The organism is Georgenia sp. TF02-10 (assembly GCF_022759505.1).
Taxonomy (GTDB): Bacteria; Actinomycetota; Actinomycetes; order Actinomycetales; family Actinomycetaceae; genus TF02-10.
On record NZ_CP094289.1, the window covers coordinates 742,139 to 798,646 of the forward strand.

Sequence of the window (56,508 nt, forward strand, 5' to 3'; positions counted from 1 at the left end):
ACCGGGTCGTAGGAGGCGACGACGCCGGGATGCGCCTCGTAGAACCCCGCCAGCCACGCCTGCATGGCGATCTCCTGGGAGGAGGCACCAGCGCCGGGGAGCGTGCCGCTCAGCCCGCCCGGCTCGGTCGGGTTGCCGCAGGCGGCCAGGCCGAGCCCGACGGCGGCGAGCACGGCCCCGGCGCGGCGCAGCCCGGCCGTACCGCCCCGACGTCGCCGCCCTGGTGCAGGCGCCGCGGCCCGGTGGGGGCCGCGGGGGACGGTCAGCACGCCGTCATCGTAAGGGACCTGCGGCGACGTCCCTCGCCGGGGCCTGGGGTGAGCGGTACCGGGTGAGGTAGCGGGGTCAGCCGTGGCCGGCGTCGCCGCGGGGTCAGCGGTAGCGGGGTCAGCCGTGGCCGGCGGGGCCGCGGGCCGGCGGCACGGGTCGGCGTCGCGGGGTCAGAGGTAGCGGGTGGGGTCGAACGCGGCGAGCGGGATGATCCGGACGCGCGGCAGGACGGCGTTGAAGGCGCGGAGGTCGTCCTCGAGGTCGAAGACCTGCAGGCCGCGCCCGGTGAGCTCGGCGAGCTGGGCGTTGAGGAACTCCCGGAAGCAGACGACGCTGACCCGGCGGCCGGCGTCGAGGAGCGCCGCGACCTGGGGGATGTAGTCCCCGTCGTGGGAGGCCAGCACGACGTCGCCGCTGCCCTGGGCGAGGATGGCGTCCATGGTCCGCTGGATGCCGATGTCCACGACCTTCTCGGAGCCCTCGCCGGCGAGCGGGATGGGCTGGTAGCTCATCGCCAGCAGCGCCTGGATGAAGCTCATCGGCATCTGCCCCGAGCTGGCGTTGAGGAAGAACAGGCCGCGGGCCGGCTCGGACCACATCAGCTGGGTGAAGTGCAGGATCCGGTCCCAGCGCGGCCGCTCCTCCGACAACGGCCGGCGTCCGAGGACGCTCATCCCGAGCGTGGCGTCGATGTTCTCGCCGTCGACGAGGAGGTAGGCGGTGGAGTCCGCGGTGGCTGCGGCGGTGGAGTCCGGCATGGGTGCAGCGTAGGGCTGCGGGTCGCGCGGGCCGCCCAACCGAGAACCGCACGGCGAGCCGGGCCGCCCGGCCGCCGTCGCCGGATCAGACCGCGGCCACCGCCGCCCGGCCGGGCGAGGCGCACTGGCCCGGCCGGGCGAGCCGGACAGGCCCGGCCGCCGTCGTCCGGTCAGGCCGCGGCGACCGCGGCGTCGACCTGCGCCGGGGCGAGCACATGCTGGGCGACCAGGGCGGCTGCGCCGAGCACCCCGGCGCGGCCCTCGGTGCGCGCGCCGACGACCCGCAGGTGCTGGGTGGCCAGCGGCAGCGACCGGCGGTAGACCGCCTCGCGGATCCCGGCGAGGAGCTGCTCGCCCACCGCCGCCACCGCCCCGCCGATGACGATGACCGAGGGGTTCAGCAGGCTCACGCAGGCGGCCAGCACGTCCCCGATCTCCCGCCCGGCCTGCCGCACGGCCAGCCCGGCCTCGACGTCGCCACGGCGCACGAGGTCCACGACGTCGGCGCTGCCGGTGGCCGGCAGGCCCAGCTCGCGCAGCCGGGCGGCGATCGCCGGCCCGCTGGCCACCGCCTCCAGGCAGCCGACGTTGCCGCAGCGGCACCGGACCTGCGGCCCGCCGGGGACCGCGACGTGCCCCAGGTCCCCGGCCGCGCCCTGGGCGCCGCGCTGCAGCCGCCCCGCGGAGATGATCCCGGCGCCGATGCCGGAGGCGACCTTGACGAACAGCAGGTCGGCCACGTCCGGCCAGACCGCCGTGTGCTCGCCGAGCGCCATGATGTTGACGTCGTTGTCGATGAGCACCGGAACCGGGAATTCCGCGCGCAGCCGGCCCGGCACGTCGAACCCGTCCCAGTTGGGCATGATCGGCGGGTTCGTCGGTCGGCCGGAGACGTGCTCGACCGGGCCCGGCAGCCCCATGCCGAGCCCGACCACGTCGGTCATCGGCCGGCCCACCCGCCCCACCAGGGCGACGGCGACGGCGCTCACCCGGCTCAGCACCGGCTCCGGACCGTCGGCGATGCGCAGCGGCAGATCCTCCTCGGCCAGCACCCGGGCGGCCAGGTCGGTCACCGCGACGCGGGCGTGGCTGGCCCCGAGGTCGACGGCGAGGACCAGCCGGGCGCCGGGGTTGAAGGCGAACGTCGCCGGCGGGCGGCCGCCGGTGGAAGCGGCCTCCCCGGTGGGGGCGAGCAGGCCGACGGCGAGGAGCTCCTCGACCCGGGCCGCCACGGTGGACCGGGCCAGCCCGGTGAAGGCCGCCAGGTCGGCGCGGGTTCGGGGGCGCCCGTCGCGGAGGTGCTGGAAGATCGCCCCCGCCCCGGACGGACGGACCCCCGGTGCGCCGGCCCCGTTGCCGGCGGCGGCCGACGTCGGGTCCGGGACCCGGGTGGCGCCGTCGGGCGAGCCGCCGAATGCAGTGGTGCCGTCGGGCGAGGCGCCGAACCGGCTGGCGCCGTCGGGCGACCTGGCGAACCGGTCTGCACCGGCAGGCCGTGTGGCGCCGTCGGGCGACCCGGTGGCGTCGGCCGGTGCGCCGGGAGCACGGGGGACGGTCGCCATGCCAGGAGTAAAGCACCTCCCCCTTCTGCCGCGCCGCACCCACTCACGGAGATCAACCGCGCAACTTTTGCTTGACGGCCGGTAGAAGTGCCCCTAGGTTGTGGCCGTGGTCACCGACGACACCCTCACCGACGACGCCAGCACGCCGCTGCTGCAGATGCGCGGCATCGTCAAGCACTTCCCCGGCGCCAAGGCGCTCGACGGGGTCGACCTCGACGTCCGCGCCGGGGAGGTGCACTGCCTGCTGGGGCAGAACGGGGCCGGCAAGTCCACCCTGATCAAGATCCTGGCCGGCGCCCACCTGCCCGACCGCGGCGAGATCCGCTGGCGGGGCGAGCCGGTCACCCTCCCCACCCCGATGGCCGCCCTGGAGCTGGGCGTGGCCACCATGTACCAGGAGCTCGACGTCGTCGACGGCCTCAGCGTCGCCGAGAACATCTTCCTCGGCCACGAGCTGGCCGCCGGTGGCGTCCTGCGCCGCGCCGACGCCCACGAGCGCACCCGTGAGCTGCTCCGTCGCCTCGGCCACCCCGAGATCCCGGCCGGCCGCGACGTCGGCCGGCTCTCCGCCGCCGGCAAGCAGGTCGTCTCCCTGGCCCGGGCACTGTCGCGCGACGCGCGGATCATCGTCATGGACGAGCCCTCGGCCGTGCTCGACCCCGAGGAGGTCGCGAACCTCTTCCGGGTCGTGCGGTCGCTGTCCGCGCAGGGCGTCGCCGTCGTCTACATCTCCCACCGCCTCGAGGAGATCCGCCAGATCGGCGACCGGATCACGGTCCTGAAGGACGGCCGGACCGTCGCCTCCGGGCTCGCCGTCACCGACACCCCGACCGCTGACCTCATCAAGATGATGACCGGCCGCGAGGTCGCCACGAACTTCGGGGGAGCCGCCGGCGAGGTGCGAGCCGGGGAGCCGGCCCTCGAGGTCGAGGGGCTCGCCCTCGACGGGGTGTTCCGGGACGTCTCCTTCCGCGTCCGACCAGGGGAGATCGTCGGGCTCGCCGGGCTCGTCGGTGCCGGACGCTCGGAGATCCTGGAGACGGTCTACGGCGCCCGCCACGCCACCGCCGGCACCGTGAAGGTCAAGGGGAAGGCGCTGCGGCGGGGGTCGGTGCCCGCCGCCGTCGCCGCGGGGGTCGGTCTCGCCCCGGAGGAGCGCAAGAGCCAGGGCCTCCTCCTCGACGAGCCCGTCTACCGCAACATCACCCTGTCCACCTTCACCCGGTTCGCCCGCGGCGGGCTGCTCGACGAGCGCGCCGAGCGGGCCGCCGCCGAGGAGCAGATCGAGGCGCTGCGCCTGGCCCCGCCCGACCCGCGCCGCACCACCCGCACCCTCTCCGGCGGCAACCAGCAGAAGGCCCTGCTCGCCCGCTGGCTCGTCCACGGCTGCGACGTGCTGCTGCTGGACGAGCCCACCCGGGGCGTGGACGTCGGCGCCCGCGCCGAGATCTACACGCTCGTGCGCCGGCTCGCCGCCGCCGGGGCCGCCGTGGTCGTGGTCTCCAGCGAGATCGAGGAGGTGCTCGGCCTCGCCGACCACGTCCTCGTCATCGCCGACGGCATCGTCGTCCACGGCGGACCGGCGGACCGGATCGACGAGCACCGCGTGCTCGACCTCGTCATGGAAGGAACCCACGCATGACCGAGAACCCCTCGGCCGGCACCGTCCCGGCAGGCAGCGCGGAGAGCCTGCCGCCGAGCAACCGCGAGGTGAGCCCCGCCCCGGTGCGCCGGGCCCCGCGGTTCAAGCTCGGTGGGCTCGGCCACAACCTCGGCCTCATCATCGCCCTCCTCGCGCTGGTGGTCGTCGGCGTCATCACCTCCGGCGAGAGGTTCGTCGGCCTGAGCAACCTCTTCGTGATCCTCGAGCAGACCGCGGTCGTCGGCGTCATCAGCATCGGCGTCACGTTCGTCATCACCGCCGGCGGGATCGACCTGTCCGTCGGCTCCGTCCTCGGGCTGGCGACGGTGTGGGCGTCCACGGTGGCGACCCAGACCATGGCGGCGAACACTCACTGGGTCGTCATGGTCTTCACCGCGCTCGCCGTCGGCGCCGCCGCTGGGCTCATCAACGGCGTCATCGTCGCCTACGGCAAGGTCGTCTCGTTCATCGCCACCCTCGCGATGCTCGTCGCCGCCCGTGGACTGGCGGAGATCATCTCCGGCCGCCGCACCCAGATCGTCACCGTCGAGGGGTTCCGCGACTTCTTCCGCGGCGACGTGCTCGGCGTACCGGTCATCGGGTGGATCTTCGTCCTCGTCGCGGCCGGCGGCTGGTTCCTGCTCGCCCGCACCACCTTCGGGCGGCGCACGGTCGCCGTCGGCGGCAACCCCGAGGCCGCGCGGCTGGCCGGCATCCGGGTCCAGCGGCACACCATGTGGGTCTTCACCCTCGCCGGGCTGACCGCCGGCATCGGCGCCGCGATGATGCTCGGCCGCACGACCGCCGGCTCCTCCACCAACGGCTATCTCTACGAGCTCGACGCCATCGCCGCGGTCGTCGTCGGCGGCACCCTCCTCCTCGGCGGGCGCGGCACGATCGTCGGCACCGTCCTCGGCGTCCTCCTCTTCGCCGTCCTGACCAACCTCTTCATCCAGAACAACCTCTCCATCTCGGTCCAGGCGATCGCCAAGGGGGCGATCATCGTCGCCGCCGTGCTGCTCCAGCAGCGCTTCGCCGGCCGCGCCCGCGGCACCTGACCCCGCCGTCGGTCCGGCCGGGTCGGGCCGACGGCGGCCGCCACCGGGTCGGCGTCGGCACCAGCCCGCCGTCGCGTACCACCCGCCCCCGGGCGGGGCCAGCCCGCCGTCGGCCACCCACCACCTGTCCACCACCTCATCCCCGACCCAGCCCACCCCCGGCGCCCCCGGCGCCCCGATCCCAACGGAGAGCACCATGTCTGCACAGCTGCGCCGCTACGCCCTCCCGCCGCTAGCGGTGGCCGCCGCCGCGGCCCTCCTCGTCGGCTGCACCTCCAACACCCCGACCACCGACGAGGCCGAGGCCGACGAAGCCGCCGCGCCCGCGGCCGGCGGCAACGACGAGACCGGCGAGACGGTCACCATCGGCTTCTCCGCCCCGGCGGCCGACCACGGCTGGATGGGGGCGATCACCTCGGCCGCCGTCGCCGAGGCGGAGAAGTACGAGGACATCGACCTGCAGGTCGCGGAGGGGACCAACGACGTCAACGTCCAGATCTCCCAGGTCGAGACGTTCATCAACGACGGCGTGGACGCCATCGTCCTGCTGCCCTTCGACGGTGCCGCCCTCACCGAGGTGGCCACCGAGGCGATGGAGGCCGGCATCCCGGTGGTCAACGTCGACCGGGAGTTCTCCACCCCGGAGTCCGCCCGGGTGACCGTGCTCGGGGACAACTACGGCATGGGCCGCTCCGCTGGGGAGTACATCTGCGAGCGGATCGGGGACAACCCGGACGCGGTCATCGCCGAGATCGCCGGCATCGACAACCTGCCGCTGACCCAGGACCGCAGCCAAGGCTTCGCCGACGCCCTCGCCGGCTGCGGGCTGGAGGTGGCCAACCGGGTGGCCGGCGACTTCACCGTCCAGGGCGGGGAGTCCGCCACCGCCAACCTGCTCCAGGCCGCGGAGCACATCGACGCCCTGTGGAACCACGACGACGACCAGGGCGTCGGCGTGCTGGCCGCGATCGAGAACGCCGGCCGGGACGAGTTCTTCATGGTCGGCGGCGCCGGGTCGGCGAACATGATGCGGGAGATCCAGTCCGGCGGCTCCGTCATCGAGGCCACCGTCATCTACCCGGCCACCCAGGCCGCCGACGGCATCCGCCTGGCCCGGCTCCTCGCCCAGGACAAGGCGATGTCCGACCTGGTCGAGGTCGAGGTCCCGCGCCTGGTCCAGCTCTACGCCCCGGTGGTCACCGCGGACAACGTCGAGCAGTACCTGGACAACGCGTTCGAGTCCTGACCAGGCCGCGCCGACGACGGCGGCCGGGTCCCGCCGTCGTCGGCGGCCCGCAGCCACGGCGGCTACACGCACGACGGCGGGCCTGCCCCGACCCGACGGGGCCGGCCACGCACCGCCGTCGTCGTCGGCATCCCGCACCCACGACGGCGGCCACCCGCCCTGACGCCCGACGGCGGCCACCCGCCCCGACCGCCCCACGACCCGCCCCCACCGGGCGAGGAGGAGACAGAGCATGAGCCAGGCAACGGTCCCCCCGCTGGGGGTGGCGATGATCGGGTACGCCTTCATGGGCCGCGCCCACTCCCAGGGCTGGCGCACCGCCCCACGGGTCTTCCCGCTGCCCCGGGAGCCGCGGATGCAGGTGCTCGTGGGGCGGTCCCCGGAGCGGGCGGCCGCCGCGGCCGCCCAGCTCGGCTGGGCCGAGGTGGAGACGGACTGGCGACGGGTGCTCGAGCGGGACGACGTCGACGTCGTCGACATCTGCACCCCGGGCGACACCCACGCCGAGATCGCCACCGCCGCCCTCGCCGCCGGCAAGCACGTCCTGGTGGAGAAGCCGATGGCGAACACCCTCGCCGAGGCCGAGGCGATGACCGCGGCGGCGCAGGGGGCCGCCGCCCACGGGGTGACCGCGACGGTTGGCTTCACCTACCGCCGGGTCCCGGCGCTCACCCTCGCCCGGGACCTGGTCGCCGAGGGCCGGATCGGGGAGGTCCGGCAGGTGCGCTGCCAGTACCTGCAGGACTGGCTGGCCGACGACGCCGCGCCGCTGTCCTGGCGCACCGACCGGGCCCGGGCCGGGTCCGGCGCGCTGGGCGACATCGGCGCGCACGTCGTCGACCTCACCCACTTCGTCACCGGCCAGCGGCTGGCCGGGGTCTCCGGGATGCTGCAGACGGTGGTCCCGGAGCGGCCGGTGGCGGAGAGCTTCGCCGGGCTGAGCGGCGTCGCCGGCACCGAGCGGGGCCCGGTGACGGTCGACGACGTCGCCCTGTTCACCGGCCGGCTCGAGGGCGGCGCCCCGGCCATCTTCGAGGCGACCCGGCTGGCCTGGGGCCGGAAGAACGCCATGCGGATCGAGGTGAGCGGCTCCCACGGGGCGCTCGCGTTCGACCTCGAGGAGATGAACGTCCTGCACTTCCTCGACGCCCGGGAGCCGGCCCGGACGGGCGGCTTCCGGCGCATCCTCGTCACCGAGCCCGACCACCCGTACCTCTCCGCCTGGTGGCCGCCGGGCCACGGGCTGGGCTACGAGCACGCCTTCGTCCACCAGGCCCGGGACCTGGTGGTGGCGCTGGCCGCCGGGGAGCAGCCCACGCCGTCGTTCGCGGACGGCCTGGCCGTCCAGCGGGTGCTCGACGCGGTCGAGCGGTCGGCCGCCGACCGGTGCGTCTACACCGAGATCCCCGCCCACCGAACCGGTGCCGCCACGCCCGACCGCGCCGAGACGCGCGACCGCCGCACCGGTGCCGGGACCCCCGACGGCGCCGAGACGCCCGACCAGCGCAGCGGTGCCAAGACCCCCGACCGCGCCGAGGCCGCCGCCTCGGCGGCGACCCAAGGAGCGTGAACCATGGCTCGACCGATCACCCTGTTCACCGGCCAGTGGGCCGACCTGCCCTTCGAGGAGGTGGCGCGGCTGGCCGCGTCGTGGGGCTACGACGGCCTCGAGATCGCCTGCTGGGGGGACCACCTGGACCCCTGGCGCGCCGCCGAGGACGACGCCTACGTCCAGGACCGGCTCGACATCCTGGAGCGGCACGGCCTTAAGGTCTGGGCGATCTCCAACCACCTCACCGGCCAGGCTGTCTGCGACGACCCCATCGACGCCCGGCACCGCGACATGCTCCCGGACCGGGTCTGGGGCGACGGCGACCCCGAGGGGGTGCGCCGGCGCGCCGCCGAGGCGATGAAGGCCACCGCCCGCGCCGCCGCCCGGCTCGGGGTGAAGACCGTCGTCGCCTTCACCGGCTCGGCGATCTGGAAGTACGTGGCGATGTTCCCGCCGGTGTCCGCCGAGCTGGTCGAGGCCGGCTACCAGGACTTCGCCGACCGGTGGAACCCGATCCTGGACGTCTTCGACGAGGTCGGCGTGCGGTTCGCGCACGAGGTGCACCCGAGCGAGATCGCCTACGACTACTGGACCACCGTGCGGACGCTGGAGGCGATCGGGCACCGGGAGGCGTTCGGGCTGAACTGGGACCCGAGCCACTTCGTCTGGCAGGACCTGGACCCGGCGGGGTTCCTGTGGGACTTCCGGGACCGGATCTACCACGTGGACTGCAAGGACGCGAAGCGCCGGGTGGGCAACGGGCGCAACGGCCGGCTGGGGTCCCACCTGCCCTGGGCGGACCCGCGGCGGGGCTGGGACTTCGTCTCCACCGGGCACGGGGACGTGCCGTGGGAGGAGTGCTTCCGGATGCTCAACACCATCGGCTACGACGGGCCGATCTCGGTGGAGTGGGAGGACGCCGGGATGGACCGGCTGGTCGGCGCGGCCGAGGCGCGCGAGTTCGTCCAGCGGCTGGCGTTCGCCCCGCCGTCGGCCGCGTTCGACGCCGCCTTCGCGGTGCGGTGACGGGCTCACTGGTGCGGCCCGCCCGGGTCGGCAGGGGGTGACCCGGGCCGGGGAGCCGCGGGCGGCGTACGCGAACGACCAGGTCCTCGCCGGCCGGCTGGGCGGAGGGCCGATCCGCACGGTTCCGCGGGAGCGTTCCCATCTACGGTGAGCCCATGCCAGCACACGATGAGATCGCCCGGCTGTACGGACCGTGGCTCGCTCGGACGCCGGCTGACGCCGCCTACCTGTTCAACGGATACCGCGGGTCTTGGTGGGTCGCTGGCGGGTGGGCTGTCGAGGCGTTCACCGGCGTCCGCCGTAAGCACGGCGACCTGGATCTCAGCATCCCGCGCGGCGAGGTCGCCCTGCTGCAGGAACACGTGGCGGGGCGGTTGGACGTCTGGGCCGCGGAGAAGGGCACGCTTCGCCCTCTTGTCGAACCGGTCGACAAGGCTCTCCCGCCGGCCTGCGGCAACCTCTGGTTGCGCGCGAGCGGTGTAGATCCCTGGGAGTACGACGTCCTTCTCGTGGACGTCACGGCGTCGACCTGGATCTACGAGCGAGATGCCCGGATCAGCCGCCCGCTCGATGACATCCTCTGGGCTCGCGATGGCATCCGCTACCTGCGCCCCGAGGTGCAGCTGCTGCACAAGGCCCCCGGTCTGCGGCCGAAGGACCAAGGGGACTTCGAGGCCTGTCTGCCGTTGCTCGATGACGCTGCTCGCGGGTGGCTGGCACGCGCGCTGGAAGTGGCACACCCCGGACACCCGTGGCTCGACCGGATCTAGATCGGTCGGGTAGGACGAGACGCGACCCCTTGAGTCGCCGCGACGTTGATATTCGGAGCGCTCCAGTCAAGGATCGACCGGCGGCCCGACGGCGAGGGCCCGCACCGGTGCGGTGCGGGCCCTCGACGCATGGGGGCGTCAGGTGACGGCCCCGCCCCGGTGAGCGGCGCCGTCGACCGGGCGGTCAGTACGTGGTGCGGTCCTCGGCGTAGGAGGTGTCCGTCTCCGCCGAGCCCTCGTCGGTCGCGGAGTCGCTGCCCTCGATCTGCGCGGCCGGGGTGCCGCCGCCCTTGAGCGCGGCCAGCCGCGCCTCGATCTCGGCGTTGCGGCCGTAGTCCTCCAGCTCGGCGAACTGGTCCTCGATCGACCCCGCCTGGATCTCGGCGTGCCCGGCGACCCGGGCCTCCTCCCGGCGGACCTGGTCCTCGTACCGGGCGAGCTCGCTGGTGGGGTCCATGACGTTGATGGAGGAGATCGCGCCCTGCACGGTGGCCTGCGCCTCGGCGGTCTTGGCCCGCGCGACGAGCTGGTCCCGCCGGGACTTCAGCTCGTCGAGCTTCACCCGCATCTGCTGCAGCCCGGTCTTGAGCTTGTCGACCACCTCGTTCTGCGAGTTGATCATCGGCTCGGCGGCCTTGGCCTCGTTCTCGGCGGTGATCTGCTTGCCGATCGCGACCTTGGCGAGGTTGTCGAACCGGGCGGCCTCGCCGGCGTCCCCCGCACGGCGCAGGTCCTCGGCCTTGGCCGAGGCGGCCAGCGCCTTCTGCCCCCAGTCGCGGGCCTCGGCGAGGTCGGCCGCGTGGTCCTGCTCGGCCAGCCGCAGGTTGCCGATGGTGACGGCGACGGCGTCCTCGGCCTCGGCGATGGAGGACGTGTAGTCCCGCACCAACTGGTCCAGCATCTTCTGCGGGTCCTCGGCGCGGTCGAGGAGGGAGTTGATGTTGGCGCGGGTCAGCTGGGCGATGCGGCCCAGGATGCTCTGCTTCTCTGCCATGGTCTGCCCTTTCGGTGATGGGTCACGATTGTGGTCGACGACGCCGGTGGGCGCCCGTGGAGCCGTCAGGTCGGGGTCGGGGGTCGGGGTGGGCCGGGGGAGGGGTCGGGTCAGAAGCTGCCCCCACCGCCGTCGAACCCGCCGCCGCCGAAGCCGCCGCCCCCGCCACCGAAGCCGCCGCCGCCGAAGCTGCCGCCGCCACCGCCGAAGCCGCCCCCGCCGCCCCAGCCACCACCCCAGCCGCCCCCGTGCCCGCCGCCGCCGAGCAGGATGCCGCCGAGGATCAACGAGCCGACGTCGAGGCCGCCGGCGCGGCGCCCGCCGCCGAACCCGCCGCCCCACGGGTCGTCGAACTGGTCGGAGTCACGCTCGGCGAGCGCCTGGGCGGAGGCGGCCATCTGCTCGGCCTGGGCCGCCCGCTGCAGGGCCGCCACCGGGTCACGGCCGGCGAGCCGGTTCGCCTCGCTCGCCAGCCGGGCCGCCTCCGACAGCCGGGTGCGGGCCTCGGTGCCCACCGAGCCCCGCCGGGTGGTGATGAAGTCCTGCACGGCCTGGATCTGGGACGCCAGCCGGCCCAGCCGGTCGTCGAGCTGGGCGGCGGCCCGCTGCCGGTTCTCGTCCTCGGCGCGGACCGGTGCGAGGGCGGCGTCGATGGCGGCCTCGGCCTGGGTCAGGCGCTGCAGCGCGGCGAGCGGGTCCCCGCCCTCCCGCGCCTGCTGCCCGAGGGCGATCGCGGCCTCGGCGTCCTTCCGGCGGGCGAGCACGGCGGGGTCGTCTGGGGCGAGGCGGCGGGCGTCTTGGACGTCGGCGGTGATCGAGGCCAGCGCGGTGTCCAGGCGGGCGCCGGCGTCGGCCAGCGCGCGGCCCGCCCCCTGGACGTTCTTCAGGAGCGTGTCGGCCTGCTGCACGGCCTCCTCGGCGACCCGCGCGTAGGTCACCGCGCTGGCCCGGTCCCCGGCCTCGACCTTGGCGCGGCCCTCCGCGACGGCCTGCCGCGCCGAGCCCAGCAGGGCGGCGGCCTGGTCCGGGTTCTTCGCCACCGACGCCAGCGCCGCGGCGGGGTACTGGGTGGCCAGGCGGGCGAGCTCGGCGCGGGCGCCCTCGATGAGCCGGCCGACCTCCCCGGCGCGCTGCTCGAGCTCGCTGAGCGCCTCCGGCGCGCGGGCCTGCATGTCCCGCAGCCGGGTGAACTGCGTTGCCTGGTCCCGCAGCGTCTGCTCGATCTCCCCGGTCAGGCCCAGGATGTCGGCGTACATCTGCCGCTGCTGGGTCTCGGTCTCTGGCCTGTCGTCGTCGAGGAGCTGGCGGACGTGGAAGGCCTGCTGGAGCTTCTCCCGCGCCGTCCCCAGGGCCGCGGCGAAGGCGTCGGTGGCCTGCAGCCCGAACTGGGCCCGGGCGAAGCCGAACTCCTGGTCCGCCCCGCGGACGGCGTCGTCGGCCGCGATCAGGGCCGAGCCGGCACGCTTGGCGAGCTCCTCGGTGGGCAGGTTGAGGGGGTGGTCGGGGGGGAGCTGCTGGCGGCGCGGCGCGGCCTCCGCCTGGGGCTGGCGGCGCCGCCGGAGGAAGGCGAACAGGCCGATGCCGGCGATGACCAGCAGCCCGATGACCAGGACGGTGCCGAAGAAGCCGGCGCCGCTGCCGCCGTCGCCGTCGTCCCCGCCGCCTCCGCCGGTGGCGATCTCACTCACGCCGTCGGCCAGCGCGACCGCGGCGCCGGCCCAGTTGTCCGCGCCGAGCTCGGGCTCGACGTCCTGGTCAAGGACCTGCTCGAAGTCGGACTCGGCTATTGCGGAACTGCTGTGGCGGGCGCCGTAGTAGTCGCGGTCTTCGACGGCGACGGCGAGGAGGATGTTGTCCGGCCCCATGTTTGACATGGTCGCCGTCTCGACGGTCCACTCCTCCGGCGTCATCCCGTCGAAGGTGTCGACGAAGGTGACGACGAGCTCCTGCCCGGTGTCGGCCTCGAGCTCGTCGAAGGCCTGCTGGATCTCCGCCTCGTCCCCGGTGTCGAGCACCCCGGCGGAGTCGGTGACCTGCTCGCTCAGGGACTCCGGCGGCTCGGCGGCGGCCGGGACGGCGAGACCCGCGGGCAGGAGGACGAGGGCGGCGACCGCCAGGGCGCGGCATGCGGTGCGGGGTCTCACGTCGTGATCCTCGCGGCCAGGCGGGGTATGGCGCAACGAGTCGGGCAGGTGTTCGCCCAGGGAGGAGCCGCACGATGGGCCGGAACTGCAGCGGCACGAGTCCGTTCCGTGCTGGCGGCACCGGCCGGATCGGGCGAAGCGGCATGAGCCCGTTCTCGGCCGGTGGCACCCGTCTGCCCCGGTCGGTCTGCCCAGCTGGACGCATCGCCTGCGGACCACGGGGACGGCGGCGGCCCCCCGCCCGCCGCCGACCGACGTTCAGGCACGTCTCGGGGCTGACGAGTCCCACGGCTGTGGACGGACCGGCCGCCTCGCGCTGTCCACACCCGGCCGGCATCGCTGCGCCGCCGAGCGCCAGGCTGCGGAGAGTGGACGTCGAACAGGCCCTCCGCGAGGCGGGTGGCGTGCTGCGCAGGAGTGCGCTCCCGCGCACCAGGGGGCAGCACCGACAGCTCGCCGAGCTGCTGACCAGCGGTGCGGTCCGTGCGGTCGGCGGATGGGTAACCTCGGCGGATGCGTCGCCGGCGCTGGTGGCGGCCCGGTGCCTAAACGCCACCATCACCTGCGTCAGCGCCGCGGCGGTGCTCGGCCTGCCGGTCCTGCGCCCGGACGACCGGGTGCACGTGGCCGTGCCGAGGGACCGGGCACGAGTTGTGCCCGACCGCGGTCTCGGTGCCGTGGTCGTGCACCGAGAGTCGCTGTGGACGCCCGCGCACAAGTTGCTGCACCCGGTGGCACCGGTGCCGGAGGCCCTCGCCCGTGCCCTACGGTGCCTTCCGGCGGAAGAGGCGATCTGCCTGGTGGACGGGGCGCTGCACCGGCAGCTGGTGTCCCGGGAAGAGCTCGAGCGTGCCCTCCTCGGCCGTGGCGCCGGCCCGGCGCGACGCGCGCTGGGCAGGGCCGACGGGCGCAGCCGGTCCCTCGCCGAGACATGCGCCCGCCTGGTCCTGCAGGATGCCGGCTTCGACGTCATCCCGGGCGTGGTGATCTCCGGAGTCGGCGAGGTCGACCTCCGGATCGGGCACGTCGTGCTTGAGTGCGACGGCTTCGCCTACCACTCCGGACGCCGCGAGTTCCGTGAGGACCGGCGCCGGGACCGGGTCCTGACCGAGATGGGCTACGTGGTGCTGCGGTTCACCTGGGAGGACATCATGGGTGACCCATCGCTCCTCATCGAGAGCGTGCGCGCGGCCCTTGCCGTCCGCCGGGTCGTACCCAGCGCCTGACGACGGTGCCGCCGGCCGGCCGGCGCGGGGGCGTGCAAGAAGTAACACAAACTCAGCGTGAGCCGTCATCGCGACGCTGGAATTTCGCCGATCCGGTCCCGGCTCACCCCGAGATTGTGTTACTTCTCGCACACCGCGCCCGGGTGGCAGCGTCGGTGGCCCTCACTAGCGGCCGCCGGCGCGTGTCGGCGGCTCACGCCGCCGGCGCGCGCCAGCGGATCACGCCGTCGCCAGGTCCTCCGCGTCGATGATCCGGTACGCATAACCCTGCTCGGCGAGGAACCGCTGCCGGTGCGCGGCGAACTCCTGGTCCACGGTGTCCCGGGCGACCACCGCGTAGAAGTGCGCCGTCTTGCCGTCGGCCTTGGGCCGCATGAGCCGGCCCAGCCGCTGGGCCTCCTCCTGCCGGGACCCGAAGGAGCCGGAGACCTGCACGGCGACCGAGGCCTCGGGCAGGTCGATGGAGAAGTTGGCGACCTTGGACACCACCAGCACGGGCACCTCCCCGGCCCGGAAGGCCGCGAAGAGCCGCTGCCGCTGCGTCACGGACGTCTGCCCGGTGACGAGCGGGGCGTCGAGGGCGGCGGCCAGGTCCTCGAGCTGGTCGAGGTACTGCCCGATTACCAGGGTCTGCTCCCCGGGGTGCCGGGCGAGGATCTCGCGGACCACCCGGTCCTTGCCCTCCGCGGTGGCCGCGAGGCGGTAGCGCTCTTCCGGCTCCGCCGTGGCGTAGAGCATCCGGTCCCGGTCCGGCAGGGTCAGCCGCACCTCCACGCACTCGGCCGGGGCGATATAGCCCTGCGCCTCGATGTCCTTCCACGGGGCGTCGTACCGCTTCGGCCCGATGAGGGAGAAGACCTCGTCCTCCCGGCCGTCCTCGCGCACGAGCGTGGCCGTCAGCCCGAGCCGGCGGCGGGCCTGCAGGTCCGCCGTCATCCGGAAGATGGGCGCGGGCAGCAGGTGGACCTCGTCGTAGACGACGAGCCCCCAGTCGTGCGCGTCGAGCAGCTCCAGGTGCGGGTAGACGCCCTTCCGCCGGGTGGTGAGCACCTGGTAGGTGGCGATGGTGACCGGGCGGACCTCCTTGCGGGCGCCGGAGTACTCCCCGATCTCGTCCTCGGTCAGCGACGTGCGCCGGAGGAGCTCCTCGCGCCACTGCCGCGCGGAGACGGTGTTGGTGACGAGGATGAGCGTCGTCGTGGAGGACTGGGCCATCGCCGCGGCGCCGACCAGCGTCTTGCCGGCCCCGCAGGGCAGGACGACGACGCCCGAGCCGCCGTGCCAGAAGCTCTCCGCCGCCTCGCGCTGGTAGGGCCGCAGCTGCCAGCCGTCCTCCGCGAGCGCGATCGGGTGCGCCTCGCCGTCGACGTAGCCGGCGAGGTCCTCCGCCGGCCAGCCGAGCTTGACCAGGACCTGCTTGAGGTGGCCGCGCTCGGAGGGGTGGACCAGGACGTCCTCCTCGTCGACGCGCGCGCCGAGCAGCCCCTTCACCCGCTTCGAGCGCAGCACCTCCTCCAGCACCGGCCGGTCCAGGGCGTGCAGGACGAGGCCGTGCACGGGGTGCTTGAGGATCTGCAGCCGGCCGTAGCGGTCCATCGTCTCGGCGACGTCGACGAGCAGCCCGTGCGGGACCGGGTACCGGGAGAAGTCGAGCAGGGCCGCCACGACCTGCTCGGCGTCGTGCCCGGCGGCGCGGGCGTTCCACAGGCCGAGGGGGGTGATGCGGTAGGTGTGCACGTGCTCGGGGGCGCGCTCGAGCTCGGCGAAGGGGGCGATGGCGCGGCGGGCGGCCCCGGCGCGCTCGTGGCCGACCTCGAGGAGGAGGGACTTGTCGGACTGGACGATCAGGGGGCCGTCGGGCATCCGACCATTGTCGCGCGCGGCGGGCGCCGGCGGGGGAGAGGTCTCTCACGGCGCGCCGAGGGCGGGTGGACGACCCGACGGTTCGCCCGGGGCACCGGACTGCCGGCGCCGCACCCGTGGTGCCGGGACGGCCCGCGCCACGCCTTGGTCCCGGCGGCCAGGTCCGACGCCCGATGACCCTCGGTGCGGCTCATCACGCACGCCGCGGTCCACGCTCATCCGGCGGCTACTCCGCGCCGTCGCCCCAGTGCTCCCGCAGGTTCCTCGCGCGAGCCTCGTCGGCCGCCCGCTGCCGCGCCGCGCGGCGGCTCGCCCGGGTGTCCCGCACCCGCACCCGCAGGTCGCGGTCGGCGGGGATGCCGGCCTTGAGCTGGCGCACCCGCTCGACCTCGTGGTCGACCTCGGCGCCGAACAGCAGCGCCATGTTGATGATCCACAGCCAGATGAAGAACACCACGACGCCGGCCAGGGCGACTCCGTAGTTGATCTCGAACCGGCCGGCGGTGGTGACGTAGAGCCGGAGGCCGAACGAGGCGACGGCGGCCACCAGCAGGGCCAGGACTGCGCCGGGGGAGACCGGCCGGAACCGTGGCGGCTCGATGTTGGGGCTGGCGTAGTAGAGCACCGCGACGACGGTGACGGCGGCCAGCAGCAGCATCGGCCACCGCACCGCCTCCCAGACGTGCACGACGGTGGTGCCGAGGCCGAGCACCTCCCCGAGGGCCCGGGCGACCGGCCCGGACACGACGAGGAGGAGGACGACCAGGATTGCGAAGGCCAGCAGGACCACCGTGGTGAGCAGGTGCGTGGCCTGCAGCTTCCACATCGGCCGGCCCTCGCTGATGCCGTAGATCATGTTGATCGCCCGGCCCAGCGCGCCGACGTAGCCGGCGGACATCCACACCGCGGTGACCAGCCCGACCAGCAGCGCGACGCCGGCGGCGGGCTGGCGCAGCACGGCGAGGACCGGCTGGCTGACCGTCTCCAGTGCCTCCTCGTCCGGGCTGAGGATGGCGAGGATCTCCAGCACCGCCGCGGTGCCGGACCGGCCCTCGCCGAGGAGCGCGAGCACCGAGGTCAGGGCGATGGCCAGGGGCGGGACGGACAGCACGGCGAAGAACGTCATCCCCGCCGCCCGGTCCCAGCACTCGTGCGCGAGGAACTGCCGCGCCGCCTTGGCGACGACGTGGCGGCGGTAGGGCTGGCGGCGCACCGGCCGGACCTGCTGCTGCGTCATCGTCCCTCCCGCTGGGCCTACCGAAGCACGCAGCCGGGGTGGCTGCGCGCGGAACGGACGCACGTTGTGGCCGAGGGCGACGGCGACGTCCCGGCACCGGGCCGGGACGCCCGGGGCTCACCCGGCGGGGTCGCCGTCGAGCGCCGCCCGCAGGCGCCGGGCGTAGTCGGCGGCCTCGGCGTCGTCGGCGTACTTGGTACGTGGCCAGAAGAAGCCGCGGAGCCCGTCTCCCTTGGTGCGCGGGACGAGGTGGACGTGCAGGTGCGGCACGCTCTGGCTCACCACGTTGTTCACCGCCACGAACGAGCCCTGGGCGCCGAGGCCGGTGACGAGCGCGGCCGCGATCCGCTGGGCCACGGCCATCAGCGGGGCGAGGGCGTCGGGCGGCAGGTCGGGCAGCGTCGGGACGTGCGCGCGGGGCACCAGCAGCGTGTGGCCCTTGAAGACGGGCCGGGTGTCCAGGAAGGCCAGGGTGCCGGCGTCGGCGTGGATCACGTGGGCGCCGGCGTCCCCGGCGACGATCCGGCAGAACACGCAGCTCGGCTCCCTCGCCGCCGCGGCCGATGGCCGGCTCACCCCAGCGCGCCCGGGTCGTCCGGCACGTCGACGGCGTGCCGGCGCAGCACCTCCAGCGGCACCACCTCCAGCGCACGTTCGTGGGTGCAGGCGAGCACCACCGGTGCCGCCACGCCCACCGCCGCGGACTGGAGCCACCGCGCGGCCACGACGCACCACCGGTCACCCGGGCGCAGGCCGGGGAACTGCCACTGCGGCTGCGCGGCGAGGAGGTTGTTGCCCAGGAGCCGCTGGTGCACCAGGAAGTCGGAGGTCATCACCGCGCAGATGCTGTGGTTGCCCCGGTCCTCCGGGCCGGCACGGCACCGGCCGGTCCGGTAGTAGCCGGTGACCGGGTCGGTGCCGCACTTGCCGAGCTCCCCGCCCAGCACGTTGCGCTCCATGCGGTCGATCATGGCAGCGCCGGCGCGGGTACGGCAGTCCGGTCAGGGCCCGGCGAGCGCTCACCGGCCCGGGCTGGGCCGGCCGAGCCCTCGCCTCGGTCGGACCGCTCGAGCGGGGCTGGTCTGCCGAGTCAGCTGCTCAGTCCGGACCACTCGCGAGCCAGCTGTTCAGGTGGACCACTCGACGGGCACCCCGAACAGCTCCTGCTTCCGCTGCGTCGTGGGCCAGCCCGGGTCCCACGGCCACTGCCCGGCGTGGTTCGTCCACACCACCTGCAGGCCAGGGACCAGGCGGGCGCCGCCAGAGCCGTACATCTCCTGGGCATAGGCCATCAGTCGCGGCTCGAGCACCTGGACCAGCATCGAGCGGTGCGGGCTGAACGAGGCGATGATGTCGCCCGCCGCGAAGCGGTGCCCCTCGCGCACGTGCGCGGCGAGCTCGTTGAGCATGACCGCCGCATCCTTCCCCTCGAATCCGCTTATGACAAGCTCGGGGTGGTCGTGGAAGCGGGTCAGCCCGATCGTGTAGGCGAACGGCGGGTGACCGTCGCCGGCCTCCACGCCGAGGATCACCCACCCGTGCTTGGCGATCGTGTCGAGGTGGTACTGGTGGATCTCCTCATCGCTCCAACCATCACAGGTGAGGCACATGGCGGTCTCCTTCGTTCCGTCGTCGGCAGGGACGCTCGCGACGCTAGGAACGGGCACCGACGCCGGCCGATGCCGGCCGGCAGGGCCTGTGGAGGAGCCGGCACCGGCCGGGAGCCGGTGGACCGGTCGGCGGCGCGCGAGCCGGTGGACTGTCGGCGGCGGAGAGGAGGTGGACGTCCGGGCGCAGGTGGGGGAGGGGCGTCTCCGGCGCTGCCGACGACCGGTCGGGAGGGGCGGCTCCGCACCGCCGGCGACCGGCCGAGAGAGGGCTCGCGGGAAACCTCTTGCGCTGACGCTGGTCCTGTGGTTCATTACTCCAGTAATGAACCACAGAGCCATCGCGGTGTCCGCCCAGGCACCCACCACCCCCACGAGACGAGCCCATGTTCGACGGACCTGAGCCGATCTACCTGCAGATCGCGCAGATGATCCGCGCGCAGGTGCTCGCCGGCGAGCTCGCCGAGGAGGAGCAGGTCATGTCCACCACCCAGTTCGCCACCACCTTCCGGATCAACCCGGCGACGGCGGCCAAGGCCTTCGCCCAGCTCGTCGACGAGGGACTGCTGTACAAGCGCCGCGGCCTGGGCATGTTCGTCGCCCCGGGCGCCCGCGAGAAGCTCCTCACCGAGCACCGCCGCCGCTACTTCGACGAGGTCCTCGCCCCGGCCCTCGTCCAGGCCGACATCCTCGGCATCCCCACCGCGGACGTCGTCGCCTACGTCAACGGCCGTTCCAGCCCCGCCCCCGACCACCCCGAACCGAAGGGCCCGTGACCATGCCACCGCCCCTCTCCCCGCCGCCGTTCGGCGCCCGGCTCGAGGACGTCGTCGTCCGTTTCGGCCGGCGCCGGGACGTCGACGTCGCCGCGGGCACCACCGACCGGACCGACTCCTCGACCGCCCTCGCCGGCGCCACCGTCACGATCCGCCCCGGCGTCATCACCGGCATTCTCGGCCGCAACGGCGCCGGCAAGACCACCCTGCTGTCCCTGCTCGCCGGCTTCACCCGGCCGACCAGCGGCACGGTCGCCGTCGGCCCGGACGGGGAGATGGAGCGGCCGTGGGAGAACCCGTGGGTCACCTCCGGCACCCTGCTGGTGCGGGAGAGCGGCGACGTCGTCGACGACGAGAAGGTCTCCTGGGCGCTGAAGTATTACGCCGCGATGCGGCCCGGCTGGGACGCCGACCTGGCCGCGCGGCTGCTCGACCGCTTCGAGGTGGACACCCGCAAGAAGCCCAAGGCGCTCTCACGGGGCAAGCGCTCCGCCGTCGGCGCCACGATCGGGCTGGCGTCCCGGGCGCCGCTGACGATCTTCGACGAGGTCTACCTCGGCATGGACGCGCCCACCCGCTACGCGTTCTACGAGGAGCTGCTCGCCGACTACGCCGAGCACCCCCGCACGATCCTGCTGTCCAGCCACCTGGTCGAGGAGGTGGAGCGCCTCTTCGAGGACGTCGTGGTCATCGACCGCGGCCGCGTGCTGCTGGCCGAGCCGGCCGACGAGATGCGCGCCCGCGGCGTCGCGCTGACCGGCCCGGCGTCGGCCGTGGAGCGGCTGAGCGCCGGGCGCGAGGTGCTGCACCGCCAGCAGCTCGGCGGCACCGTGCAGGTCACCCTCGCCGGGTCGCTGCCGGGCGACGTCGCCGCGGCCGCGCACGCCGCCGGCGTCACCGTCGGCGCGGTGCCCCTGCAGGACCTGTTCGTGCGCCTCACCGACCACGCCGCCCCGGGGCCGTCTGGTGCGCCGGCGGCCGCCACCGCACCGAAGGGAGCGCAGCGATGAGCACCCCATCCGCAGCCGACCACGTCGCCGAGCGTGCCACTGTCGTCCGCGACGCCGACCGCCGCGCCTTCCGCCGGGCGTGGAACTACCTGGCCGGCGGGCAGGTCATCTTCGCCGCCGGCTTCTGGGTCGTGTTCGCCCTGGTCATGGTGGTCGTTCCGCTCATCGTGCACGCCAGCGGCGGCGTCATGGGCGGCGGCGTGCTGACCGGCGCCAGCTACAGCGCCCGCTGGTTCGCCTTCTCCCTGGGCATCGTGACCACGTCGGCGCTCGTCACCATGCACCTCGCGGCGGGTGGCACCCGCCGCTCCTTCTTCCGGGCCGCGATCGCCGCCGCCGCCGTCGCCGGCCTCACGTACGCGGTGCTGTACGGCCTCGCGGCGGTCGGCGAGCAGGCTCTGTTCGGCGCGCTCGGCTGGGACTGGTCGGGCCGCCCGGGGCTGGCTGGTGGCGCCGCGGACGCTGTGGCCGAGGCCGCGGCCGAGGGGCTTTCCTGCGTGGTGTACTCCGTGGTCGGCGCCGCGATCGCCATGGGGTACCAGAGCTACGGCGGCCGGCTCGGCACGGTCCTGATCCTCCCGGGCCTGGTGCTCCTCGCCCTCGTCGAGATCGCCACCCGCACCGGCCCGGCCGGTGACGTGCTCGGCGAGCGGCTCCCGTTCGACGGCTCCACCGGTGTCGTCATCGGGCTCCTCGGCGCGCTGGTCGCGTGCCTCCTCGCGGCCGGCTGGCTGCGCGTGCACCTGCTGCGGGTGCAGCTCCGGCCCCCGTCCTGATCGCGCTGGTCAGCGCCACAGCACTACATCAGTTCCAGTTCCGTCACTGGCCTAGCGCCAGCACTGCCTCAGCTCCGTCACTGGCCCAGTCATACCGCTGGCCCAGCACCTGGCCCTGCTCGATCACCTGGCCCTGCTTGACCTGGCCCGGCTCGATGACCCAGGCCCAGCTCGATGACCTGACCCCAGCTCGATGACCTGGCTACGGCTCGATCACCAGGCCCGGCTCGATCACCTGGACCAGCTCCAGCACCGTCCCAACCCCACTCACCGGGAGATGACCATGAGCACCACACCCGTCGTGGAGGTCGCGCACCTCCGCAAGACCTACGGCGAGAAGGTGGCGGTGGACGACGTGTCGTTCGCCGTCCGGCCGGGGGAGATCTTCGGCATCCTTGGCCCCAACGGGGCCGGCAAGACCACGACCGTCGAGTGCCTCGCCGGGCTGCGCCACGCCGACGGTGGCGCCACCCGCGTGCTCGGCGTCGACACCCAGGCCGACCCGGGCGCCGTCCGCGGCCTGCTCGGCGTCCAGCTCCAGGAGTCGGCCCTGCACGACAAGATCACCGTCGGCGAGGCGGTGCGGCTCTTCGCCTCGTTCTACCCGGCCCCGGCCGACGTCGAGGACCTGCTCGACCTGCTGGACCTCGCGCGGCACCAGGGCGTGCAGTACGCCAAGCTCTCCGGCGGCCAGAAGCAGCGCCTGTCGATCGCGCTGGCCCTCGTCGGCAGCCCGCGCGTGGCGATCCTCGACGAGCTGACCACCGGCCTCGACCCGCAGGCCCGCCGCAGCACCTGGGAGCTGGTCGAGCGCGTCCGCGCCACCGGCGTGACCATCCTGCTGGTCACGCACTTCATGGAGGAGGCCGAGCGGCTGTGCGACCGGCTGGTCGTGATCGACCACGGCCGCGTGGTGGCCGCCGGGACACCAGCCGAGCTCATCGACAGCCTCGACGACTCTCGCACCGTCGAGCTGCGGCTGCCGGAGGCCGATGCCGCCCGCGGCCGCGCAGTGCTCGCGCGCCTGGCGGCATCGCACCCGGACGTCCACGCGGTCGACGACGCCGGCCCCGGCGCCGTCGCCGTCACCGGCACCCGCCGGGTGCTGTTCGCCGTCGTCCCCGCCCTCGCCGAGGCCGACGTGCTGCCCGACGACGTGCGCACCGTCACCCGCACGCTCGAGGACGTCTTCGTGGCCGTTACCGGCCGCACCTACGACGCGGACGCGGCGCACACCGGCGCCCGGGCAGCCGCCGACGGCGGTGCTCCCGCCGACGGCGCGGCTCCCGACGGCGGTGTTCCCGTCACTGCCAGCGGAGCTCCCGCCCTCGACGGCGCCGACCGCCGTCGTGGCCTCACGCCCACATCGCACCGAGGAGACCTGCCATGACCACCACCGCCCAGGGACCCGCCGCGGTCCCCCGCTCCCGCACCGGCGCCGGCTGGCGCGGCGCCAACCGCCTGCTCGGCACCGAGACCGCCGTCTGGCTGCGCGACGCCGGCACCGTCTTCTTCGGCGTCGTCTTCCCCTCCGTCGTGCTCCTCGGGGTCGGCTTCGCCATCCCGGGGATGCGCGACCCGATCACCGACGCGCCCCCGCCATGGGACGGGCTGACCCCCATCGCGACCTACCTGCCGATCGTGCTCGCCACCGCCATCGGCACCTCCGCGCTGACGGTCATGCCCGTCACCCTGGCGACCTTCCGCGAGAAGGGCGTGCTGCGCCGGCTCGCCACCACCCCGATGCGGCCGCAGGGCCTCATCGCCTCGCACCTCGTCATCAACCTCGGCGCCACTCTGGTCTCCTCGGTGGTGGCCCTGGCCGTGGGCATGCTGGTGTTCGACGCCGTCGCGCCCGGGCGGGCGGCCGTGGTGCTGCTGGCGTTCGTCCTCGCCGTCGCCGCGATGTTCGCGCTCGGCACGCTGGTCGCCGCGCGTGCGGCGCGGGGCACGACCGCGTCGGCGATCGGGATGACGATCTACTTCCCGTCGCTGCTGTTCGCCGGGCTGTGGACGCCCGGGCCCGTGATGATCGACTTCATCCGCGAGATCGGCCAGTTCACGCCGCTCGGCGCGGCCTCGCAGGCGATGACCGAGGGCTGGTTCGGCGACGGGTTCCCCGCCCTGCAGATGGTCGTCATGGTCGCCTGGACCGCGGTGCTGCTGCCCCTGGGCGTGAAGCTGTTCCGCTGGTCGTGACCGGCCGCCGGGAGGCGGCGGCACTTCTCACGCGCTGCCGACGGCGCCCGTGCCCTGCCGGGGTGCGGGCGCCTCGGCGCGCGTCCGGGCCTACAGGCCAGCAGCACCGCGGGCAGATCTGTTCAGCGCTCGTGAGGATGGACCATCGGTGCGCCGCGCAGGAGGGCTGGTAGTGCAGGGGGCGTTACTGTAACTGCGCCAGTTCTCGCCCCGCAGGACCGCTTCGTAGTCTCGTCCCCCGTAGTAGACGCCGAGGACGACAACGGCGTCGTCGTGCACGACGAACGCGACGACTGCCCGACGCCGGAACCCGATCGTGCGCAGGCCGGGTCGAATGTCGTCCCGCGCGATGCCGCGCAGAGGGAAGGTGGCCAAGTCCTCACGAGCGCGACGATCGCATCGACCAGGTTCTCGGCAGCCACGGGTGAGCCTGCTGCGACGACGTAGTCGCAGAGCTCGTCCAGTTGCGCGAGTGTGTCGTGCCGGAGGACCACCCGGCGCTGCGCCGGGTTCACTCCTTGCGCCGGGCCGCCAGGTGAGTACGCACTTCGGCCGCCTCGATCACATCTTCCGGGTTGGCCTGCATCGCGTCATAGGCCGCTGCGACCTCACCGTGCAGCCACGCCTCGACAGCCTGATCCCGGGCGATCAGTACGCGCAGCCCATCGCGCACAACTTCGCTCTCGCTCGCGTACTGGCCCGACTGCACCTTCTCGCGTACTGCGTCGGCCATCTCCGTAGGCAGGGTGATGCTCATTTGACGTGTGGTTCGCACCTCGACCTCCCAGCTTTGAGTAGGATTCAATCCTACTCCTGGTGCTCTGGGGGAGTCACGGCCGTGCTTCGGATGACTGCCGAGGCAGGTACATCGCGCTGCACGCGGTCAGCGCGTAGGTCGGCCGGCCCGCGAGTTCGAGCCCACTCGACTCAGCCGGCGCCGACGGCGTGGATGCGGTGCACCGCGACGGTGATCTCCGCGTCCCGGTCCAGGTCCCGCAGCCGCACCCGGCCGCCGTCGACGTGGACTGGCTGCACCCGGCGCCGCTCCCGCTGCCCGGTGGCGCCGACGAGCACCACCTCCACCGGCCGGCCCGCCGCGGCCGCCTCCCGCAGCGCCACCAGGGCGTGGACCGGGTCGGTGGCGGCGGGCCCGCCCCCGGCCCGGGCGCTATCCCGCCGGGCCGCTGCCTCCGCCGCCCGCATACGCCGCACCGTCGTGGCCAGCTCCGCCGGCGAGGGCCGGTGCTGGTAGGTCGACGGCGGCGCGCCGGGGTAGGCCGGGGCGCCCGGGACGGGTCCGCGGCCGCACCGGCCGGCGCCCTGCCCGCCAAGACCCTGCCCGGCAACCCCACGCCCGCGCCCGAGCGCGCGCTCCCCGCCGTCACCCCGGTCCGGCCCGATCCCGCGCTCCCGCCCACCGGCACCCCCGGCCCACCCGTCGCCGAGCCCGCGCAGGACCACCACCCCGTCCGGGCCCTCGAGCACAGGGGCGAGCCCGGCGGCCCGCAGCCCGTGGAGGACCTCTCCGGGCGGGGCGGCGGCGACGAGCACGGTCGGGGCGATCGGCCGCAGCCCCAGCCCGGCCAGCTCCGGGAGGTCGGGCAGGCCGGCCAGGGCGGCGGCGTCGTCGGCCCGCAGGTAGGCACCGGCCGTCCCCACCCGCACCTGCCCGTGCCGGCGGGCGGTGTCCCGGACCAGGTACTCCAGCGGCTGGGGCAGCGGTGTGGAGGAGTAGCGGGCGAGGGCGCCCAGGAGCTCCTCCGGCCCCAGGCCGGCGTCGAGCGCCTCTCGGACGGACGCCGTCGTGAACCGGACGGTGAGCGCCGCGCCGCGGGACTCCACCTGCGCGGACAGGGCCAGCAGGTCCGCCAGCACCGGGTCCGGCCGGCCCGGGACGACGGCGGTGAGGTCGCCCTGGACCACCAGCTCGGCCACCGGCGTGGGCAGCGCCGCCGCCAGCGCCGCGGCCACCGCGTCCGGGCCGGCGCCGGCCACCAGCGCCCGGCCGGCCGCGGTCAGCGCTCCGGCCCCGGTGACCCCGAGCACCTCGGCCTCGGCGAGCACGGCGGCCACCGTGGCCTCCGGGGCGGTGGCCCGGGGCCGCTGCCAGGCGAGCAGGGCGTGCACGGCGGCCGGGTCGGGGGCGGTGCCGGCCGGCAGGTCGGCGAGGGCGGCGAGCACCCGGCGTCGGAGCTCGCCCGCCCAGCCGCGCTCCAGGGTCGGCTCCAGCGCGGCGCGCAGCGTGCCCTGGTCCGAGCGGGACCCGATGAGCCAGGGGGTGCGCACCGAGCCCAGCCACGCCTCGGCGACCTGCGCCCAGCGCTCCGGCAGCGGGTCTGCGCGGAAGTCCGCGGCGGCGCGGCTCGCGGTCCAGGCGGCCGGCTCGGCCTCGTGCGCCAGCAGCCCGGCCATGGCGGCCAGCTCGGCCAGCAGCCCGGCGCGCTCCTCCGGCACCTCCAGCGCGGCGGCGGTGCGCCGTATCTCCCGCACGCCGACCCCGCCGGCGCGGAGCATGGTCGCCGGCGTGGCGTGCCAGGTCTCCACCAGCACGCCGAGGAGCCGGTCGACCTCCTCGGCGGCCCGGGCGCCCTCGGCCTCGACGACGGCGGCGGGCCGGGTGGGCAGCGCGTCCGCCGGCGGCGGGGCGGGCGGCTCGCGGTGGGTGCGCCCGCCCCGGGCGGCGAGCGCCACCTCGCGGGGCAGGACCACCTGCGTGGGGGAGAGCCGGCGGAGCAGCCCGTGGTCGAGGAGCCACCGGACGCCGCCGGGAAGCGGGTCGGCGTGGCCGACCGGCGGGCCCCAGGTCAGGGCGTCCAGCGTGCCGGTGGCCGCCGCCGGCGCCCCGGCCAGCGCCGCGTGCAGCGCGGCCTCGGTGGTCGGGGCGGGCACGTCCGCGGGGCCGAGCCGCGCCTCGAGGTCGGCGAGGGTGGGCCCCAGGCCCGCCGGGTACGGGCCGAGCGCCTCGGCCATCGCCGGCAGCGGCTCGCCGCCGACCACCAGGGCCAGCCCGGCCAGCCGGTCCAGCTCCGGGCCGCCGGCCAGGCCGGTCGCCCGGGCCAGGGCCGCCGGCGTCGGCGGCTGAACCGGGGCGAGGGCGACCAGGGCCTCGGCGACGGCGAGCTCGACGGCGGTCAGCCCGGCGAGGGCCCGCTCGACGCTGCCGCGGGAGGCGGCCCGGGCGGCCAGGGCGGTGAGCGAGGACGCCGGGGGCGTGGCCAGGTCCGGCCGCACGGCCAGCAGGTGCGCCAGCGCCTCGTCGGTGCGCCCGGCCAGCTCGTCGGCCAGGCGCTCGGTGGTACCCATCCGCACCACACTACGGCGGGCCGGGTCACGGCCCGGGCCTGGTCGTGGCCGGCTGGGGCCGCTGTCCGTGCAGGCTGGCGCTGGCTGGTCAGTCTCCTGGTCCTGCCCGTGCGTACCGCTGGCTACGGCCAGCCGTGCGTATCGTTGTCGACGGCCAGGCAGGCGCGGCTGTCCACGGCCGAGGTGGGCCGCGGCCGGTCGATCAGCCGGGAGGTGTGAGCGATGGACCGAGTGGTTCCGATCGACGAGGCGCGCGCCCACCTGGGCGCGCTGCTCGACGAGGCTCGCGAGCACGAGGTGCACATCCGCAGGGACGGCCGTCCCGCCGTCGTGCTGCTGTCCATGGAGGCCTACGAGCGGCTGCTGGGCCGGCTCGAGGACGCCGAGGACGCCCTCGCGGTGCTGACCGCGGCGGGGGACACCGTGCCGTTCGAGCGGCCGACGTCGGCCGCGCCGGGGTCGTGAGGGACGGGCAGGACTCCGTCTCTGGGCAGGGGCGGTCCGCGCGCCTGACCGGCCCAGCGCCGGGGAAAAGTCCCACGAGCGCCCTGGGCCCACCGGTACCCTGGTAGCAGACAGCGGCGCCGGCTTCCGCCGGCGCCTTCGCACGCGAGAACACGAGGGTTGCACCGTGCCAACGGGCAAGGTCAAGTGGTACGACGCCGACAAGGGGTTCGGCTTCATCACCGCCGACGACGGCGAGGAGGTGTTCCTGCACGCCTCGGCCGTGCCGACCGGCGCGGTCCTGCGGCCCGGGACGCGGCTCGACTTCGGCGTCGCCGAGGGCCGCCGCGGCCGGCAGGCCCTGTCCGTCTCCGTCCTGGAGGCGCCGCCGTCGGTGGCCAAGGCCCACCGCCGGCCGGCCGAGGACATGGTGCCGATCGTCGAGGACCTCATCAAGGAGCTCGACAAGATCTCCAACACCCTGCACCGCGGCCGGTACCCCGACAACGCCAAGCGGCTCGCCCAGCTCCTGCGCGTGGTGGCCGACCAGTTCGACGCCTGACCCCGGCACCGCCCGCTCGGTCAGGCGATGTGCGAGGACCCCTCCGCCCCGCGGCGCAGCCCGCTCGCCGAGCCCGGCCGGTCCTGCGCGGAGCCCGGGGCGTCCCGGCGCAGCCGTTCGCCGGACCCCTGCAGGTCCACCGGCCGGCGGCCCACCCCCAGCCCGGTGACGTACCCCGCCATGAAGGAGTTGAGCACGGCGAACTGGTCGTCGGTGAACGGCTCGCCGTCGTGCCGGTCCACCACGAGCCCCGCCGGGGTGACGCGCACGGTCACCCCCACGCCGAACCGCTCGTCCAGGTACGCGCTCAGGGCCGGCTCGAGCCCGTCGCGGGCCTGCTCGAGCGTGACGGGGCGTGCCTGGCGCATGGTGCTCCAAAGTCCCAGATCGGTCGGTCAGGTCCCTGCCGGGCACCGTACCGGTCAGCCGGCGTCCATGTCCGGTTGTTGCCGGTCCGGGTCGCGCCGGTGACTGGTCGGGTCGCCCTGGTCATCGGGTGCGCGCCCAGGACGTCCCGGTCCGATAGATAGACTCGTCCTCGTGCCTGCCGTCAGCAAGTCCCGAAGCGCCCGCTCCGCCCGTGAGCCGGTCCTGCTCGGGGCGGTGGACGTCGCCCGGGCCGCCGCCGAGGAGGTGGCGCTGCCGGGCCAGGTGGGCGAGCACCTCGGCGCCGTCGTCGAGGGGGACCGGCTCGTCACGCACCGCTTCGTCTCCCTCGTGCCCGGCTACCGCGACTGGTACTGGGCGGTCACCCTCGCCCGCCCGCCGCGCGGGCGCAGCGCCACGGTGGACGAGGTCGAGATGCTGCCGGGCGACGGCGCCCTGCTGGCGCCGGAGTGGCTGCCGTGGTCGGAGCGGCTCGAGCCCGGCGACGTCGGCCCCGAGGACGTCCTGCCCTACGTCGAGGACGACGAGCGCCTCGAGCAGGGGTACGAGGCCACCGGCGAGGACGCCGACGAGATGGCGATCTACGAGCTGGGCCTGGGCCGGCCGCGGGTGCTCTCCGCCTACGGGCGCAGCCTGGCGATGACCCGCTGGTACCAGGGCGACCACGGCCCCTACGCCCCCACCGCCAAGGCCGCCAAGGCCCAGTGCTCGACCTGCGGCTTCTTCATGAAGCTCGCCGGCTCCCCCCGCACCGTCTTCGGCGTGTGCGGCAACGAGTGGTCCCCCGACGACGGCCGGGTCGTTGCCGTCGACCACGGCTGCGGCGCCCACTCCGAGACCGACGGCCCCCGCCCCGCCCAGCTGTGGACCCCCACCCCCCCGGTGCGCGACGAGATGGACCTGGAGATCCTCGCCACCGCCCCGGTGCCGCCGGAGGTGATCAGCCACGACGGCGAGGAGCCCGCGGCCGCCGACGGCGAGGGGCCGGGTGCCGGCACCGAGGCACCGGCCGCCGACGGCGAGGTTCCGGGCGGGAGCACCGCGGACACGGCCGCCGACGGCGAGGAGCCGGGCGCCAGCACCGAGGCACCGACCGTCGAGCCCAAGGCTGCCGACGGCGAAGGTCCGGGCGCCAGCACCGAGGCCCCGGCCGCCGAGGCCGAGGCCGCCGACGTCGATGCGCCAGAGCCGACCGCCGCGGGCCCGAGCACCGAGGACGCCCCGGACCAGCCATGACGGCGACGGCGCCCGCCCCGGGCCCGGACCCCTTCGGCACCGCCGCGCTGCGCTCGGCAGCCCTGACCACCTGGCGCACCGACCCCTCCCGGCTCCGGCAGGACGCCAACCTCGAGGAGGACCACGCCCGCGGGTACTACCGGGACCGCGTCGTCGTCGAGCTCGCCCAGAACGCCGCCGACGCCGCCAGCGCCACCGCCGACGCCACGCTTGGCGGTGCTGACAGCGCCGACGACGCCGACGCTCGCGGCCGCGCCGCCGCCGGCCGCGCCACCGCCAGCGGCCGCGCCGCCGACCAGCACCACCCGGGCCGCCTCCTCCTGCGGCTGACCACCAGCGGCGACGCCCCCGAGCTGCTCGCCGCCAACACCGGCGTGCCGCTCACCGCCGAAGGCGTCGCCGCGATGGCCAGCCTGCGCGCCTCGGCCAAGCGCCGGCCCGGGTCGGTGGGCCGCTTCGGCGTGGGCTTCGCCGCGGTCCGCTCGGTCAGCGACGAGATCACCGTGACCACCACCGCCCGCGGCGGACCGGCCGGTGTCACCTTCTCTCTCGCATCGGCCGCCGCCTTGCTTGCCGACGCCGCCGCGGACCAGCCCGCCCTCGCCGCCGAGTTCGCCCGCCGCGCCGGCGACCTGCCTGCCCTGCGGCTGCCGTTCGCGCTCGCGGACCCGCCGCCCGTCCCGCCCGGGTACACCACGGCCGTGCGGCTCGCCCTGCGCGGGCCGGCGGAGGTCGCCGCGGTGCGGACCGCCCTGGACGAGGTGGGTGACGCCCTGCTCCTCGCCCTGCCGGCCCTGTCCGCCGTCGTCGTCGAGGTCGACGGCACCGCGCGGACGGTCACCGACGTCATCGACCGCTGGGTCGCCGTCCACGGCGCCGGCGAGCTGGACCCCGCGCTGCTCGCGGACCGGCCGGTGGAGGAGCGCGACCGGACCGGGTGGGCGATCACCTGGGCGGTGCCCAGGCTGGGCGGCGCCCCGGCAGGTGAGACCGGCACGATTGAACTCCTGCTCACCGAACCGCCGGCTGCCTCCGCCCCCGCTCCGGCCGAGCGCGCCCCCGCGCCGGTCGTGCACGCCCCGACGCCCACCGACGAGCCGTGCACCCTCCCGGCCCTCCTCGTGGCGACCCTGCCGCTGGACCCCACCCGTCGGCACGTCGCGCCGGGGCCGCTCGCCGACGCCGTCGTCGGCCACGCCGGACGGCTCTATGCCGAGCTCGCCGCGAACACCGACCCGCTCGCGCTCGTCCCGGTCGGCCTGCCCGCGGGACCGCTCGACGCCGCCCTGCACGCCGCCGCCCTCGCCGGGCTCCGGGACGCGCCGGTGCTCGCGGCCGCGGACGGCGAGCGGGTGTCGCCGCGCGCCGCTCAGGCGCTCACCGGGCCGGCCGGCCAGGACCCCGAGGTGCTCCGCGCCCTGGCGCCGCTGGTCGGCGGGCTCGTCGCCGTGCCCGCCGACCGGCTGGCGGCGGCCCGCGTCCTCGGCGTCGCGCTGCGCGACCTCGCCGACGTCGTCGACGCCCTGCCCACCGGCGGCGACCCGGCCCGCTGGCACCAGCTCTATACGGCCCTCGCGCCGCAAGCGGACACGCAGCGGGAGGCCCTCGCCGGCCTGCCCGTCCCGCTCGCCGACGGCCGCACCGTGCGCGGCGCCCGCGGCGTGCTCGTGCCCCGCCCCGCGCTCGCCGACCTCCTCGCGTCCCTGGCCGGCCTCGGGCTGCGCGTCGCCCACCCGGACGCCGCGCACCCGCTGCTGCTCCGGCTGGGCGCCGTCGACGGCGGGCCGGTCCAGGTGCTCGACCAGCCGGCGGTCCGCGCCGCGGTCGAGGCGGCCGCCGGTGCAGACGCCGGCGACGCCATGGCCCAGGTGACCGGCGACGCCACCGCCCCACGCGGAGACGCCGACGACGCCCCGGACCCAGCCCAGTCCCCGGACCGCGCCCGGCCCGACGTCGTCGCCACCGTCCTGGACCTGGTGGTGGCCGCCGTCGCCGACGGCGAGGACACGCTGCCGACCTGGCTCGCCGACCTGCCGCTGCCGGCCGCCGACGGCGTCCCCGCCCCGGCCCGGGACCTCGTCCTGCCGGGCAGCTGGGCCGCCGGCGTGCTCGACGCGCTCGACCCGGTCGCCCCGGAGGTGGTGCGGCGGTGGGGCCCGGCCGCGCTGGCCGCCGTCGGCGTGCGGGCGGACCTGATCACCTTCACCGTGCCCGACGTCGTCGCCGAGCCGGCCGGCGAGGAGGACGTGGTCGAGGGCTGGACCGCCTACCTCGACCACCTCGCCGGCGTCCTCGGCGCCGGCGCCTACGTGGGCGAGGTGGCCGTGGTCGCCGACCTCGACGCCGTCGCCGCCGACGCCTGGCCGCGCGTCCTCGCCCGGCTCGCCGAGGACCCGCCGGCCCGCGCGGCGCTGCTCACCCCGGTCCGCTCCGCCGGCGGCGGCCGCCCCGACCGGTCGGCGCTGTCCTACCCCGCCTGGTGGCTGCGCGAGGAGCTGGGCGCCCCGTTCGCCCACCCCCGCCGGCCCACCGCCGTGCCGTTCCTGCCGCCCGCCCCGGCCGGCACCGAACGGCTGGACGACGCCGTGCTGGCCGCGCTCGGCGCCGTGACCACCCTCGCCGACCTCGACGAGGACGGCTGGGACGCCTACCTCGACCACTGGCCGGCCGACGGGGAGATCCCGCTGCCGGCGGCGCTGACCCTGTGGCGCGGGATCGCCGCCGCCGCGCTGGCCGGGCTCGAGCCGGCCCCGCCGGAGTCGGTCCCGGTGCTCGACTGCGCCCGGGCCCGGCTGCTGCCGGCCGCGGAGGCCGTGGTCGGCACGCCGATGTGGGCGCAGGTCCGGCCGGTGGTCCTTGCCCCGGCCGGGCTCGTCGGGGCGGTGGCGGACCTGCTCGACGTCGACGCCGCGCCCGGCGAGGGCGACGACGACGCCGAGCCGGCCGCGCTCACAGGTACGCCGGGGCCCGGGCCTGCCGGGTTCACCGGGACGCTGGAGCGCGGGCAGGCCCGATCGGCCGGCACGCCGCTGCCCGAGGCGACCGACCCTCACCGTCGCCAGACCCCGGACGCGGCCCGTGCCCTGCTGCCCGGCGCGCCGACGGAGTGGTGGGAGTGCACGGCCCTGACGGTCGACGGCGCCGAGGTGAGCTGGTGGGTCACCGACGGCGAGGTGTGGGCGGCCACCACCGCCGGCCTGGCCCGCGGCCTCGCCCACGCCGCAGGGGAGTGGGACGCCCGGCACGCGGTCGAGGTGGCGCTGACGGACCCGGACCGGCTGGCCGAGCTGCTCGCCGAGTCGGCGGCGGACACCCCGCCGCCAGGCACGGCCGCCTGACCGAGCCGGGGACCACGCGCCAGGACGACGGCGGGCGACCTCATGCCGAGCCCGCCGCCGGGGAGCAGCACCGGCACGGCGAGCGCGATGAGCGCCGATCGTCGCTCGGCTCCCGAGCGGGACGGGGGCGCTGCGCCACATCGCCATCCACTGTCGTACCGGGGCCTCACGCCGCGTGTGATGATCCTGTCCCTGGAACAGTCGACAGCGCCGCAGCGGGCAGGCACCGGGCGCCGCAGCGGGCAGGCACCGGGGGCGCCGCAGCCGGCAGGTGGCCAGGCGACGACGCAGCCGGCAGGCGGCCGGCGTGCCACCAGCTCAGAGAGGAGCGCGTGTGCTCGGCGCCATCGCGGACGACTTCACCGGTGCCACAGACCTCGCCATGATGCTGCGCCGAGCAGGCTTCCGGGTCACGGTCCTCATCGAGGACGGAACCCTCCCCGCGACAGAGCTGTCGAGCCTGGACGCGATCGTCGTCGCCCTCAAGATCCGCACCGCGCCGCGCGGCGACGCCGTCACCGCCGCCCGCGGCGCGCTGCAGAGGCTGCGGTCGTGGGGGGCGACCCGCTTCTACGTGAAGTACTGCTCCACCTTCGACTCCACCGACGAGGGCAACATCGGGCCCGTGCTCGATGCCGTGGCCGACGACCTCGGCGCCGCTCGCTGCGTCGTCGTCCCATCGCTGCCTGCCAACGGCCGGACGGTCTACAACGGCCATCTCTTCGTCGGGGCCGACCTGCTGGAGAACTCCTCGATGCGGCACCACCCGCTCACGCCGATGACACGTTCGCGTGTCGCGGACCTGCTGCGGCCCCAGACGAGCTACACGGTCGGCGAGGTGCGGCGCGGCACCGTGCAGGAAGGCCCGGCAGCGTTGCGGCGAGCGCTCGATGCCGCGCAGGCGCGCTATCTGGTCCTCGACGCCATCGACGACGCCGACCTCGCGGTCATCGGGGCGGCCACGGCCGACGACGTGCTCGTGTCGGGAGGCTCGGGCCTCGCCCTGGGCATGTCCGGCCCAGGGACGCCTGACACGGCGTGGTCACCGCCGGGCACCGGGCGCGGCGCGGTGCTGTGCGGCAGCGTCTCCCGCACGACGCTCGCGCAGATCGCGCACGCCGCACGGTCGCAGCCGGTCCGGCAGATCGATCTGGCGACGGCGATCGCCGACCCGGAGAGGACGGCGTCAGAGCTGGCCGACTGGATCAGCTGCCAGGACCCGGGCGCCATCCCGGTCGTCTGCGCCGCCCGAGCGCGCAGCGACGTCCGGTCGGAGCTCGACGGGGTCCAGGTGGCACCGGTGGTCGAGCGGGTGATCGCCGGCGTCGCTTGGGACGTCGTCCGGGGTGGAGCCGTGTCCGCCATCGTCGTCGCGGGCGGGGAGAGCAGTGGCGCCGTGGTCCGCGCCCTGGGGGTCGACGCTCTACTTATCGGTCCGGAGATCGCCCCCGGTGTGTGCTGGACGACGGCGGCTGCGCTCGGCCGGCAGGTCGCGTTGGCCCTGAAGAGCGGGAACTTCGGTGAGGAGGACATCTTCACCTCGGCCTGGGAGCACCTCTCGTGAGCCTCGTCGACCAGCTCATCGTGGCCGGACGCCGCCTGGTCGAGGCGGGCCTGAGCCCGGGCGAACGGGATCATCAGCGCCCGCGACGGCGACCGGACTCGTCACCGAGGCTCCGCACCGCACCCTGGTCGTCCACGTGCCGGACAGTTCCGGACGGTTCCGGCGGCGAGATGGGCGGGGGCTGGCTAACCTCCGGCCATGGGGGAGCATCGGCGGCAGGACGCGGACGAGGTGACCGCGGCCGCCTCAGGGCGCACCCGCGGTCCCGCGTCCGTACGCACCCGCGGTCCCGCCGCACGGTGGACCTGGCGCCTCGCCGCTGGGCGGGCCCGGGGCGATGCGCCCGGAGGGACCCGGGGCCCGGCGCCCGAGCGCACCTCGACCCCAACGGCCCCCGCAACCGCCCCCGCAGCCGCCGCCGTCGACGAGGACGACAGCTACACCGCCCCGCCCCGTCAGCGTGCCGTGTTCCTGCGCCAGCTGCCCTTCGCCGGGCTGATGCTGGTGGTCGTCGTCGCGCTCCTGTTCTATGCCCCGGACCAGCTGCGCGACCAACGCATCGGTGCCGGGCTCGGCGTCGCCCTGGCCGCGACGGTGCTGGCCCTGCTCGTGCCCTGGCACCGGCTGCCCCGCCGGGCCAGCGCGAGCATCCCGCTGCTGGACATGCTGGCCGTCGCCCTGCTGTCCGGCTCGGGGACAGTAGTCATCTCTGTCCTCGTCCTGCCCGTGCTGTGGCTGGCGACGGTGTTCCGCCTCGGCGCCCTCGTCGTCGGCCTGGTCGCCGCCAGCCTCGCGGCGTGGGGCCCGGCGCTGCTGGCCGGCGGGATATCGCTGACCTTCCCGGAGGTCCAGCGCGTCGGGACCGTGCAGCTCGTGCTGATCGCCGCAGGAGTCACGGCGTACCTCTCGGAACGGCGCTCGCGGGCCCGGCGCGACCTCCTGGTCCGGCAGGGCGACGTCGTCGAGGAGGCCGTGGCGGACGCCCAGGCCCAGCAGCGGCTGCTGGACTCCATCCTCAACACCATCGACGTCGGGGTGGTCGCCCTGGACGGCGCCGGCCGGATCACCCTGATCAACCGCGCCCACGCCCTCCTCGTGGCCGGGCGCCTGCGGGTGGGTGACCACGTCACGGTGCACGGCGGGATCGACGGCTATGCCGCCGACGGCGCCACCCCGCTCGGCGCCGCGGGCTCCCCCCTGGTCCGCGCCGCGGCCGGCGAGATCATCGACCGCGAGCTGACCTGGTGGGACCACGGCCCGGACGAGCCGGCCCGCGCGCTGCGGGTCTCGGCGGACCAGCTCTACGACGCCGACGGCACCCGCAGGGGCGCCGTCGTCGTCTACCAGGACCTCACCGCCGAGATGGCCGCCCTGGCCCAGCGCGAGGACTTCGTCTCCTCCGTCTCCCACGAGCTGCGCACCCCGCTGACCTCCGTGCTCGGCTACCTCGACCTCGCCCTGGACGACCCGGCCACCCCCGAGCCGGTCCGGGCGCACCTGGCCGTCGCCGAGCGCAACGCCGAGCGGCTCCTCCGCCTCATCGGCGACCTGCTCACCGCCGCCCGCACCCGGCGGGGGGAGCTGGAGCTGGACCGCGCGCCGGTGGACCTCGCCGAGGTCGTCGCCGAGGCGGTGCAGGCGCTGGCCCCGCGCGCCCGCCAGGCCGGGGTGGCCCTGCACGTCGACGCCGCACCGGTGACCGTGACCGCCGACCGGTCCCGGCTGCGGCAGGTGGTGGACAACGTGCTCTCTAACGCGGTGAAGTACACCCCCGCCGGCGGCCGGGTGGACGTGGCCACCGAGGCGGTCGACGGCATGGCGCGGGTGCGGGTGCGGGACACCGGGATCGGCATCGCGCCGGCGGAGCAGGCCGGCCTGTTCGACAGGTTCTACCGCGCCCCGTCGGTGCGGCACGGCAGGGTCGTGGGCGCCGGGCTGGGCCTGCACATCAGCCGGCAGATCGTCCAGGCCCACGGCGGCACCATCGAGCTGACCTCCGCGCCCGGTGAGGGGACCGAGGTCCGCATCGGCCTGCCTGCGGAGCCGGCGGCGGCCAGCACCGAGGCGTCGGCCGGGCCGGCAGCCGGGACGGACCCGTCAGTGACGCCCGCGGCCAGCACCGATCCGCCCGCCGGACCGGCGTCCCGCAGTGACCAGCCGGCCGGCCCCGCGACGTGCACCCACCGGCCGGCCGGCCCGGCGACGGCGGTACCCAGGTGAGCCTGGACCTGCCCAGCCTGCTCACGTTCTCCACCGTGGTCATCCTGGGTGTCTCAGTGGTGTTCGTGCTGGAGTCCTGGGACCGGACGGAGCGCCGCGACCGCTGGTGGACGACGGCGTTCGCGGCCGCGCCCGCCACCGCGCTGGCCAGCCTGGCCTCCGTCCTCGCGCCCGAGGAGCGCTGGCCGATCGCGTTGGCCAACGGCAGCTTCGTCCTGATCGGCTTCGCGCTGTGGACCGGGCTGCGGCTGACCCAGGGCCGGTCAGCCATGGTCCCGGTCACCCTCGGTGCGACGGCGCTCGCCACGCTCGCCCCGTTCGTCCCGCTCCGGGCCGACGGCGCCTGGGCGGGCGGGGAGGTTTACCTCGCCGGCGTCGCGACCGGCACGCTGCTCGCCGCCGCGGAGATCCTCCGCGGCCCGCTGCGCCGGGACCGGGCCGGGGTCATGCTCGCCGTGCTGCTCCTTCTCGAGGGGCTGCTCTACGCGGTGCGGCTGGTGCTCATCCTGGTCGCCGGGCCCAGCTCCGCCCTGTTCGCCGACGGCGTGCCGAGCCAGGTCATCACGATGACCAGCACGGTCATGGTGGCGGGCGGCGCGGTGTGCCTGGCGGCGCTGCGCGCCGCCCGGTCTGAGCACCTGCGCGACCGGGCCCGGAACTTCGACCCGGTCACCGGGGCGCGCACCGCCCGGTCGTTCCAGCCCCGCGCCGTCTCAGAGCTGCGGGCCGCCGGGGAGGTCCGCCGGCCCGTGGCGCTCGCCGCGATCACTCCCGCCGACCTCGACGAGCTCCGGGTCGCCTTCGGTGCCGACGCCGCGGACGCCGCCCTGGCCAGGTGCGCCGAGGTGACCCAGCTCCTCGCCCCGCCGCGGGCGGTCATCGGCCGGGACGACGCCGACGGCAAGGCCCTGGAGGTACTCCTGCCCGGGTGGACCGAGGCCGACGCCGAGCAGTGGGCCGCCACCGTCCGCCGCGAGCTCCTCGCGGCCCCGGTGGAGCTGCCCGAGGGCCGGGTGCGGCTGAGCGCCACCGTCGGGATCGCCACCGCCGACCCGCACGGCTACCAGCTTGGTGCGATGTGCGACGCCGCCCGGGAGGCGGCCCGCGGCGGTGGCGCCGGCGGCGGGCAGGGCCAGCGGGGCGACGCGGCGGAGTCGGAGCCGGACCGCAGTCGCTAGCGGAGGTAGCAGCGGCCCACTGGCAGGCTGGGACGTGCCACTCGGGGGACCGCTGGCCGGCCGGTATAGAGGGGAGCAGTTGTGCACATCGGCGACAAGCGTTGGGAAGTTCATGTTCGCGACGCCCTCGAGATCACCCGGGTTCTCTTCGCACGGGACGCGCTGGAGGAACCGGGTCTCGAGATGGCGCCGCCGCTGGATCCACCGGTTCGCCCAGCGGCCGGCGAACCGCCGATCTCCCGGCCGACGCCGGACGAGTGGAGCGCGTGGTGGGAAGCAGCCCTCGCGGCATCGCTGCAGCACGAGGGGCTCACCGGCGAGCAGCTTCCACAGTCCGTGCGGTCCACGGCAGCAGCACTGGAGGGCGAGTTTCGGGCATGGCCTGGTCGGGACGTCGACACCTCCATCGATCCTGATGTTGGCGAGGGCTTGGCTGCCGTGATGGAAGGGCTCCAGGGCGAGGTGCCGGTGCCCGAGTTTACGTTCTTCCTCCTGCCGTGTGCGGAACCGTTCATTGTTGCGATCTCCCCTGACGCAGTCTTGTGCGACCGAGGAATCATCGCGAGCAGGTCGCGGACGCGGACCGCCCTCATCGCTCATCTGGCCGATCAATACGGAACAGCCCACCGGTTCGGAGGATCAGGGTGAGTGGAGGATCGGGGGAAGATGGGGCAAACGGGGTGGCAAGGGTTGGGATGTGCGTGGTCGCGGCCGCATCGAGGACATTTGCTCGGCGCACGAGCTCGTGGATGAGGGAGCGGTAGGAGTCTCGTGCCTACGACTGTTCCGCGTGCCCTAGAGCCGTTCCTCGATCTGTTGCGTTGCCCCGTGTGCCGCGCCGACCTCCAGCCCGATCGGGGCGCGCTGCGCTGCAGGTCGGGCCACACCTTCAACGTCGCCCGCCAGGGGTACGTCAGCCTCGTCGGCGGCAAGGGCGTAACCAGCGGCGACGACGCGGCGATGGCGCGGGCTCGCGACCGGTTCCTGGCCACGGGCTCGTACGCGCGCATCCGTCAGACGGTGGTCAGCTCGGCATCCGAGGCGCTGGCCGGTAAGGGAACGGTGATCGACATCGGGTGCGGCACGGGCTACTACCTCGCCGGCGTGCTCGACCGGAACCCCGGCGCCGTCGGCCTCGGCGTCGACACGTCAGTGCGCGCACTGCGCCTAGCCGCCCGCGCGCACGAGCGGGCCGCCGTGGCGAGCTGGGACGTCTTCCGCCCCTTCCCCCTGGCCGACCACGTGGCCGACATCGTCCTGGACGTCTTCGCCCCGCGGAACCCTGGCGAGTTCCACCGCATCTTGCGCCCGACCGGCAGGCTGGTCGTGGTGCGGCCCACCCAACGGCACCTGGTGGAGCTTCGCGAGCGCGTGCCCGCGATGGTTACGGTCGACCCGGCCAAGGAGCACCGCCTGCGTCAGGCCCTGGATCCGCTCTTCGAGGTCGGCCGCACGGAGCAGGTCGAGTACCCGGCATCGTCGTTGAGGCACGAGGAGGTCATCGACCTGATGGCGATGACACCCAGCGCCCGCCATCTGAGCCACACGGATCTCCCCGACGACGCCTCGCTCCCCGATCGGGTCACCGTCTCCGTGCTGGTCACCGCCTACCTCCCGCGATGACCCTCCGTGCAGCGCTCAAGGTGCAGGAGAAAGGTCTACGCCCAGACGGGGATGACGGCCCAGAGGAGGACGCTTGTTGCTGGTCGACATCGCAGGCAGGATCTGGTCCCCAAAGCGCGAACGGGCTGAGTTGCTGAGGATGCCACCGGCGCCCTGCTCAGCCCAGACGCCAGTGACTGCCCCCACCTCCGTCGCCGGTGGGTACAAGTTCGCCGTCGAAGGCTCTCCTACCATCGAGGACGTGTTGGCGTTGACGCTGAGAGGGGACGAACCATGCTCGTCACGCAACGCCCGGCGGGTGGCGTATTATAGTTCGTGAGTAGGTCTACGGTAGAGATGTCAGTCATAGATGGAAAGGTTGTACGTGGAGGATCGAAGTTCCCAAATCCTAATCGGAGTCGCCGGGTCGGAACCTCGTATTCCCGCTGAAATTACCGTTACCGGCGATCGCTACTTGATTCGTCCCGAGACGTTCCTCGAGCCAGCACGCCAAGCCATAGTCCGGCAGACGGCGGAGTTTTCCTGGGTTATTGATCACGGCGGCCCTCCGCGTGTAGTCGAGGACTTCCTCCCGCGGACGCTGTGGGGCCTCAACGGCGGTGAACCGTTCACCGTCCTAGATGCTAGAATGAAAGTGGACTGGGGGGGCTGGGGGCCTACGCAGAGTTACGAGGCTCATCAGTTCCTCCGTGGAGTTCACGTCACCAATGACCGTGTTCCGGTTGGTGGGCTCCGGCTGGCTTTCCCAGTGCGACAGCCCGGCGGCTGGATTAGGCAGCAGCCGGTGGATGCCCCTCAGGGTATCCTGGCCGCCTGGTCGACCGGCGCACAGCTGGGGCTGCAATGGCAGACAACCACACCTCGTCCCTTGGGGAGCATGGCGTTCCATCACAGTGAGTCGTTCGCGGCTCTGCTGTCGCTGTGGACCGGCAAGCGGGTGGGCGTAAGCCATCTCGAAGTCGACGTACCAAATGAGGGATGGCACCGGGTGGAGCTGGTCTCGACACATTCCCATCACGAGGAGTCTTTCACAGAACTCCTACCGCTGTCCGACCTCACGCTCGAGGTCATCGCGAGATGGCTCGAAATCGCCACCGGCCTTGGTCCGGTACCATACATGGCGATAGCTGACCGGCAAGTGCTCCAGATTGACGCGCTCATTGTGGCTGCCGCGCTTGAAGGCCTGCACCGCCGGCTCTACCCTGGCCATAGCCGGACGGACGAGCACCAGACGCTCGCAGGCGTCAGTAGGACCAAGCTTCGTAAAGCCAGCAGCGCCGCAGTCAAGGCCGCGCTGAAGGCGCTCAACGGGCTACCCGTCAATTACGAGCAGGCGGAGCGCGTCTATCAGGGAGCTCTGGCTAGCATCCATGAGCTCAGCTTCCGGGAGAAGTTGGTAGAACTGTTGCCGCAGGTCGACGAGGTCGCCCCGGGGCTGCTCGGCCCGGATCTAAAGGAATGGGTCGGTGACCTTGTGCAAGTCCGAAACGTGCAGGCGCACCTACTCAAGGACCACGACGACTTCGGTGAGAAAGAGATGTCCCAGTGCTACGTTCTCGGATTGTCGGGCCGCTGGGCTCTCCGCATTTTGCTCCTCTTGCAGGTCGCGTCCTCCGAGCAGATCCGCAAGGCCTTGAGCGAGTCCAGTCAATTCTCTTACGCCCTCGCCAACCTCGACCGAGAGAGCGTCTGGGACAACTTCTCCGCCTATGAGCGATTTCATTCCTCTCAATGACCGGCACCGGCCTGCAGCATCGACAATGCCGAGAAGTTCCTGGCCTGACAAGTTTGTAAGCACTTGGGTGTCGACACGGATCACAGTCACTTAAAGACTCATTGTGGTTTAGGGTACTGTCGGTCCGAGGGGAATTCTCCTTGCGGAAGCTCCGGCGGTTCGTCTGGACAAGAACGAGGGGCGGCGGAAAGAATGGCGTGAGCGCTGGTGCTCATGTAGGTCGATCTGCCTGCTCGCGTTGTAGCTGACCGTCCCTTGCTTACCAGCCGCCCCGCCTGCCACGCTGAAGGATGGCCGCGGACCCCGCCCACCAGCACCCGAACACCGTGCCGCCGCACGACGTCAGCCAGGAGCTGCTCGACCGCGCTGCGAGCTGGGCGGAGGCGATCGTCGCCAACGACGCCGACCGGATCGCCGCCTTCGTCACGGACGACTGGGTCATCGTCTCGGAGTCAGGCATCTCGCCCGGCACCACGTTCCTGAGCCTCGTCGCGTCCGGCGAGCTGACCCACTCGGCCATGGCGGCCGTCGGCCCGACCCGGGTCCGCGTCCTCGGTACGACGGCGCTCCTCACCGCCCGGGTCACGAACACAGCGCACTACCGCGGCCGCCGGTTCGACGCCGACGAGTGGACCACCGACGTCTTCGTCAGGCGCGGCGACACCTGGCTGTGCGCGCTGACCCAGTACACCGCCGTCGCCAAACCCTGACCGCCAGGCCGTCACGGCTGGCCCGGCCGAGTGCCGCGGCGCCGTACCCGCAGCGTCCGCCCCGCGCCCGCCGGCGATGACCGCGTTCGCCCCGCGCCTGCACGCCGGCGGCCACCGCTGAGGAACTGCGGAGCGTCTTCTTGAGCAACTCCTGAGCGTCCCTGAAGGGGCGTTGAGCGCAGCGCTGAGGCTGCCCCGGAAGTCTGATCCCCGTCAGACCAACGGCCGGACGACCCGGCCGCCCACCCTCCGCAGGAGTTCTTCTCATGTCCAGCACCACGCCCACCCCCACCCGCCGCCCGTCCCGCCTCGTCAAGGCCACCGCCGCCGGCGCCGTCGGCCTCGCGCTCCTCGCCGCCGGCGGCGGCACCTTCGCCCGCTGGTACGACAGCGCGCCCATCGCCTCCGCCGCCACCATCAGCCAGGGCGAGCTCAACCTCACCGACGAGGGGGCCGGCAGCTGGACGCAGGCGGACGGCACCCCGGTCAAGGACGTCGCGGCCTTCACCGTGGTCCCGGGCGACACGCTGACCTTCACCCAGTCCGTCAAGGTCCACGCCAAGGGCGACAACCTCAAGGCCACCCTGACCACCAACGCCGGCGAGGTCACCGCCGTCGAGGGCCTGCAGGTGAGCCAGGTGTTCACGGTCAACGGCGTCGAGCGGGCGGCCGGCGGCGCGGACAGCGGCGTGCCGCTCACCGCGGCCGACGACGGCGCCCTGGTGGGCGTGACCGTCACCGTCACCTTCCCCGAGTTCAAGGACCCCGCGGCGGCGAGCAGCGGCGGCGACCACGCCGGATGGTGGGGCACCGCCGCCCAGAACGGCCAGCTCAGCCTGCAGGACCTCACCGTGGTCGTCGAGCAGGACGCCCGCTGAGCCCCGCGGCACCGAGCGCCGCCTGACCGCGGCGAAACGCCGCCTGACCGCGGCGCGACGCGCCGCCCGACCGCGGCGAGACGCCGCCACCCAGACCGGCTGCCCCGGGACCGAACCCCCCCGACGCCCCGGGGCAGCCGCCCAAGAACTGGCTGCCCCGGGACCAAACCCCCCGACGCCCCGGGGCAGCCGGCACGCCAGCCGCACGGCGAGAGGAGGCACGCGATGCGCAGGACCGGCCAGCTGTTCCGGGCGCTGCTCGCGTGCCTCCTCGCCGTCGCCTTCCTCAGCGGCACCGGCGCCACCGCCGCCCGCTGGTACGACGCCCGGACGGTCGCCGCCGGCGCCCAGGTGCACACCGGCCAGCTCGACCTCGAGCAGGGCCCGACCACCATGACCGTCACCCGGCCCGGCCCGGACGGCACGACGACGTCCTTCCCCCTCGGCAGCAAGGCCCTGGTGGTGGGCGACACGGTCACCATCACCACCGCCGCCACAGTTCACGCCCGCGGCACCACCCTCGCCGCCACCCTCGCCCTCGACCTCACCGGCCTGACGACGGCGCCCGGCTCGGCCGCGCTGCGGACCGAGCTGACCCGGGGCATGACCGTCACGAGCGACGGCGCGCCGCTCACGCCGTCGGACGGGCAGGTCAGCTGGCCGGTCACGGCCGCCGACGACGGCGCCACCCGCACCGTGACCATCACCCTCCCGCTCCGCGCCGACCGGGACGGGCAGGCCTGGGGCGCCGAGCTGCAGGGCCAGACCCTCACCCCCGGTGCCCTCCGGTGGACCCTCACCCAGGACTGACGATGACCACCCCCCGCCGCGCCCACCGCAGCGCCCGTGACCGCCGCCCCGCCCGCGACCGCCGCGCCCGCGACCGCGACCGCCGCACCCTCGCTGCCCCGCGTCCCCGCCCGGCCCGCCACCGCGCCACCCGCGCCGCCGCGCGCACCACCGCCACTCCCGGCACGGCCCGGCCCCCGCGCCCCCGCCGCGCCCTCGCTCGGGTCGGCCTCGCCGTCGCCGCGCTCGGCCTGGCGGCCGCCGGCCTGGCCCCGACCGGCGCCACCGAGGCCCGCTGGTACGACGCGGCCGACGTCGCCGTGCCCGCCCTGACCACCGACACCGTCGCGCTGACCGCCGCCCCGGCGACGACGGAGCGCGCCACCACGCTCACCGCCGGGCAGTCCACCATCACCTGGGCGCCGACGGCGGTGACCGTCACCGCCGGCGGGGCGCCCGTCGACCCCGCCGTGCTGTCCGGCACGACCATCGACTACGTCCCGGTCGCCGCCGGCGCCGCCTGCCCGGCCACCGCCGCCGGCGCCTTTCGCGCCACCCCCACCGCCCCGGCCGCCCCGGTCACCGCCACCGGCCCCGAGCAGCGGCTTACCCTCCCCGCCGGCACCAGCGCCCAGCTGTGCGCCGTCGTCACGCCGAGCCTGGCCCTACGGACCGCCCTGGCCGGGCAGACCCTCGCCCTCACCACCACCCTGGACAGCCGGAGCCCCGCGCCCGCCACCTGGCAGGCGACGACCGGCTGGGCCACCACCTACCAGGTCCCGGCCGCCCCCACCCTGTCCGGCCCCACCTGCTCGCCGGTCAACCCCTGGAAGGTCCGGCTCAGCTGGGCCTGGACGGAGCAGGACGGCTCCCCGAGCACCGTCCCGGTGACCGCCTGGGAGCTCCAGCGCCGGACCGTCTTCGGCTGGGTCACGCTGCAGGCCGGCATCCCGGCCGCCGCCCGGGACACCACCCTGACCGGCGGCTGGGCCGGCGCCGCCGAGCTACGGGTGGTCGGCACCGGCCCCGGCGGCACGACCATCACCTCCACGGGCACCGCCAGCATCTGGACGGTCGTCGGGGTGGTGCGCTGTGCCTGACCCCGCCCCCGCCGGTCCGTCCGCCCGTCCGCCCGCCCCCCACCAGATCCCCGGAGCCACCGTGATCCGTCGCCTCGGCCGCGCCGTCCTCGTCCTCCTCCTCGCGCTCGTCGCCGCCCTCGCCCTGGCCATGGTCATCGTGCCCCGGGTCATGGGCTGGGTGCCGCTGACCATCCTCTCCGGGTCGATGGAGCCGACCATCCCGACCGGCAGCCAGGTCGTCGTCGCGCCGGTCGAGGGGGCCGACGGCGCCGCCGGCGTGCAGGTCGGCGACGTCATCACCGTCATGCCCTACCCCGACGACGACACCCTGGTCACGCACCGCGTCGTCGCCCGCACCGAGGCGGCGGACGGCGCGGTGGCGCTGACCACCCAGGGGGACGCGAACGCGTCGGCGGACCCGTGGACGGTCACCGGCACCCAGCTGCGCGGCGTCGTCCGGTACCACGTGCCCTACGCCGGCTACCTCGCCACCGCGCTGGACGGGCACCAGAAGCAGATGGGGACGGTCGTCGTCGCGGTCGCGCTGCTCGGCTACGCCGCCGTCCAGGTGCTGGCCGCGGTCCGCGGCGCCCGGGCGGGGGAGCGGCCGGCCGCGGGGGGCCGGCACCGGGCCGCGATGTCGCCCGACGGCGAGCGGCGGCCGGTCGGCGACGAGCAGGAACCGGACGCCCGGCAGGCCGCCCAGGTCGAGCCGGCCGACGCCGCGCAGGAACTGGAAGCCCGGCAGGCCGCCGATGTCGAGCCGGCCGACGGCGAGCGGCAGTCGGCCGGCGGCGACCAGGAACCCGACGTCCGGCAGGGGCTCGGCGTCCAGCAGACGGCCGCCGGTGACCAGGCCGACGGCGCCCACGTCAGTGGTGACGGCTCCCGCCGGACGCCCGGAGCCGGGACTGCCCCCGAGGACGACGCCGAGGAGCCGCAGCCGGACACCGGCCGCGCGCCGGCCGGCCCAGGAGGGGTGCGGGTGCCGGAGCTGGCCGGCCGGCCATGACCGAGATCGACCCGGAGGCGCTCGCTGCGCTGGCCGCGGACCTCGGCGAGGAGGCCGCCGCGGTCTTCGCCCGGCGGTGCGCGGAGCAGCTGGTGCCCCGGGCGGCCCGGCTGGTGGCGGCGGTGGCGGAGTCGGACGCCGCCGCCGCGCACGTTGCCGCGCTCAGCCTGCACAGCTCGGCCGCCATGGTCGGCGCGACGGCGTTGGCGGACCTGCTCCACCGGCTGGTCCCGGGGCTGCGGGCCGGGCACCTGACGATGGCCCGGCGGGTGCTGCCCACGGTCGTGGCGCTCGCCGCGTGCGCGGCGCAGGAGCTGCGGGAGCTGCTCAGCCCACCGGTCGCAGGCGGTAGCCCACGCCCCGGACCGTCTCGATGAACCGTGGCTGGCTGGCGTCCTCGCCGAGCTTGCGCCGCAGGTTGGCCACGTGCACCTCGAGGGAGCGCAGGTCCGCGGCGGTGACCTCCAGCCCGGTGGCGTACTCCTCGCCCCACACGTGCCGGACGAGCTCGCCCTTGCGCAGCACCCGGGACGGCTCCGCGACGAGCGCGGCGAGCAGGTCGAACTCGCTGCGGGTCAGGTGCACCGGGGCGCCGTCCAGGTCCACCAGCCGGGCGGCGGTATCGACCGTCAGCGGCCCGTGCCGGAGGACGGGCGGCGGCCCGCTGCCCCCGTGGGCGACCGTCGCACTGACGGTCGCACCGGTCGCCGGCCCCGTGCCGACCAGCGGAGCACCGGCCGCCCCGCCGCCGCGGACGAGCTGGCGCGGCCGGCGGAGCATCGCCTCGATCCGGGCCCGAAGCTCCCGGGGCCGGAACGGCTTGGTGACGTAGTCGTCCGCCCCGACCTCCAGCCCGAGCAGGGTGTCGACCTCCTCGGCGCGGGCGGTGAGCATGACCAGGTAGGTGGCGGAGAAGGTGCGGACCCGGCGGGCGACCTCGATGCCGTCGATGTCCGGCAGCGAGATGTCCAGCGTGGTGACCAGCGGGTCGTGCGTGCGGACCGCCTCGACCCCGGCAGTCCCGGTGGCCGCGGTGTGCACGGTGAACCCGGCCTGTGCCAGGGTGGCGCCAATGAGGTAGCTGATGTCGTCGTCGTCCTCCACGACGACGGCGACGCGTTGCTCCCCCGGCACCTCCCCCATGTCGCGACAACGTAGCAAGCACTAATCGGGGTCGCAGCGGTTCGGGCTGTGAAGCAAGCCACAGCCGACGGTGCGGCGGACCCAGCCCGCCGGCTGAGCAGGCGGCAGGTCGGGGGAGAGGTGGGCAGGCGACCGCACGGGGACGGCCGCCGTCGCCGAGCCGGCCCGGCCGCCGTCGCTCAGCCGGCCCGGCCGCCGTAGGGCAGCATGTTCACCTTGTACATCGGCACCAGCTCGACGTTCTTGCCGGCGTACGGGGCGTGCAGCCGCTGGTCGTTCCCGGCGTAGATCGCCACGTGGTAGATGCCGGACGGCTGGCCGTTGCTGGACCAGAACACCAGGTCGCCCGGGGCCAGGTCCTTGATGGCCACCCGCTTGGTGGCGTCCCACTGCTGCTTGGTGGTGCGCGGCAGGGTGACGCCGGCGTGGGCGTAGGCCTTCTGGGTCAAGCCCGAGCAGTCGTACCCGGGGTTGCCGGTGCCGCCCCACTGGTAGGGCACCCCGAGCTGGGTGCGGGCCCAGGCCAGCGCGGCGGCCCCGGCGCCGGAGGCGGCGGGGGCGGTGTAGCCGGCCCCGATCTGACCGATGACGTTTCCGCCGGCCGGCGGGGTGGGCCCGGGCTTGTGCGCCTCCACCGGGTCCTGCCCGCTGGCCACCGCGCTGGCCTCGGTGACGACGGCGTCCGGGACCGCCGCGGTGCCACCGACCACCGTCACCTGGCCCGGGCGGGACCGGTCGAGCGCGGCGGCGGTGGCGGCCGGCAGGGTCGGGCTGCCGGTCGGGGTGAGCAGGACCGGCGCGGCCGCGCTGCCCGCCGCCGCGGCCGCGGCGAGGGCGTCGGGGAAGTTCTGGGCCGAGGCGAGGTAGGCGGCGTCGCCGCCGCGGGGGAAGGCGCCGGCGACGGCGGCCGCGGTGGCGTACCGGTCCTTGCCGGCCAGGCGGGTGACGCCCCCGGCGGTGGCGCTGCGCGCGGCGGCCACGACGGTGTCCGAGACGGCGCCGCTGGCGCCGAGCACGACGATCCGGCCTGGCTTCAGGCGGTGCAGCTCGGCGGCGGTGCGGGCGGGCAGCCCGCCGGGCGCGGTGAGCAGCACCGGCCCACCGGTGGCACCGGCGAGCGCGGCCCCGGCGAGGGCGTCGGGGAAGTCGGCCCCGCTGGCCAGGTAGGCCACCGGCACGCCGGGCTTGAAGGACGCGGCGGAGAGGGCGACGGCGGTGCCGTAGCGGTCCTCGCCCGCCACCCGGGTGACCCCGCCGGTGGCGTAGGGCGCGAGCTGGGCGGCCACCCCGTCGGCGACGGCGCCGCTCCCGCCGAGGACCACGATGCGGTCCGGGCGGAGGCGGCCCAGCTCGGCGGCGGTGGCGGCCGGCAGGCCGGTGGGGGTGGCGAGGAGGACGGGGGCGTCCGCCCGGCCGGCGGCCGCGGCGCCGGCGAGGGCGTCGGGGAAGTCGGCGCCGCTGGCGACGTAGGCGACGTCGACGCCCGGGCGGGCGGTCGCCGCGGAGATCGCGGTCGCGGTGGTGTACCGGTCCTGGCCGGCCAGCCGCGTCACCGCGGCCGACGCCGACCCCGCGGCCGGAGCGGCGACCGTCAGCGTCATGGCCAGCAGCCCGATCGTCGCCACCCAGGCGCGCATCCGTCTCACAGCTCCCCCGTCTCTGGCGGTCAGCCGCCGTCGTCTCTTTCCGGCGGTTCCGCCGGTCGATCATGGTGGCGGGGCGTGTCGGCCATGTCACACCCGCCGGGCTCATGATAGGGGCACCAGCGGTCAGGAATCGACGGCCGGGGGAATCGACGGCCGGGGGAATCGACGGCCGGAAGTCGACGGCTGGCGGCCGGCGGCCGGTTCAGGACGCGCGACACCGCACGAGCTTCGAGCACGGCAGCGGACGGGGGTGCCTCCCGTATTGGCGTGCTCGCTACCCGGGTGCCGTGGAGGCCGCGCGGCGGAGAAGCGCGGAACGGCCTTCGCGCCGCCCGCGCGAGGGCAGTATTGGCCCATGTCGTCGAGATATCCCACCCCGCCCGATCTGGTCACCCTCGTTGCCGCTCGCGAGGGGCGCCAGCAGCCAGCCGTCCAGTTCCGCCCCCGCACGTGGGACTCGAAACTCGCTGATGTCGAGCCGACTATCCGCGCCGTGCTGCATGACGAGACGATCACGACCCCAGGAGAGGACGCCGAGGGGGATCGCGGGGTCGACCGGTCGGCCCTGCTGAAGGTCGCTGGCGCCGCCGACCTGGCCGACTCTGACGAGCTGCTCCGAGCCTTCCTGCTTGTGCAGGTATGGGGCTCCGGCCTGACCGGCTCTCGCACGTTGCGGCACACCGCCACGGCCTTCGCGCACCGCGACCGGCTCGTCACGGCTCTGCGCTCCAGCGCGGATCTTCTCAGGCGAGCCGATGAGACGTCCGCCCTGGCCGAGGCGTACAAGAGCTGGTCATGCCCCGGCGTCGGGCCGTCGTTCTTCACGAAGTGGTTCACGTTCGCCGGAAGGCGCGAGGGGCGCGGCTGGCAGCCGCTGATCTTGGATAACCGCGTCTACCGCTCGCTCAACCGCACGCTCGATGTGCGCTTGGTTGACCTCGCGGACAGCAGGTCACGCGCTGCCCGCTACCGCGCCTACGTCGAGGCGGTCCACGCGTGGTCGAGCGAGCTCGGCGTCCCGGCTGACCGCCTGGAGTGGGTCCTCTTCCGCGACAACGGGGAGGATTCTGCCAAGCCCTGAGCCTCAGGCCGCCGGGCGGCCCAGGGCAAGATTCGCGATGGTCGCCACCGCCGGGCGGATCTGGTCCAGCGCGCGCTGGAAGACCTCGGGCGGCTGCCGGAACGGGTCGACGACGTCGTCGAGCTCGGCCGGCACCTGCTGGCGGTACCGGGCGGCGAGCGGGACCAGGGCGCGCAGCCGGGCCGCCGGGGAGGCGGTGGGGTCGAGGTCGGCCGGGTCGACCTGCTCGGCGAGCCGGGCGAGCTCGCGCAGGGTGAAGACGCGCCGGACCGCGGCGGGCACCAGCTCGACGACCCGCGCGCGGTGCTCGCGGGTCAGGGTCAGCACAAGGTCGGCGCGGCCGATCATCCGCTCGGTGATCAGCCGGGAGGTGAAGCCGGTGGTGTCCACGCCGAGGTCGCGCAGCAGCGCCGCCATCGGCTCGTGGATCGGCTCGCCGTAGATCGGGCCGGTGCCGGCGCTGGTCACCTCCACCCCGCTCGCCGGCCCGAGGGCGGAGCGCAGCAGGCGCTCGACGGCGGGGGAGCGGCAGATGTTGCCGGTGCACACGGTGAGGATGCTGAAGGTGTCGGTGGCCGGCCCGTCGGCCGCCGCCCGGCCTGTCGTCGCACTGTTCGGCGTCTGTACGTTCATCGTGCGTCCTCTCCGCTCGCTGCGCCGCCCCGCCCCTTCGGCGGCCCCGACCAGGTTATCGGCCGGGCCGGGAGGGCTCCGGGTCGGGTGGTTCCGCAGTGCCCCGCGCTGGCCGGCGGCGACGACGGCGGCCCCGCCGTGGTGCCCCCCGCAGCCCGGGCGCCGGGCCCGCCCGCGCGGGCCCGGCAGCGGCGTCATAGCCTGCCCCGGGCGCCGGCCGTCGCGCGCCAGGACGGAGCTTCACGATGCCCCAGCGGACCATCCTCATCACCGGCGCGTCCGACGGGATCGGCGCGGTCGCGGCCGCCGAGCTCGCCGCCCGCGGCGACCGCGTGCTCGCCGTCGGCCGGTCCCCGGAGAAGACCGCCCGGGTCGCCGAGCGCATCGGCGTCGAGCACTTCGCCTGCGACTTCGCCCGGCTGGACGACGTGCGGGCCCTGGCCGCGGAGGTCCGCGCCCGGACCGACCGGCTGGACGTGCTTGCGAACAACGCCGGCGGGATCTTCGGCGAGCGCACCATGACCCCAGACGGCCACGAGCAGACGCTGCAGGTCAACCACCTCGCCCCGTTCCTGCTCACCACGCTGCTGCTGGACCGGCTGCGCGCCGGGGACGGGTTGGTGGTCAACACGTCGAGCGTCGCCTCGCGCCTGTTCGCCCACCTCGACCTCGACGACCTGGGCAACGCCCGCCGGTACACCCCGCAGAAGGCGTACGGCGATGCCAAGCTCGCCAACATCCTGTTCACCAAGGGCCTGCACGCCCACCACCACGACGAGGGCATCGACACCGTCGCGATCCACCCGGGCAACGTCGCGACCAACTTCGCCGCCGAGACGAGCAGCCCGTTGCGCTTCATCTACCACACGCCGCTGCGGCGGCTCGTGCTGATCAGCCCGGAGAAGGGCGCGGCGAACCTGACCTGGGCCATCGACGGCGAGCCGGGCCGGACCTGGGTGCCCGGGGAGTACTACGAGCAGCTAAAGGTCCCGCGGCGGGTCAACCCGCAGCAGGACGACCCGGAGCTGGTCGAGGCGTTCTGGCGCCGGAGCGCCGAGTTGGTCGGCGTCGCCGCGTAGGCCTCTGGGCGCGGCGCGGCGCGGGGCGCGGCCCGGCGCGGGGCACCGCCCGGCGCGAGGCGCGCCGGGTGCGGCCGCCGTCGTCCCGTGCCCGCCAGCGGTAGCCGCCGGCCGGCCCACCGGCCAGCGGTCGCCGCCGGCCGGCTCAGCCCACCGGCTCCGCGACGGTCGGTTCCGGGGCAGCGGCCGCGCTGTGCCGGGCCCGGCGCCGCTCCCGACGGCGCTCCACCAGCACGTAGATCACCGGCACCACCACGAGGGTGAGCAGCGTGGAGGTGATCAGGCCGCCGATCACGACGACGGCGAGCGGCTGGGAGATGAACGCTCCGCCCCCGGTGATCCCGAACGCCATCGGCAGCAGCGCGAACACGGTCGCGGCCGCGGTCATCACGATCGGCCGCAGCCGCTTGCGCGCCCCCTCGGTCACCGCCTCGTCCAGCGAGCGCCCGCGCTCCCGGTACTGGTTGATCAGGTCGATCAGCACGATCGCGTTGGAGACGACGATGCCGACGAGCATGAGCAGGCCGATCAGCGCCGGCACCCCCAGCGGGGTGCCGGTGAGCAGCAGCCCGGCCACCGCGCCGGTGGCGGCGAACGGGATGGAGACCAGCAGGATGAACGGCTGGAGCAGCGAGTTGAACGTCGCGACCAGCACGATGTAGACGATCGCGATCGCCAGCACGAGCGCGAGGCCGAGCTGGGAGAACGCGTCCGCCTGGTCGGCGGCCAGGCCGCCCACGGTGACCTCGGCCCCCTCCGGCAGGTCGAGCCCGTCCACCCGCTGGGTCAGGTCGGTCGTCAGCGCGCCGACGTCCTGCCCGGCCGGGGTGACCGAGACGGTCACCGTCCGGCGGCCGTCGGTGCGGGTGATGGCGCTCGGGGTCTCGACCATCTCCACGTCCGCGACCTGCTCCAGCGGCACGACGCCGGCCGGGCCGGTCAGCGGCACCGCCTTGAGCTCGTCCACGCTCGCCGGCCCCTCGCCGAAGGACGCCGTCACGGTCACCGGCGCGCCGTCCAGCTCGACGGTGCCGACCTCGGGGTCGGTCATCATCCCGGCCACCGTGGTGGCCACCGCGGCCTCGGTCAGGCCGGCGGCGGCGGCCGCGTCCCGGTCCACCGAGACCTGGACCACCGGCTGGTCGGCGGTCAGCGAGTTGGTCACCGCCCGCGCCTCCGGGGACTCCTCGGCGGCCTCCTGGACCACCTGCGCCGCGTCCCGCAGCGTGTCCGTCTGGTCCGCGGTGACGATCAGGTCGACGGTGGAGCCGCCGAGCCCGAGCCCGCCGGTGCTCACGTCGATCTCGGTGGCCGGGTCCTCCGCGAGCGGCTCGACCGCCTCGCGGACCGCGTCCGCGGCCCGGGTGCCGTCCGCGTCCTCGGCCAGGGTCAGCGCGAACGTCGCGCTCTCCGACCCGCCGCCGAACAGCGCGGCCGGGCCGCCGGAGCCGACGGTGGTCTGCACGGTGGCGACGTCGTCGACGTCGAGCAGGGCGGACTCGACGGTGCGGGCGACGTCGTCCTGGGCCTCCAGCGAGGTGCCCGGCTCGAACGAGGTGGTCACGGTGAGGGTGTCCTGGCCGGTGTCGCCGATCAGGTTGGTCTCCAGCCGGGGGACGAGCGCGACCGTCCCGGCCAGCACGGCCACGGCCACCCCGAGGGCGACGACCGGGCGGCGCAGCGACGCGCCCAGCAGCGGCAGGTACGCCCGCTGCCACAGCCCGCGGCGCTCCTTCGCCTCGGCCGCCGCGCGCACCGCCCGGGCGCTCTCCTCGTCGGTCGCCACCGTCCGCGCCCGCAGGAACCAGTACGCGAGCACCGGCACGATGGTCAGCGCGACGAACAGCGAGGCGCCCATCGCGATGGCCACGGTGAAGGCGAACGGCCGGAAGAGCTCGCCGACGAAGCCGCCGACGAAGCCGATCGGCAGGAACACCGCGACGGTGGCGAGGGTGGAGGCGGTGATCGCGCCGGCGACCTCCCGCACCGCCCCGAGCACCGCGCCGCGGCGGTCCTCGCCGTAGCTCAGGTGCCGGGAGATGTTCTCGATCACCACGATGGAGTCGTCGACGACGCGGCCGATGGCGATGGTCAGCGCCGCCAGGGTGAGCAGGTTCAGGGTGTTGCCGGTGGCGTTCATGACGGTGAACGCGACCAGCAGGGACACCGGGATGGACACCGCAGAGACGGCGGTCGAGCGCCACGAGGCCAGGAACAGCAGGATGACCACGACCGCGAAGATCAGGCCGAGGCCGCCCTCGGTGGCCAGGCCCTGGATGGACTCGGTGATGAACGGCGCCTGGTCGAACACCACGCTCACGCTCACGCCCTGCGCGTCCAGGCGGTCGGTGAGGTCGGCCAGGGCGTCCTCGACGGTGCGGGAGACCTCCACCACGTTGGCGTCCGGGGTCTTGGTGACGCCTACGGCGAGGGAGGGCTCGCCGTCGACGCGGGAGATCGAGGTCGGCTCGGCCTCCTGGTCGACGACGTCGGCGACGTCGTCGAGCTTGAGGGTCGCGCCGGTCGGCGAGGTCAGCGGGAGGGCGGCGAGCTCGGCGACGTCGGTCAGCGGCGTGCCGACCTGGACGGAGAGCGTCTGCTCGCCCTCGGTGAGGGTGCCGGCCGGGATCCGGACGCCGTTGTCGTCGAGGATGCCGAGGACCTGGTCGGGGGTCAGCCCGGCAGCGGTCAGCGCGGCCATGTCGACGTCGAGGACGACCTCGCGCTCGGGCACGCCGGTGAGGGTCACCGACCGGACGCCGTCGAGGTCCTCCAGCGTGGGCACCAGGATGTCGTCGACGGCGCCCTGGAGCTCGGCCGCGTCGGCGTCGCCGGCGACGGCGAGCTGGACCACGGGTAGGTCGTCGAGGGAGCCGGCGATCACCTCGGGGTCGACGTCCTCGGGCAGCTGGGCGGTCGCGGACTGGACCGCCCCGCGCAGGTCGGCGACGGCGGTCGTGACGTTGGTGCCGTACTCGAACATGACCGTCGTGGTGGAGACGTTCGACGCCGAGCTCGAGGTGATCTCCTCGACCCCGTCCAGCCCGGCCACGGCGTCCTCGACCACCGCGGTGACCTGCTGCTCGACGACCTCGGGCGAGGCGCCCGGGTAAGCGCCGATGACGGCGGCCGCCGGGAAGGAGATCGACGGGATCAGCTCCTGGCGCAGCGACCCGAGGCTGACCACCCCGAGGACGGTGACGGCCACCGTGATCAGCGCGGTGAGCGCGCGGCGGCCGAGCGAGAACTGGGCAAGGCGGGACACAGGTCCTCCATCGGTGGGTGCGCACGACTCCGGCGTGCACAACCAGCGGTGCGCACGACCACGCCGTGACAACGAAGCGTAAGCGCTCAAAGTTCGCACCCGCCTCCTCGCCGTCCCGGCGGTGGCGGGCCGCCGGCGGGCCCCCGGCCCGGGACCGCGCGGCGCCGCAGACCCCTCACCCGGCTCACCCCTGCCCCGGCGGCGGTGACCCGGACCGATCCTCCGGTCTTCATCCGGGCCCCCTCTCTGCTCCCGACCGTGGCGGCTGGTGGGCTGGGGCCCAGGCGTAGACGTCGCCTGGGCGGCGGGGGTGCCCTCCTCGGAGATTCCGGAGGGTGCAGATGATGACCGAGGTCCTCCGGGTCGAGGCGCTCGGCTCCCTCGCCGACGAGGTCGGCGCCGGTGTGGCGGCGCAGTTCGCCCGCCGCTACCTCGAGCTGCTCCCCGGGCGGCTGGCCCAGCTCGTCCGGGCCGCCGAGGCCGGCGACGCCTCGCTCGCGCACACGGTCACCCTCACCCTGCTCATCTCCAGCGAGATGGTCGGCGCCGACACCCTCGCCGAGGAGCTGCGCGACCTGCTCGGCCCGCTGCGGGCCGGCGACACCGGCCAGGCGGCGGCCGCCGTCGGCCGGCTCGCCGGCCTCGCCGACCGGACCGCCGCGACCCTGGCCGACCACCTCCCGGGGATGACCGCGGAGTAGGCCGGGGGAGGACCGCGGCGCGGTAGGGCAGGATCGTGGGGCGTGAGCCCACCACCGCCGGCCGGCCCCGCCGGGCCGATGTTCCCGCTGCGCACCGTGGTGCTCGCCGCGTTCGTGCCCGCGTTCCTCTTCGACCTCGGCGTCGGTGCGCTGCTGCCCGTCATCGCGCCGACGGCGGTCGGGTTGGGCGCGTCCCTGGCGGTCGCCGGGGTGGTCGCCGCGCTGATGTCGGTGGGGCAGATCCTGGCCGACCTGCCGGCCGGCGCGCTTGCCGCCCGGGTCGGGGACCGGCGCGCCATGGTGCTCGCCGGCGCGGTGGCCGCGCTGGCGTTCCTCGCGGCCGCCTGGTCCGCCTCGCTGCTGCTCCTCGCGTTGGCCGCCCTCGCCCTCGGTGCGGCGGCCGCCGTCTTCAACCTCGCCCGGCACGCCTACCTCACCGAGATCACCCCGCCGCTGCGCCGGGCCCGGGTCCTGTCGACCCTGGCCGGGGTCCACCGCATCGGCCTGTTCGTCGGCCCGTTCGCCGGGGCGGCGGTCATCGCCGCCGGCGAGCTGGCGCACGTCTACCTCTTCGGGGCCGCGGCCGCCGTCGCCGCGACCGTCGCCGCCGCCGCGGCCGGGCAGGACCCCTCGGCGCCGTCGGGCGGCTCCCGCCAGCAGCGGCGGGCCGCCGCGCGGGCCGCCCAGGCCGACCGGCCGCGGACCGCTCAGGTGCTGACCGAGTTCCGGCCGGTCTTCGCCACGCTCGGGATCGCGGTGCTGCTCGTCGGGACGGTGCGCGGGGCGCGGCAGACGGTCCTGCCGCTGTGGACCGAGCACCTCGGCGTCGACCCGGCGACCACCTCGGTGGTGTTCGGGATCGCCGGGGCGGTGGACATGCTGCTGTTCTACCCGGCCGGGAAGGTGATGGACCGCTACGGCCGGCTGTGGATCGGGGTGCCGTCCATGCTCCTGGTGGCCGCGTCGATGGTCGCACTGCCCCTCACCCACACCGTGGTGGCGGTGTCCGTGGTGGCGGCGCTGATGGGGCTGGGCAACGGGCTGGGCTCGGGCATCCTGATGACCCTGGGCGCCGACGTGGCGCCGGCGCGGGGCCGGGCCCAGTTCCTCGGCATGTGGCGGGTGTTCCAGGACGGCGGCGCCGCGGCCGGCCCGCTCGTGGTCTCCGCCGGGGCGGCGCTGG

At 75.0% G+C, this 56,508-nt stretch carries 49 protein-coding genes (2 of these 49 only partly in view); 32 read left to right on the plus strand and 17 right to left on the minus strand.

Annotated elements, in window-relative coordinates:
* From pstS to MF406_RS03340, 3 genes are all read right to left on the minus strand, one after another.
* Window positions 1–269 carry the start of a phosphate ABC transporter substrate-binding protein PstS gene (gene pstS, locus MF406_RS03330; protein WP_242896591.1) on the minus strand. The gene continues 880 nt to the left of window position 1, outside the view, so only the first 269 of its 1,149 coding nucleotides appear in the window; it begins with the start codon at window positions 267–269; its stop codon lies off the left edge, out of view.
* A gap of 171 nt (window positions 270–440) precedes the next feature.
* Entirely contained in the window at window positions 441–1,028 is a 588-nt protein-coding gene (locus MF406_RS03335) for an NYN domain-containing protein (protein WP_242896592.1), read from the minus strand.
* 170 nt (window positions 1,029–1,198) lie between these two features.
* Window positions 1,199–2,590, minus strand: coding sequence for an ROK family transcriptional regulator (locus tag MF406_RS03340; RefSeq protein WP_242896593.1), 1,392 nt, complete (start codon window positions 2,588–2,590; stop codon window positions 1,199–1,201).
* 157 nt (window positions 2,591–2,747) lie between these two features.
* Between MF406_RS03340 and MF406_RS03345 the strand changes: the two genes are divergently transcribed.
* The 6 genes from MF406_RS03345 (at window position 2,748) to MF406_RS03370 (ending at window position 9,884) form a co-directional block, all read left to right on the plus strand.
* On the plus strand, window positions 2,748–4,232 hold the full coding sequence (locus tag MF406_RS03345) for a sugar ABC transporter ATP-binding protein (protein WP_242897671.1): 1,485 nt from the start codon (window positions 2,748–2,750) through the stop codon (window positions 4,230–4,232).
* A complete protein-coding gene (locus MF406_RS03350; protein WP_242896594.1) occupies window positions 4,229–5,290 on the plus strand; it encodes an ABC transporter permease in 1,062 nt (353 codons plus the stop codon). The genes MF406_RS03345 and MF406_RS03350 overlap by 4 nt, the downstream gene beginning before the upstream one ends.
* A gap of 196 nt (window positions 5,291–5,486) precedes the next feature.
* Window positions 5,487–6,536, plus strand: a complete 1,050-nt coding sequence (locus tag MF406_RS03355) for a substrate-binding domain-containing protein (RefSeq protein ID WP_242896595.1) — start codon at window positions 5,487–5,489, stop codon at window positions 6,534–6,536.
* A gap of 232 nt (window positions 6,537–6,768) precedes the next feature.
* The gene (locus MF406_RS03360) at window positions 6,769–8,106 is read left to right on the plus strand and encodes a Gfo/Idh/MocA family protein (RefSeq protein WP_242896596.1); all 1,338 of its coding nucleotides are present in this window, start codon (window positions 6,769–6,771) and stop codon (window positions 8,104–8,106) included.
* Window positions 8,107–8,109: 3 nt separating this feature from the next.
* On the plus strand, window positions 8,110–9,114 hold the full coding sequence (locus tag MF406_RS03365; RefSeq protein ID WP_242896597.1) for a sugar phosphate isomerase/epimerase: 1,005 nt from the start codon (window positions 8,110–8,112) through the stop codon (window positions 9,112–9,114).
* A gap of 155 nt (window positions 9,115–9,269) precedes the next feature.
* A complete protein-coding gene (locus tag MF406_RS03370) occupies window positions 9,270–9,884 on the plus strand; it encodes a hypothetical protein (protein ID WP_242896598.1) in 615 nt (204 codons plus the stop codon).
* A 184-nt stretch (window positions 9,885–10,068) separates the two neighbouring features.
* Here the strand turns inward: MF406_RS03370 and MF406_RS03375 are convergent, their stop codons facing one another.
* Together MF406_RS03375 and MF406_RS18840 are read right to left on the minus strand one after the other, a co-directional pair.
* On the minus strand, window positions 10,069–10,878 hold the full coding sequence (locus tag MF406_RS03375) for a PspA/IM30 family protein (protein WP_242896599.1): 810 nt from the start codon (window positions 10,876–10,878) through the stop codon (window positions 10,069–10,071).
* Between the two features lie 110 nt (window positions 10,879–10,988).
* Entirely contained in the window at window positions 10,989–13,022 is a 2,034-nt protein-coding gene (locus tag MF406_RS18840; protein ID WP_305852983.1) for a TPM domain-containing protein, read from the minus strand.
* A gap of 368 nt (window positions 13,023–13,390) precedes the next feature.
* Between MF406_RS18840 and MF406_RS03385 the strand changes: the two genes are divergently transcribed.
* A complete protein-coding gene (locus MF406_RS03385; RefSeq protein ID WP_242896600.1) occupies window positions 13,391–14,248 on the plus strand; it encodes a DUF559 domain-containing protein in 858 nt (285 codons plus the stop codon).
* 219 nt (window positions 14,249–14,467) lie between these two features.
* Here MF406_RS03385 and MF406_RS03390 read toward each other — a convergent pair whose 3' ends face one another.
* The 5 genes from MF406_RS03390 to MF406_RS03410 form a co-directional block, all read right to left on the minus strand.
* Window positions 14,468–16,111 carry a DNA repair helicase XPB gene (locus MF406_RS03390; protein ID WP_242896601.1) on the minus strand — a complete coding sequence of 548 codons (1,644 nt, stop codon included), beginning with the start codon at window positions 16,109–16,111 and terminating at the stop codon, window positions 14,468–14,470.
* A gap of 226 nt (window positions 16,112–16,337) precedes the next feature.
* Window positions 16,338–17,348 carry a YihY/virulence factor BrkB family protein gene (locus MF406_RS03395; protein WP_242896602.1) on the minus strand — a complete coding sequence of 337 codons (1,011 nt, stop codon included), beginning with the start codon at window positions 17,346–17,348 and terminating at the stop codon, window positions 16,338–16,340.
* Window positions 17,349–17,465: 117 nt separating this feature from the next.
* Window positions 17,466–17,924 (minus strand): HIT family protein, encoded by a 459-nt coding sequence (locus tag MF406_RS03400; RefSeq protein WP_256463932.1) that lies wholly within the window; start codon window positions 17,922–17,924, stop codon window positions 17,466–17,468.
* On the minus strand, window positions 17,921–18,319 hold the full coding sequence (locus MF406_RS03405) for a DUF2237 family protein (RefSeq protein WP_242896604.1): 399 nt from the start codon (window positions 18,317–18,319) through the stop codon (window positions 17,921–17,923). Before MF406_RS03405 ends, MF406_RS03400 begins: the two co-directional genes overlap by 4 nt.
* Window positions 18,320–18,475: 156 nt before the next feature.
* Window positions 18,476–18,958 carry a DUF4262 domain-containing protein gene (locus MF406_RS03410; RefSeq protein ID WP_242896605.1) on the minus strand — a complete coding sequence of 161 codons (483 nt, stop codon included), beginning with the start codon at window positions 18,956–18,958 and terminating at the stop codon, window positions 18,476–18,478.
* 383 nt (window positions 18,959–19,341) lie between these two features.
* Here MF406_RS03410 and MF406_RS03415 point away from each other — a divergent pair, with 383 nt between their 5' ends.
* The 5 genes from MF406_RS03415 to MF406_RS03435 all read left to right on the plus strand — a co-directional run bounded on the left by MF406_RS03415 (window position 19,342) and on the right by MF406_RS03435 (window position 23,716).
* Window positions 19,342–19,731 carry a GntR family transcriptional regulator gene (locus MF406_RS03415; RefSeq protein ID WP_242896606.1) on the plus strand — a complete coding sequence of 130 codons (390 nt, stop codon included), beginning with the start codon at window positions 19,342–19,344 and terminating at the stop codon, window positions 19,729–19,731.
* 2 nt (window positions 19,732–19,733) lie between these two features.
* Complete coding sequence (locus MF406_RS03420; RefSeq protein ID WP_242896607.1) at window positions 19,734–20,741, plus strand: ATP-binding cassette domain-containing protein; 1,008 nt, start codon at window positions 19,734–19,736, stop codon at window positions 20,739–20,741.
* Entirely contained in the window at window positions 20,738–21,517 is a 780-nt protein-coding gene (locus tag MF406_RS03425; protein WP_242896608.1) for a hypothetical protein, read from the plus strand. The genes MF406_RS03420 and MF406_RS03425 overlap by 4 nt, the downstream gene beginning before the upstream one ends.
* 283 nt (window positions 21,518–21,800) lie before the next feature.
* A complete protein-coding gene (locus MF406_RS03430; protein WP_242896609.1) occupies window positions 21,801–22,907 on the plus strand; it encodes an ABC transporter ATP-binding protein in 1,107 nt (368 codons plus the stop codon).
* Window positions 22,904–23,716, plus strand: a complete 813-nt coding sequence (locus MF406_RS03435; protein ID WP_242896610.1) for an ABC transporter permease — start codon at window positions 22,904–22,906, stop codon at window positions 23,714–23,716. Before MF406_RS03430 ends, MF406_RS03435 begins: the two co-directional genes overlap by 4 nt.
* 511 nt (window positions 23,717–24,227) lie before the next feature.
* On the opposite strand, the gene MF406_RS03440 is transcribed toward MF406_RS03435, so the two are convergent.
* Together MF406_RS03440 and MF406_RS03445 are read right to left on the minus strand one after the other, a co-directional pair.
* A complete protein-coding gene (locus MF406_RS03440) occupies window positions 24,228–24,473 on the minus strand; it encodes a type II toxin-antitoxin system ParD family antitoxin (protein ID WP_242896611.1) in 246 nt (81 codons plus the stop codon).
* A 170-nt stretch (window positions 24,474–24,643) separates the two neighbouring features.
* Window positions 24,644–27,019, minus strand: coding sequence for a helicase-associated domain-containing protein (locus MF406_RS03445; protein ID WP_242896612.1), 2,376 nt, complete (start codon window positions 27,017–27,019; stop codon window positions 24,644–24,646).
* A 222-nt stretch (window positions 27,020–27,241) separates the two neighbouring features.
* Here MF406_RS03445 and MF406_RS03450 point away from each other — a divergent pair, with 222 nt between their 5' ends.
* Both MF406_RS03450 and MF406_RS03455 read left to right on the plus strand, forming a co-directional pair.
* The gene (locus MF406_RS03450; protein WP_242896613.1) at window positions 27,242–27,484 is read left to right on the plus strand and encodes a type II toxin-antitoxin system Phd/YefM family antitoxin; all 243 of its coding nucleotides are present in this window, start codon (window positions 27,242–27,244) and stop codon (window positions 27,482–27,484) included.
* 166 nt (window positions 27,485–27,650) lie between these two features.
* Window positions 27,651–28,025: a cold-shock protein gene (locus MF406_RS03455; protein WP_242896614.1), complete on the plus strand. Its 375-nt coding sequence runs from the start codon at window positions 27,651–27,653 to the stop codon at window positions 28,023–28,025.
* 20 nt (window positions 28,026–28,045) lie between these two features.
* On the opposite strand, the gene MF406_RS03460 is transcribed toward MF406_RS03455, so the two are convergent.
* Entirely contained in the window at window positions 28,046–28,393 is a 348-nt protein-coding gene (locus tag MF406_RS03460; protein WP_242896615.1) for a hypothetical protein, read from the minus strand.
* Between the two features lie 172 nt (window positions 28,394–28,565).
* Between MF406_RS03460 and MF406_RS03465 the strand changes: the two genes are divergently transcribed.
* The 14 genes from MF406_RS03465 to MF406_RS03530 all read left to right on the plus strand — a co-directional run bounded on the left by MF406_RS03465 (window position 28,566) and on the right by MF406_RS03530 (window position 46,154).
* Window positions 28,566–29,648 carry a DUF3027 domain-containing protein gene (locus tag MF406_RS03465; protein ID WP_242896616.1) on the plus strand — a complete coding sequence of 361 codons (1,083 nt, stop codon included), beginning with the start codon at window positions 28,566–28,568 and terminating at the stop codon, window positions 29,646–29,648.
* Complete coding sequence (locus MF406_RS03470; protein WP_242896617.1) at window positions 29,645–32,986, plus strand: sacsin N-terminal ATP-binding-like domain-containing protein; 3,342 nt, start codon at window positions 29,645–29,647, stop codon at window positions 32,984–32,986. Before MF406_RS03465 ends, MF406_RS03470 begins: the two co-directional genes overlap by 4 nt.
* A gap of 334 nt (window positions 32,987–33,320) precedes the next feature.
* On the plus strand, window positions 33,321–34,550 hold the full coding sequence (gene otnK / locus MF406_RS03475) for a 3-oxo-tetronate kinase (RefSeq protein WP_242896618.1): 1,230 nt from the start codon (window positions 33,321–33,323) through the stop codon (window positions 34,548–34,550).
* A gap of 198 nt (window positions 34,551–34,748) precedes the next feature.
* Entirely contained in the window at window positions 34,749–36,770 is a 2,022-nt protein-coding gene (locus MF406_RS03480) for a cell wall metabolism sensor histidine kinase WalK (RefSeq protein ID WP_242896619.1), read from the plus strand.
* Window positions 36,767–37,948 (plus strand): GGDEF domain-containing protein, encoded by a 1,182-nt coding sequence (locus tag MF406_RS03485; RefSeq protein ID WP_242896620.1) that lies wholly within the window; start codon window positions 36,767–36,769, stop codon window positions 37,946–37,948. The genes MF406_RS03480 and MF406_RS03485 overlap by 4 nt, the downstream gene beginning before the upstream one ends.
* Window positions 37,949–38,029: 81 nt before the next feature.
* On the plus strand, window positions 38,030–38,596 hold the full coding sequence (locus MF406_RS03490) for a hypothetical protein (protein WP_242896621.1): 567 nt from the start codon (window positions 38,030–38,032) through the stop codon (window positions 38,594–38,596).
* A gap of 180 nt (window positions 38,597–38,776) precedes the next feature.
* Window positions 38,777–39,571: a putative RNA methyltransferase gene (locus MF406_RS03495; protein WP_242896622.1), complete on the plus strand. Its 795-nt coding sequence runs from the start codon at window positions 38,777–38,779 to the stop codon at window positions 39,569–39,571.
* Window positions 39,572–39,920: 349 nt separating this feature from the next.
* Window positions 39,921–41,306 carry a HEPN domain-containing protein gene (locus tag MF406_RS03500; protein WP_242896623.1) on the plus strand — a complete coding sequence of 462 codons (1,386 nt, stop codon included), beginning with the start codon at window positions 39,921–39,923 and terminating at the stop codon, window positions 41,304–41,306.
* Window positions 41,307–41,596: 290 nt separating this feature from the next.
* Entirely contained in the window at window positions 41,597–42,016 is a 420-nt protein-coding gene (locus MF406_RS03505) for a nuclear transport factor 2 family protein (protein ID WP_242896624.1), read from the plus strand.
* A gap of 266 nt (window positions 42,017–42,282) precedes the next feature.
* A complete protein-coding gene (locus MF406_RS03510) occupies window positions 42,283–42,894 on the plus strand; it encodes an alternate-type signal peptide domain-containing protein (protein WP_242896625.1) in 612 nt (203 codons plus the stop codon).
* A 225-nt stretch (window positions 42,895–43,119) separates the two neighbouring features.
* A complete protein-coding gene (locus MF406_RS03515) occupies window positions 43,120–43,704 on the plus strand; it encodes a hypothetical protein (protein ID WP_242896626.1) in 585 nt (194 codons plus the stop codon).
* Between the two features lie 2 nt (window positions 43,705–43,706).
* Complete coding sequence (locus tag MF406_RS03520; protein WP_242897939.1) at window positions 43,707–44,783, plus strand: hypothetical protein; 1,077 nt, start codon at window positions 43,707–43,709, stop codon at window positions 44,781–44,783.
* Between the two features lie 61 nt (window positions 44,784–44,844).
* Window positions 44,845–45,777, plus strand: a complete 933-nt coding sequence (locus MF406_RS03525; RefSeq protein WP_242896627.1) for a signal peptidase I — start codon at window positions 44,845–44,847, stop codon at window positions 45,775–45,777.
* Window positions 45,774–46,154, plus strand: a complete 381-nt coding sequence (locus MF406_RS03530) for a hypothetical protein (protein WP_242896628.1) — start codon at window positions 45,774–45,776, stop codon at window positions 46,152–46,154. The genes MF406_RS03525 and MF406_RS03530 overlap by 4 nt, the downstream gene beginning before the upstream one ends.
* Here MF406_RS03530 and MF406_RS03535 read toward each other — a convergent pair.
* Window positions 46,105–46,920, minus strand: a complete 816-nt coding sequence (locus tag MF406_RS03535) for a response regulator transcription factor (protein WP_242896629.1) — start codon at window positions 46,918–46,920, stop codon at window positions 46,105–46,107. The two genes, MF406_RS03530 and MF406_RS03535, sit on opposite strands and share 50 nt — an antisense overlap.
* A gap of 179 nt (window positions 46,921–47,099) precedes the next feature.
* On the minus strand, window positions 47,100–48,557 hold the full coding sequence (locus MF406_RS18845; protein ID WP_305852984.1) for a cell wall-binding repeat-containing protein: 1,458 nt from the start codon (window positions 48,555–48,557) through the stop codon (window positions 47,100–47,102).
* A 364-nt stretch (window positions 48,558–48,921) separates the two neighbouring features.
* Between MF406_RS18845 and MF406_RS03550 the strand changes: the two genes are divergently transcribed.
* Complete coding sequence (locus tag MF406_RS03550) at window positions 48,922–49,647, plus strand: hypothetical protein (protein ID WP_371744587.1); 726 nt, start codon at window positions 48,922–48,924, stop codon at window positions 49,645–49,647.
* Between the two features lie 3 nt (window positions 49,648–49,650).
* Here MF406_RS03550 and MF406_RS03555 read toward each other — a convergent pair whose 3' ends face one another.
* Complete coding sequence (locus MF406_RS03555; protein WP_242896631.1) at window positions 49,651–50,280, minus strand: low molecular weight phosphatase family protein; 630 nt, start codon at window positions 50,278–50,280, stop codon at window positions 49,651–49,653.
* A 245-nt stretch (window positions 50,281–50,525) separates the two neighbouring features.
* On the opposite strand from MF406_RS03555, the gene MF406_RS03560 reads away from it, so the two are divergent.
* Complete coding sequence (locus MF406_RS03560; RefSeq protein ID WP_242896632.1) at window positions 50,526–51,359, plus strand: SDR family NAD(P)-dependent oxidoreductase; 834 nt, start codon at window positions 50,526–50,528, stop codon at window positions 51,357–51,359.
* A 145-nt stretch (window positions 51,360–51,504) separates the two neighbouring features.
* Here the strand turns inward: MF406_RS03560 and MF406_RS03565 are convergent, their stop codons facing one another.
* Window positions 51,505–54,624: an efflux RND transporter permease subunit gene (locus MF406_RS03565; protein WP_242896633.1), complete on the minus strand. Its 3,120-nt coding sequence runs from the start codon at window positions 54,622–54,624 to the stop codon at window positions 51,505–51,507.
* Between the two features lie 344 nt (window positions 54,625–54,968).
* Here MF406_RS03565 and MF406_RS03570 point away from each other — a divergent pair, with 344 nt between their 5' ends.
* Together MF406_RS03570 and MF406_RS03575 are read left to right on the plus strand one after the other, a co-directional pair.
* Window positions 54,969–55,325: a hypothetical protein gene (locus MF406_RS03570; RefSeq protein ID WP_242896634.1), complete on the plus strand. Its 357-nt coding sequence runs from the start codon at window positions 54,969–54,971 to the stop codon at window positions 55,323–55,325.
* A 42-nt stretch (window positions 55,326–55,367) separates the two neighbouring features.
* Window positions 55,368–56,508: the 5' portion of an MFS transporter gene (locus tag MF406_RS03575; protein ID WP_242896635.1), read on the plus strand. The gene runs 131 nt beyond the window's last position; 1,141 of the gene's 1,272 nt are visible here — the first part of the coding sequence; its start codon is at window positions 55,368–55,370; its stop codon lies beyond the right edge, outside the window.

Bases quoted from the DNA above. Each gene is read 5' to 3' on its own strand.
- MF406_RS03335 (WP_242896592.1), bottom strand. From the start codon at position 1,028: ATGCCGGACTCCACCGCCGCAGCCACCGCGGACTCCACCGCCTACCTC.
- MF406_RS03340 (WP_242896593.1), bottom strand. From the start codon at position 2,590: ATGGCGACCGTCCCCCGTGCTCCCGGCGCACCGGCCGACGCCACCGGG.
- MF406_RS03345 (WP_242897671.1), top strand. From the start codon at position 2,748: ATGCGCGGCATCGTCAAGCACTTCCCCGGCGCCAAGGCGCTCGACGGG.
- MF406_RS03350 (WP_242896594.1), top strand. From the start codon at position 4,229: ATGACCGAGAACCCCTCGGCCGGCACCGTCCCGGCAGGCAGCGCGGAG.
- MF406_RS03355 (WP_242896595.1), top strand. From the start codon at position 5,487: ATGTCTGCACAGCTGCGCCGCTACGCCCTCCCGCCGCTAGCGGTGGCC.
- MF406_RS03360 (WP_242896596.1), top strand. From the start codon at position 6,769: ATGAGCCAGGCAACGGTCCCCCCGCTGGGGGTGGCGATGATCGGGTAC.
- MF406_RS03365 (WP_242896597.1), top strand. From the start codon at position 8,110: ATGGCTCGACCGATCACCCTGTTCACCGGCCAGTGGGCCGACCTGCCC.
- MF406_RS03370 (WP_242896598.1), top strand. From the start codon at position 9,270: ATGCCAGCACACGATGAGATCGCCCGGCTGTACGGACCGTGGCTCGCT.
- MF406_RS03375 (WP_242896599.1), bottom strand. From the start codon at position 10,878: ATGGCAGAGAAGCAGAGCATCCTGGGCCGCATCGCCCAGCTGACCCGC.
- MF406_RS03390 (WP_242896601.1), bottom strand. From the start codon at position 16,111: ATGCCCGACGGCCCCCTGATCGTCCAGTCCGACAAGTCCCTCCTCCTC.
- MF406_RS03395 (WP_242896602.1), bottom strand. From the start codon at position 17,348: ATGACGCAGCAGCAGGTCCGGCCGGTGCGCCGCCAGCCCTACCGCCGC.
- MF406_RS03405 (WP_242896604.1), bottom strand. From the start codon at position 18,319: ATGATCGACCGCATGGAGCGCAACGTGCTGGGCGGGGAGCTCGGCAAG.
- MF406_RS03410 (WP_242896605.1), bottom strand. From the start codon at position 18,958: ATGTGCCTCACCTGTGATGGTTGGAGCGATGAGGAGATCCACCAGTAC.
- MF406_RS03415 (WP_242896606.1), top strand. From the start codon at position 19,342: ATGTTCGACGGACCTGAGCCGATCTACCTGCAGATCGCGCAGATGATC.
- MF406_RS03420 (WP_242896607.1), top strand. From the start codon at position 19,734: ATGCCACCGCCCCTCTCCCCGCCGCCGTTCGGCGCCCGGCTCGAGGAC.
- MF406_RS03425 (WP_242896608.1), top strand. From the start codon at position 20,738: ATGAGCACCCCATCCGCAGCCGACCACGTCGCCGAGCGTGCCACTGTC.
- MF406_RS03430 (WP_242896609.1), top strand. From the start codon at position 21,801: ATGAGCACCACACCCGTCGTGGAGGTCGCGCACCTCCGCAAGACCTAC.
- MF406_RS03435 (WP_242896610.1), top strand. From the start codon at position 22,904: ATGACCACCACCGCCCAGGGACCCGCCGCGGTCCCCCGCTCCCGCACC.
- MF406_RS03440 (WP_242896611.1), bottom strand. From the start codon at position 24,473: ATGAGCATCACCCTGCCTACGGAGATGGCCGACGCAGTACGCGAGAAG.
- MF406_RS03445 (WP_242896612.1), bottom strand. From the start codon at position 27,019: ATGGGTACCACCGAGCGCCTGGCCGACGAGCTGGCCGGGCGCACCGAC.
- MF406_RS03450 (WP_242896613.1), top strand. From the start codon at position 27,242: ATGGACCGAGTGGTTCCGATCGACGAGGCGCGCGCCCACCTGGGCGCG.
- MF406_RS03460 (WP_242896615.1), bottom strand. From the start codon at position 28,393: ATGCGCCAGGCACGCCCCGTCACGCTCGAGCAGGCCCGCGACGGGCTC.
- MF406_RS03470 (WP_242896617.1), top strand. From the start codon at position 29,645: ATGACGGCGACGGCGCCCGCCCCGGGCCCGGACCCCTTCGGCACCGCC.
- MF406_RS03480 (WP_242896619.1), top strand. From the start codon at position 34,749: ATGGGGGAGCATCGGCGGCAGGACGCGGACGAGGTGACCGCGGCCGCC.
- MF406_RS03500 (WP_242896623.1), top strand. From the start codon at position 39,921: ATGGAAAGGTTGTACGTGGAGGATCGAAGTTCCCAAATCCTAATCGGA.
- MF406_RS03505 (WP_242896624.1), top strand. From the start codon at position 41,597: ATGGCCGCGGACCCCGCCCACCAGCACCCGAACACCGTGCCGCCGCAC.
- MF406_RS03510 (WP_242896625.1), top strand. From the start codon at position 42,283: ATGTCCAGCACCACGCCCACCCCCACCCGCCGCCCGTCCCGCCTCGTC.
- MF406_RS03515 (WP_242896626.1), top strand. From the start codon at position 43,120: ATGCGCAGGACCGGCCAGCTGTTCCGGGCGCTGCTCGCGTGCCTCCTC.
- MF406_RS03520 (WP_242897939.1), top strand. From the start codon at position 43,707: ATGACCACCCCCCGCCGCGCCCACCGCAGCGCCCGTGACCGCCGCCCC.
- MF406_RS03530 (WP_242896628.1), top strand. From the start codon at position 45,774: ATGACCGAGATCGACCCGGAGGCGCTCGCTGCGCTGGCCGCGGACCTC.
- MF406_RS03535 (WP_242896629.1), bottom strand. From the start codon at position 46,920: ATGGGGGAGGTGCCGGGGGAGCAACGCGTCGCCGTCGTCGTGGAGGAC.
- MF406_RS18845 (WP_305852984.1), bottom strand. From the start codon at position 48,557: ATGCGCGCCTGGGTGGCGACGATCGGGCTGCTGGCCATGACGCTGACG.
- MF406_RS03550 (WP_371744587.1), top strand. From the start codon at position 48,922: ATGTCGTCGAGATATCCCACCCCGCCCGATCTGGTCACCCTCGTTGCC.
- MF406_RS03555 (WP_242896631.1), bottom strand. From the start codon at position 50,280: ATGAACGTACAGACGCCGAACAGTGCGACGACAGGCCGGGCGGCGGCC.
- MF406_RS03560 (WP_242896632.1), top strand. From the start codon at position 50,526: ATGCCCCAGCGGACCATCCTCATCACCGGCGCGTCCGACGGGATCGGC.
- MF406_RS03570 (WP_242896634.1), top strand. From the start codon at position 54,969: ATGACCGAGGTCCTCCGGGTCGAGGCGCTCGGCTCCCTCGCCGACGAG.